The 57,671-nt window shown below is 64.9% G+C and carries 51 protein-coding genes (1 of these 51 running past the window's edge); 35 read left to right on the top strand and 16 right to left on the bottom strand.

The window, feature by feature from the left end:
- Together Q0071_RS02210 and Q0071_RS02205 are read left to right on the top strand one after the other, a co-directional pair.
- A protein-coding gene (locus Q0071_RS02210) for a prolyl oligopeptidase family serine peptidase (RefSeq protein WP_298164833.1) crosses the window boundary here: on the top strand, positions 1-721 show its 3' end. The gene continues 1,379 nt to the left of window position 1, outside the view; 721 of the gene's 2,100 nt are visible here — the last part of the coding sequence; its start codon lies beyond the left edge, outside the window; its stop codon occupies positions 719-721.
- 74 nt (positions 722-795) lie between these two features.
- Positions 796-2,169: a class II 3-deoxy-7-phosphoheptulonate synthase gene (locus tag Q0071_RS02205; RefSeq protein ID WP_298164831.1), complete on the top strand. Its 1,374-nt coding sequence runs from the start codon at positions 796-798 to the stop codon at positions 2,167-2,169.
- A 10-nt stretch (positions 2,170-2,179) separates the two neighbouring features.
- On the opposite strand, the gene Q0071_RS02200 is transcribed toward Q0071_RS02205, so the two are convergent.
- Complete coding sequence (locus Q0071_RS02200; RefSeq protein ID WP_298164829.1) at positions 2,180-3,139, bottom strand: TauD/TfdA family dioxygenase; 960 nt, start codon at positions 3,137-3,139, stop codon at positions 2,180-2,182.
- 85 nt (positions 3,140-3,224) lie between these two features.
- On the opposite strand from Q0071_RS02200, the gene Q0071_RS02195 reads away from it, so the two are divergent.
- From Q0071_RS02195 to Q0071_RS02180, 4 genes are all read left to right on the top strand, one after another.
- Complete coding sequence (locus Q0071_RS02195; protein WP_298164827.1) at positions 3,225-4,181, top strand: hypothetical protein; 957 nt, start codon at positions 3,225-3,227, stop codon at positions 4,179-4,181.
- A gap of 98 nt (positions 4,182-4,279) precedes the next feature.
- Positions 4,280-6,316 carry a S9 family peptidase gene (locus Q0071_RS02190; protein ID WP_298164825.1) on the top strand — a complete coding sequence of 679 codons (2,037 nt, stop codon included), beginning with the start codon at positions 4,280-4,282 and terminating at the stop codon, positions 6,314-6,316.
- Positions 6,317-6,356: 40 nt separating this feature from the next.
- Entirely contained in the window at positions 6,357-7,643 is a 1,287-nt protein-coding gene (locus Q0071_RS02185; protein ID WP_298164823.1) for an amidohydrolase family protein, read from the top strand.
- A gap of 72 nt (positions 7,644-7,715) precedes the next feature.
- Positions 7,716-9,473: an amidohydrolase family protein gene (locus tag Q0071_RS02180; RefSeq protein ID WP_298164821.1), complete on the top strand. Its 1,758-nt coding sequence runs from the start codon at positions 7,716-7,718 to the stop codon at positions 9,471-9,473.
- 212 nt (positions 9,474-9,685) lie between these two features.
- Here Q0071_RS02180 and Q0071_RS02175 read toward each other — a convergent pair whose 3' ends face one another.
- A complete protein-coding gene (locus Q0071_RS02175) occupies positions 9,686-10,222 on the bottom strand; it encodes a hypothetical protein (protein ID WP_298164819.1) in 537 nt (178 codons plus the stop codon).
- 400 nt (positions 10,223-10,622) lie between these two features.
- On the opposite strand from Q0071_RS02175, the gene Q0071_RS02170 reads away from it, so the two are divergent.
- The 3 genes from Q0071_RS02170 to Q0071_RS02160 all read left to right on the top strand — a co-directional run bounded on the left by Q0071_RS02170 (position 10,623) and on the right by Q0071_RS02160 (position 12,579).
- A complete protein-coding gene (locus tag Q0071_RS02170; protein WP_298164817.1) occupies positions 10,623-11,216 on the top strand; it encodes a TIGR02594 family protein in 594 nt (197 codons plus the stop codon).
- Positions 11,217-11,255: 39 nt separating this feature from the next.
- On the top strand, positions 11,256-11,735 hold the full coding sequence (locus Q0071_RS02165; RefSeq protein WP_298164814.1) for a DUF2314 domain-containing protein: 480 nt from the start codon (positions 11,256-11,258) through the stop codon (positions 11,733-11,735).
- A gap of 247 nt (positions 11,736-11,982) precedes the next feature.
- A complete protein-coding gene (locus Q0071_RS02160) occupies positions 11,983-12,579 on the top strand; it encodes a hypothetical protein (protein ID WP_298164812.1) in 597 nt (198 codons plus the stop codon).
- A 144-nt stretch (positions 12,580-12,723) separates the two neighbouring features.
- Here the strand turns inward: Q0071_RS02160 and Q0071_RS02155 are convergent, their stop codons facing one another.
- The gene (locus Q0071_RS02155; RefSeq protein ID WP_298164810.1) at positions 12,724-13,614 is read right to left on the bottom strand and encodes a DUF808 domain-containing protein; all 891 of its coding nucleotides are present in this window, start codon (positions 13,612-13,614) and stop codon (positions 12,724-12,726) included.
- A gap of 81 nt (positions 13,615-13,695) precedes the next feature.
- Positions 13,696-14,496, bottom strand: coding sequence for a GDSL-type esterase/lipase family protein (locus Q0071_RS02150; protein WP_298164808.1), 801 nt, complete (start codon positions 14,494-14,496; stop codon positions 13,696-13,698).
- 106 nt (positions 14,497-14,602) lie between these two features.
- Here Q0071_RS02150 and Q0071_RS02145 point away from each other — a divergent pair, with 106 nt between their 5' ends.
- Entirely contained in the window at positions 14,603-16,129 is a 1,527-nt protein-coding gene (locus Q0071_RS02145; protein WP_298164807.1) for an amidase, read from the top strand.
- Positions 16,130-16,135: 6 nt separating this feature from the next.
- On the opposite strand, the gene Q0071_RS02140 is transcribed toward Q0071_RS02145, so the two are convergent.
- Positions 16,136-18,055 carry a potassium transporter Kup gene (locus Q0071_RS02140; RefSeq protein ID WP_298164805.1) on the bottom strand — a complete coding sequence of 640 codons (1,920 nt, stop codon included), beginning with the start codon at positions 18,053-18,055 and terminating at the stop codon, positions 16,136-16,138.
- A 104-nt stretch (positions 18,056-18,159) separates the two neighbouring features.
- Here Q0071_RS02140 and Q0071_RS02135 point away from each other — a divergent pair, with 104 nt between their 5' ends.
- Positions 18,160-19,491: a DUF4118 domain-containing protein gene (locus Q0071_RS02135; protein WP_298164803.1), complete on the top strand. Its 1,332-nt coding sequence runs from the start codon at positions 18,160-18,162 to the stop codon at positions 19,489-19,491.
- Here Q0071_RS02135 and Q0071_RS02130 read toward each other — a convergent pair.
- The 3 genes from Q0071_RS02130 to ligK form a co-directional block, all read right to left on the bottom strand.
- Entirely contained in the window at positions 19,476-20,360 is an 885-nt protein-coding gene (locus tag Q0071_RS02130; protein ID WP_298164801.1) for an amidohydrolase family protein, read from the bottom strand. The two genes, Q0071_RS02135 and Q0071_RS02130, sit on opposite strands and share 16 nt — an antisense overlap.
- A 136-nt stretch (positions 20,361-20,496) precedes the next feature.
- On the bottom strand, positions 20,497-21,552 hold the full coding sequence (locus Q0071_RS02125) for a 4-oxalomesaconate tautomerase (protein ID WP_298164798.1): 1,056 nt from the start codon (positions 21,550-21,552) through the stop codon (positions 20,497-20,499).
- Positions 21,545-22,219, bottom strand: a complete 675-nt coding sequence (gene ligK, locus Q0071_RS02120) for a 4-carboxy-4-hydroxy-2-oxoadipate aldolase/oxaloacetate decarboxylase (protein WP_298164796.1) — start codon at positions 22,217-22,219, stop codon at positions 21,545-21,547. Before ligK ends, Q0071_RS02125 begins: the two co-directional genes overlap by 8 nt.
- 104 nt (positions 22,220-22,323) lie before the next feature.
- Here ligK and Q0071_RS02115 point away from each other — a divergent pair, with 104 nt between their 5' ends.
- The 11 genes from Q0071_RS02115 (at position 22,324) to Q0071_RS02065 (ending at position 34,383) form a co-directional block, all read left to right on the top strand.
- Complete coding sequence (locus tag Q0071_RS02115) at positions 22,324-23,478, top strand: LysR family transcriptional regulator (RefSeq protein ID WP_298164794.1); 1,155 nt, start codon at positions 22,324-22,326, stop codon at positions 23,476-23,478.
- Positions 23,479-23,540: 62 nt separating this feature from the next.
- Positions 23,541-24,443: an NAD(P)-dependent oxidoreductase gene (locus tag Q0071_RS02110; RefSeq protein ID WP_298164792.1), complete on the top strand. Its 903-nt coding sequence runs from the start codon at positions 23,541-23,543 to the stop codon at positions 24,441-24,443.
- Positions 24,440-25,459, top strand: coding sequence for an amidohydrolase family protein (locus tag Q0071_RS02105; protein WP_298164790.1), 1,020 nt, complete (start codon positions 24,440-24,442; stop codon positions 25,457-25,459). The genes Q0071_RS02110 and Q0071_RS02105 overlap by 4 nt, the downstream gene beginning before the upstream one ends.
- Complete coding sequence (gene ligA, locus Q0071_RS02100; protein WP_298164788.1) at positions 25,456-25,878, top strand: protocatechuate 4,5-dioxygenase subunit alpha; 423 nt, start codon at positions 25,456-25,458, stop codon at positions 25,876-25,878. The genes Q0071_RS02105 and ligA overlap by 4 nt, the downstream gene beginning before the upstream one ends.
- A 1-nt stretch (position 25,879) precedes the next feature.
- Positions 25,880-26,725 (top strand): class III extradiol dioxygenase subunit beta, encoded by an 846-nt coding sequence (locus Q0071_RS02095; RefSeq protein WP_298164786.1) that lies wholly within the window; start codon positions 25,880-25,882, stop codon positions 26,723-26,725.
- A gap of 98 nt (positions 26,726-26,823) precedes the next feature.
- Positions 26,824-27,765: a Gfo/Idh/MocA family oxidoreductase gene (locus Q0071_RS02090; protein WP_298164968.1), complete on the top strand. Its 942-nt coding sequence runs from the start codon at positions 26,824-26,826 to the stop codon at positions 27,763-27,765.
- A 190-nt stretch (positions 27,766-27,955) separates the two neighbouring features.
- Positions 27,956-28,744 carry a CmcJ/NvfI family oxidoreductase gene (locus tag Q0071_RS02085; RefSeq protein WP_298164784.1) on the top strand — a complete coding sequence of 263 codons (789 nt, stop codon included), beginning with the start codon at positions 27,956-27,958 and terminating at the stop codon, positions 28,742-28,744.
- Positions 28,745-28,863: 119 nt separating this feature from the next.
- Positions 28,864-31,416, top strand: coding sequence for a TonB-dependent receptor (locus tag Q0071_RS02080; RefSeq protein ID WP_298164782.1), 2,553 nt, complete (start codon positions 28,864-28,866; stop codon positions 31,414-31,416).
- 135 nt (positions 31,417-31,551) lie between these two features.
- The gene (locus Q0071_RS02075; RefSeq protein WP_298164779.1) at positions 31,552-33,042 is read left to right on the top strand and encodes a carotenoid oxygenase family protein; all 1,491 of its coding nucleotides are present in this window, start codon (positions 31,552-31,554) and stop codon (positions 33,040-33,042) included.
- Positions 33,039-33,956 carry an SDR family oxidoreductase gene (locus Q0071_RS02070; protein ID WP_298164777.1) on the top strand — a complete coding sequence of 306 codons (918 nt, stop codon included), beginning with the start codon at positions 33,039-33,041 and terminating at the stop codon, positions 33,954-33,956. The genes Q0071_RS02075 and Q0071_RS02070 overlap by 4 nt, the downstream gene beginning before the upstream one ends.
- Before the next feature lie 37 nt (positions 33,957-33,993).
- Complete coding sequence (locus tag Q0071_RS02065; protein ID WP_298164775.1) at positions 33,994-34,383, top strand: hypothetical protein; 390 nt, start codon at positions 33,994-33,996, stop codon at positions 34,381-34,383.
- On the opposite strand, the gene Q0071_RS02060 is transcribed toward Q0071_RS02065, so the two are convergent.
- The 4 genes from Q0071_RS02060 to Q0071_RS02045 all read right to left on the bottom strand — a co-directional run bounded on the left by Q0071_RS02060 (position 34,380) and on the right by Q0071_RS02045 (position 38,369).
- The gene (locus tag Q0071_RS02060; protein WP_298164773.1) at positions 34,380-34,763 is read right to left on the bottom strand and encodes a BLUF domain-containing protein; all 384 of its coding nucleotides are present in this window, start codon (positions 34,761-34,763) and stop codon (positions 34,380-34,382) included. The two genes, Q0071_RS02065 and Q0071_RS02060, sit on opposite strands and share 4 nt — an antisense overlap.
- A gap of 143 nt (positions 34,764-34,906) precedes the next feature.
- The gene (locus tag Q0071_RS02055) at positions 34,907-35,782 is read right to left on the bottom strand and encodes a dienelactone hydrolase family protein (RefSeq protein WP_298164772.1); all 876 of its coding nucleotides are present in this window, start codon (positions 35,780-35,782) and stop codon (positions 34,907-34,909) included.
- Between the two features lie 71 nt (positions 35,783-35,853).
- Positions 35,854-36,768 (bottom strand): SDR family oxidoreductase, encoded by a 915-nt coding sequence (locus Q0071_RS02050; protein WP_298164770.1) that lies wholly within the window; start codon positions 36,766-36,768, stop codon positions 35,854-35,856.
- Entirely contained in the window at positions 36,765-38,369 is a 1,605-nt protein-coding gene (locus Q0071_RS02045) for an MFS transporter (RefSeq protein WP_298164768.1), read from the bottom strand. Before Q0071_RS02045 ends, Q0071_RS02050 begins: the two co-directional genes overlap by 4 nt.
- Positions 38,370-38,485: 116 nt before the next feature.
- On the opposite strand from Q0071_RS02045, the gene Q0071_RS02040 reads away from it, so the two are divergent.
- Positions 38,486-39,199, top strand: a complete 714-nt coding sequence (locus tag Q0071_RS02040) for a nuclear transport factor 2 family protein (protein ID WP_298164766.1) — start codon at positions 38,486-38,488, stop codon at positions 39,197-39,199.
- Between the two features lie 115 nt (positions 39,200-39,314).
- Here the strand turns inward: Q0071_RS02040 and Q0071_RS02035 are convergent, their stop codons facing one another.
- Positions 39,315-39,794: a MarR family transcriptional regulator gene (locus Q0071_RS02035; RefSeq protein ID WP_298164764.1), complete on the bottom strand. Its 480-nt coding sequence runs from the start codon at positions 39,792-39,794 to the stop codon at positions 39,315-39,317.
- A 204-nt stretch (positions 39,795-39,998) separates the two neighbouring features.
- Between Q0071_RS02035 and Q0071_RS02030 the strand changes: the two genes are divergently transcribed.
- Entirely contained in the window at positions 39,999-42,386 is a 2,388-nt protein-coding gene (locus tag Q0071_RS02030) for a TonB-dependent receptor (protein ID WP_298164761.1), read from the top strand.
- 143 nt (positions 42,387-42,529) lie between these two features.
- The gene (locus Q0071_RS02025; RefSeq protein ID WP_298164758.1) at positions 42,530-43,999 is read left to right on the top strand and encodes an aldehyde dehydrogenase; all 1,470 of its coding nucleotides are present in this window, start codon (positions 42,530-42,532) and stop codon (positions 43,997-43,999) included.
- A gap of 130 nt (positions 44,000-44,129) precedes the next feature.
- Here Q0071_RS02025 and Q0071_RS02020 read toward each other — a convergent pair whose 3' ends face one another.
- Genes Q0071_RS02020 through Q0071_RS02010 form a run of 3 tightly spaced genes read right to left on the bottom strand, consistent with a single transcriptional unit; the run spans position 44,130 to position 45,738 of the window.
- Positions 44,130-44,870 (bottom strand): SDR family oxidoreductase, encoded by a 741-nt coding sequence (locus tag Q0071_RS02020; protein WP_298164755.1) that lies wholly within the window; start codon positions 44,868-44,870, stop codon positions 44,130-44,132.
- 8 nt (positions 44,871-44,878) lie between these two features.
- Positions 44,879-45,334: a nuclear transport factor 2 family protein gene (locus Q0071_RS02015; protein ID WP_298164753.1), complete on the bottom strand. Its 456-nt coding sequence runs from the start codon at positions 45,332-45,334 to the stop codon at positions 44,879-44,881.
- Between the two features lie 14 nt (positions 45,335-45,348).
- Positions 45,349-45,738: a nuclear transport factor 2 family protein gene (locus Q0071_RS02010; RefSeq protein WP_298164751.1), complete on the bottom strand. Its 390-nt coding sequence runs from the start codon at positions 45,736-45,738 to the stop codon at positions 45,349-45,351.
- 68 nt (positions 45,739-45,806) lie between these two features.
- Between Q0071_RS02010 and Q0071_RS02005 the strand changes: the two genes are divergently transcribed.
- The 10 genes from Q0071_RS02005 (at position 45,807) to Q0071_RS01960 (ending at position 57,526) form a co-directional block, all read left to right on the top strand.
- Positions 45,807-46,676, top strand: coding sequence for a hypothetical protein (locus tag Q0071_RS02005; protein ID WP_298164749.1), 870 nt, complete (start codon positions 45,807-45,809; stop codon positions 46,674-46,676).
- A gap of 92 nt (positions 46,677-46,768) precedes the next feature.
- Positions 46,769-48,937: a PQQ-dependent dehydrogenase, methanol/ethanol family gene (locus Q0071_RS02000; RefSeq protein WP_298164747.1), complete on the top strand. Its 2,169-nt coding sequence runs from the start codon at positions 46,769-46,771 to the stop codon at positions 48,935-48,937.
- A 128-nt stretch (positions 48,938-49,065) separates the two neighbouring features.
- Positions 49,066-49,563, top strand: a complete 498-nt coding sequence (locus tag Q0071_RS01995; protein ID WP_298164745.1) for a DUF3237 domain-containing protein — start codon at positions 49,066-49,068, stop codon at positions 49,561-49,563.
- A gap of 66 nt (positions 49,564-49,629) precedes the next feature.
- Complete coding sequence (locus tag Q0071_RS01990) at positions 49,630-51,216, top strand: FAD-binding oxidoreductase (protein ID WP_298164741.1); 1,587 nt, start codon at positions 49,630-49,632, stop codon at positions 51,214-51,216.
- Entirely contained in the window at positions 51,213-51,611 is a 399-nt protein-coding gene (locus Q0071_RS01985) for a cytochrome c (RefSeq protein WP_298164738.1), read from the top strand. Before Q0071_RS01990 ends, Q0071_RS01985 begins: the two co-directional genes overlap by 4 nt.
- Entirely contained in the window at positions 51,611-51,985 is a 375-nt protein-coding gene (locus tag Q0071_RS01980) for a hypothetical protein (protein ID WP_298164736.1), read from the top strand. Before Q0071_RS01985 ends, Q0071_RS01980 begins: the two co-directional genes overlap by 1 nt.
- Positions 51,986-52,184: 199 nt before the next feature.
- A complete protein-coding gene (locus Q0071_RS01975) occupies positions 52,185-52,964 on the top strand; it encodes a glutathione S-transferase family protein (RefSeq protein ID WP_298164734.1) in 780 nt (259 codons plus the stop codon).
- A complete protein-coding gene (locus tag Q0071_RS01970) occupies positions 52,964-53,749 on the top strand; it encodes a glutathione binding-like protein (RefSeq protein ID WP_298164732.1) in 786 nt (261 codons plus the stop codon). The genes Q0071_RS01975 and Q0071_RS01970 overlap by 1 nt, the downstream gene beginning before the upstream one ends.
- A gap of 7 nt (positions 53,750-53,756) precedes the next feature.
- Positions 53,757-55,322, top strand: coding sequence for an AMP-binding protein (locus tag Q0071_RS01965; RefSeq protein ID WP_298164730.1), 1,566 nt, complete (start codon positions 53,757-53,759; stop codon positions 55,320-55,322).
- 101 nt (positions 55,323-55,423) lie between these two features.
- A complete protein-coding gene (locus tag Q0071_RS01960) occupies positions 55,424-57,526 on the top strand; it encodes a PQQ-dependent dehydrogenase, methanol/ethanol family (RefSeq protein WP_298164727.1) in 2,103 nt (700 codons plus the stop codon).
- Positions 57,527-57,671 lie beyond the last annotated feature (145 nt).

Here is a 57,671-nt window from a genome sequence, read left to right as displayed (position 1 = left end):
CGATATGCCGCTGACCGGCGCGACGCCCACGCTGATGACGGCCTACGGCGGCTTCCAGGTCTCCTACACACCCCATTACAGCGGAGTGACCGGCAAGCTCTGGCTTGAGCGCGGCGGTGCCTTCGTGGTGGCAAACATCCGTGGCGGCGGCGAGTTCGGCCCGGCGTGGCACGAGGCGGGGCTCAAGACCAAGCGTCAGGTGATCTACGACGATTTCGCCGCTGTTGCCGAAGACCTCACGGCGCGAAAGATCACCAGCGCGAAGAAGCTCGGCATCTACGGCGGCTCGAATGGCGGCCTGCTTATGGGCGTAGAACTCACCCAGCGGCCCGAGCTGTTCGGTGCGGTCAGCATCCAGATCCCGCTGCTCGACATGCTGCGCTATGAAAAGCTCTCCGCCGGGGCCTCGTGGGTCGGCGAATATGGCACCATGGCAAACCCTGACGAGAAGGCGTTCTGGCTGAAGACCTCGCCCTATTCGAACCTCAAGCGCGGCGCGCCCTACCCCGAGACGTTGATCTGGACGACGACCAAGGACGACCGCGTCGGCCCCGTGCAGGCGCGCAAGTTTGCCGCGCGGATGAAGGAGTATGGCCTGCCCTACCTCTACTACGAGACGACGGCAGGCGGGCATGGCGCCGGGGCCAATCTCAAGGAAAGCGCAATGACCACCGCGCTCGAGATGGTCTACTTCCAGCGCCGCCTGATGGACGCGAACTAGGGCGCCGCCGCCAAACCTTTGCATTTCCGCTACGGTACCGCTAAACGCGCGCGTCCTTGAGGAAAGCGAGTACCGTGGCAAGCAACTGGAATGCGAACAGCTGGCGAGGCGCAGAAGCAAAGCACCTGCCCACCTACCCCGATGCGGCGAAGCTCGCCGCGGTCGAGGAAACGCTGACCCGGTTTCCCCCGCTGGTCTTCGCGGGTGAGGCGCGCGCGCTGAAGGCTGATCTTGCGCAAGTCGCGGCCGGCAAGGGTTTTCTGCTCCAGGGCGGGGACTGCGCCGAAAGCTTTGCCGAGTTCCACCCGAACAACATCCGCGACACCTTCCGCGTGCTGCTGCAGATGGCGGTGGTGCTGACTTTCGCCGGCAAGCAGCCGGTCGTGAAGGTGGGCCGCATGGCCGGCCAGTTCGCCAAGCCGCGCTCCTCGCCGGTCGAAAGCATCGGCGGCGTCGAGCTGCCGAGCTATCTGGGCGACAACATCAACGGCATCGAGTTCACGCCCGAGAGCCGCATCCCCGATCCAGACCGCATGCTGCGCGCCTATTCGCAGGCTGCCGCCACCCTCAATCTGCTGCGTGCGTTCTCCACTGGCGGCTATGCCAATCTGCGGCAGGTCCACCAGTGGACGCTCGACCATATCGGCAAGAGCCCGTGGGCGTCCAAGTTCAGCGAAATGGCCGACAAGATTGGCGAAGCGCTCGATTTCATGGAGGCCTGCGGGGTCAACCCCAGCACCGTGCCGCAGCTGCAGGGCACCACGTTCTACACCAGCCACGAAGCGCTGCTGCTCCAGTATGAGCAGGCGATGACCCGGCAGGATTCGCTCACCGGCCAGTGGTATGACACCAGTGCGCACATGTTGTGGATCGGTGATCGCACACGCTTCGAAGGCTCGGCGCATGTCGAGTTCCTGCGCGGTGTGGGCAATCCCATCGGCATGAAGTGCGGGCCGAGCCTGACGCCGGACGCGCTGCTGCGCATGCTCGATACGCTGAACCCGGGCCGCGAGCCGGGCCGCATGACGCTCATCAGCCGCTTCGGGCATGACAAGGTCGAGGCCGGGCTCCCCGCGCTTGTCCGCGCCGTGGCGCGCGAAGGGCACCCGGTGGTGTGGTCGTGCGATCCGATGCATGGCAACGTGATCAAGGCGGACAACGGCTACAAGACACGTCCGTTCGACCGCATCCTCAGCGAAGTGAAGGGCTTCTTCGCCGTCCACCGCGCAGAGGGCACGCATGCCGGCGGTATCCACATCGAGATGACCGGGCAGGACGTCACCGAATGCACCGGCGGTGCGATCGCGATCACGCAGGAGGGGCTGGCGGATCGCTACCACACCCACTGCGATCCGCGCCTCAATGCGGCGCAGTCGATCGAGCTCGCGTTCCTGCTGGCCGATGCGCTCAACGCCGAGCGCGCCGAACGCAAGGCCGAAGCGGCCTGACCGGTTATCGCTAAAGCGGCGGCAGCGGAGGCCTGAAATCCCCCTGCCGCCACGGCGCATTTGCCATTTCCTCGGCATCGGGGACGGCAAAGCGCACATAGCCGAAGAAGGTCGCGATGGTCCGCTCGGCCGCGTCGATGATCGCGCGCCGTCCATGCAGGAAGCGGGTGTTGTCGAGCACCAGCACATCGCCGGCCTGCCAGCGCACTTCGGCGGTCAGCGCCTCCCCGGTCGCCTGGATCGCCTGCAGCCAGTCCTCCGGCACCGGGGTCAGATCATCAAGCAGCGGGAAGTTGCCGCGCCCGTTGTTGAACCGCGCGAAGAGCAGGAAATTCCCGAAGGCCGGGCCTTCGGCGAACATCGGGCGGTGCAGCGCGGGCCTTGAAAACTCGCGCGCGATGCGGCCATCGGGCATGCGGAAGAAGCGATAGGGCAGGGGGCGCGGCGGATTTGCCAGCTCGGCATCGCCAGGTGCTTCGGTGCCGAACCAGAAGCGCAGCAATGCGGGCCAGACGCCCATCACGTGCACGAGCCGTCGGCCTTCCAGTCCGCTGCACACATGCGCCGGCAGCGCAGCGGCGAGCGCGATGCCGTCGCACAGCGTGGTCTCACCCCCGGTGCCCGGCGGGCTGAGGCAGCCGAACAGCGCGGCATCGGGTTTCCACGGCTCCCGCGCGAGTTCCGGGTGGAGCGCGAAGGCATTCGTCCCGCCATCGACGCCCTGGATGGCCTGCGCCGCATCGAGCACCGCGCGGCCCGGCGTTTCGTTGATCACGGCAGTGGCGCAAAGGCTGCGAGCGAAGCGGCGGAAAGCATCAAGATCAGCCCCGAAGCCGCGCAGCAGCAGCGCACCATGCGTCTTGTAGACGGCCTCTACTTGCGCCGGATCAGTCGCGCCGAGCGTCTCCGAGCCGGTCGGCGTCAGCACCGCATAGGGGCGTCCGGGCGCGGGGGGATCGATCTGGGCCATGGCTCTTGCGGCCTAACCCACCCCCGGCCCCTCCCGCAAGCGGGAGGGGAGTGCGGCTCCGGGTAATTCCCGCTATGCTCGCGCAATGCCGCTGACACCTGCCGAAATTGCCGCCTCGCCCGATCACTTTCTCCATTCCTTCGAAGGAGCGGATGCCGTGATCGTGCCGATGGACCGGGCGGCCTATGCACGCTCGATCTTTCTTGATGCGCGGATTTCTCCGGCGCGAGACGGCGCGGCACGGGTCGGCGCGGCACGGCTGGCCGAGGTAGTGCCGCCACCGCGCACCACCGCGTGGATCTTTCATGTCGCGCATTGCGGCTCCACCCTGCTGGCGCGCGCGCTGGAGGCGATCTCGCCCGGCCTCGTGCTGCGTGAACCGATGGCGCTGCGCCAGCTGGCCTTTGCGCCGGATGCGGCGCGGCTGGGGCTGGTGCTTGCCATGCTTTCCCGGCGTTATGGCGGGGACGAGCCGACGCTGATCAAGGCGAACGTCCCGGTCAATGCGCTGCTGCCAGCCATTGCCGCCGCCGATCCGGCTGCGCCCGCAGTCCTGCTCTACCTCGGCCTTGATGACTATGCGCTCGCGGTCCTGCGAAGTCCGCAGCATCGCGGCTGGGTGCGCGATATCGCGGCGCGGTTTGCGGGCGTGGCGCCAGGGGCGAACGATGCGGAGTGCCTCGCCGCGCTCTGGCTGTGGCAGATGCGCGCCTTTGCCGCCACGCTCGCCGCGCTGCCGCAGGCCTGCACGCTCGATGCCGAACGGTTCTATGCGGATCCCGCCACCACGCTTGCGGCGCTGGCTCCCCGGCTTGGCCGGCAGGCCGAACCGGCGCGGATTGCCGAAGTGGCGGGCGGGGCGCTTTTCAGCACGTATTCCAAGCGGCCCGGGCTCGCGTTCAGCAATGCGGCGCGGCTTGAACGGCGCGCGGCCTTGCAGCGCGAACTCGCGGGTGAACTGGCGCAAGTCCGCATGGCGGCGCAGCGCGCGGCGCCCGATCTGGCAGATCTTGAAGCACGTATGGGTGCCGCAGAGGTCTGACGAAACAAGTCGTCCTGCCAGTTGGGATACCGTCCGGGCTTGAGCCTCCCGCGCACTCAGCCTAGCCTCCCGCTTCGATTCAGGTACGCGGGGGCGTCATGAAAAAGGTATTGGGTGACGGCAGGTTGAGGCTGCGTGCCGCACGCGCGCTGTTCGCCATAACGGCGGCACTCGCGCCCGTTGCGGCATTGGCTGCCGATCCCCCCGCTGCTGCCGCACCTGCTCCCACACCCGCAGCCGCGCCAGCCACCGCAATGGCTCCGGCTGGCCTATCGGAGAAGATCCCGACCGCGATCCTTTCGGCGCTGCCGTTCCTCTCCTCCCCGCGCCTTTCGCCGGATGGCAAGCGGATCGCGGCCTATGTCACGATGAAAGGGCAGAAGCTGCTGGGCTTCTTTACGCCCGAGACCGGTGAGACGAAGCTCCTCAATCCTGGTGCCTCGCTCGATTTCAACTGGTTCCGCTGGGCCGGCAATGGCCGTGTACTGTTCAGCGTGGGCAAGACGGTCGACTGGGAAGGCGATGATGCCTGGCAGACGCGGCTGGTCGTCTACGATGTCGCGACAAGTGAACAGCGCTTTATCGGCGGCAAGACCGAAGGCCTGATCGGCGATGACGTGCTCTGGGTCGATCCCGAAGGCAAGTCGATCCTCCTCGCCTTCCAGCAGACCATCTACGACTACCCGAGCGTTTCCACGATCGATCTCGCCACGAACAAGGCAAAGCAGGTCGTGGCCCCGCGTGACGGGCTGTGGGACTGGTACGCCGATGACAAGGGCGTGGTGCGCGCGGGCTTCGTCTTCGGCGACAGCAGCTGGAAGATGATCTACCGCGCCAAGGACGGCGAGGGCTTCCGCACCGTGGTGCGCGCCGGCAACGATGATGACGAGGCCGGGTTCGATGCGTTCCGCATCTACCAGGGCAGCGACGATGGCTACCGGATCATGCTCAACGAGGCGACCGGACGCTACGCGCTGTGGCGCTTCAATTTCGCCACCCGCAAGCGCGGTGAGATGGTGTTCGAGGCGCCGGGAGTCGATATCGACGATTTCGATACGCAGTTCGATGGCGCCAATCTCTATGCCGCATGGTTCACCGATGATCGCCCGCGCGCGCACTGGTTCGATGCCGAACTTGCCAAAGTACAGGACGCTATCGACCAGGCCGTGACCGGCGCGGTGGGCGATCGCATGGCGACGATTGTCAGCTACTCGCGGGACCGCGCCCGCATGCTCGTGCACATCGGCGGTTCCAACGATCCGGGCCGCTACTATGTGTTCGATCAGGCCGCAGGGATCATGCAGCTCTTCGCGCAGGCCAACGAGAAGCTGAAGCCTTCGCAGCTAAGCCCGACGCGCTACACGTCCTACAAGACGCGCGACGGGCTCGCTGTTCCAGCCTACCTCACCCTGCCGAAAGGCCATGAGGCGAAGAACCTTCCGCTGGTCATCCTGCCGCACGGCGGGCCCTATGATGTGCGCGATGATGGCACCTTCGATGTCGACGTTCAGTTCCTCGCCAACCGGGGGTATGCGGTGCTGCAGCCCGAATTTCGCGGCTCGGGCGGCTATGGCAAGGCGTTCTACGAAAAGGGCGAGGGCCAGTGGGGCCGCGCCATGCAGGACGATCTCGACGACGGGATGGACTGGCTGGCAAAGCAGGGCACGATCGATCCCAAGCGGGTGTGCATCGTTGGCAGTTCCTATGGTGGCTACGCCGCGCTGTGGGGGGCGGTGCGCAATCCGGAGCGCTATCGCTGCGCGGCCAGCTTTGCGGGAATTTCAGACCTCAAGCGGCAGCTCAAGTACCAGATCACGTTCAAGATCTCGAAGCGGTACCGCAAGGATTGGCGCAAGACGGTGCAGGGCGACGAAACGTTCGACCTCACCACCGTCTCGCCGCTCTATGCGATCGACAAGCTCAAGGTGCCGCTGCTGATCGTGCACGGTGATGCGGACCAGCGCGTGCCCTACAAGCAATCGAAGCTCTACGCGGATGCGCTGGCGAAGGCGGGCAAATCCTATGAGTTCGTTACGATGAAGGGGGAAGGCCACGGGTTCTCGAGCGATGCCAACCAGCAGCTCTGGCTCGACAAGCTGGAGGCCTTCCTCGCGAAGTACAACCCGGCGTCCTGAGCACTCGCCAAGTCGGTGCGGATGGGGCAGGATGCCGTGCATGATCCGCGTTCTTCTCGCCGCCGCAATCGGCCTGGCCGCCGCCATGCCTGCCGCCACACCGGCCTTTGCCGAAACGCTCTATGTCCGGGCCGGGCACCTCGTTGATCCGGAAGCCGGTGTGGTGCTGGGCGCGCGGCTGCTGCGGGTGGAGGATGGCCGCGTGGCCGCGGTGCTGCCCGATGGCCCCGCACCGAAGGGCGCGAAGGTGGTTGATTGGTCGGCGTTCACCGTCCTGCCGGGCCTCATCGATTGTCACGTCCACCTGGCCGACACCGGGCAGACCGCCAACGTGGCGGAACCGCTGCTCCATTCGCCGATGGAGATCGCCTATATCGGCGCGCGCAATGCCCGCACCACGCTGATGGCGGGCTTCACCACGGTGCACGATGTCGGGTCCTTCCGCGCATTCGCCGATGTCGAACTGCGCGAGGCGATCAATCGCGGTGATGTGATTGGGCCGCGCATGCAGGCTGTCGGTGCCTATGTCACCGTGCCCGGCGGCGGGGGGGAAGTGACCGGCTTCTCGCCCGAGGTGCGCATTCCGGAGGATATGCGGGCCGGCGTGATCACCGATGCGGCTGACGCGCGGGCCAAGGTCAACTACTTGTTCCAGCACGGCGCGGACTCGATCAAGCTCATCGCCACCGGCGCAGTGCTGGCGAGCGGCACCGAGGCGGGCCAGCAGGAGCTGACCGAGGACGAGATGCGCGCAGCGGTCGAAGTTGCCGCAGCACGCAAGTCATGGGTCACCGCGCATGCCCACGGCGCGGCCGGGATCAAGGCCGCGATCCGCGCCGGGGTCCGCGCGATCGAACACGCCAGCCTGATCGATGATGAAGGCATCGCGCTCGCCAAGGCCAAGGGTGTCTGGCTCGACATGGATATCTACAACGGCGACTACATCGCCGATGTCGGGCGCAAGGAGCACTGGCCAGAGAACTACCTGCGCAAGAACGACGAGACGACCGAGGCGCAGCGCCTGGCCTTCCGCAAGGCAGTCAAGGCTGGCGTAAAGCTCTCGTTCGGCACCGACGCCGGGGTCTATCCGCACGGCGAGAACGCACGCCAGTTTGCCTATATGGTGCGCTACGGGATGACGCCGATGCAGGCGATCCAGTCTGCCACCACCAGTGCGGCGGAGCTGATGGGCTGGAGCAAGGACGTCGGCGCGCTTTCGGCCGGGCATTTAGCCGACATGATCGCAGTGCCGGGCGATCCCACCGCCGATATCACCGTGCTGGCCCGCGTCGCCCATGTGATGAAGGGCGGCGAGGTGGTGCGCTGAGCACTTTTGCTGGGGGCGCGCCCCCTCGCTTTGCCGTATCCTCGGTGCAGATGAAGACCGAAGGGAAGCCTGATGCATGACGTGATCATCCGTGGCGGCAAGATCGTCGATGGCTCTGGCGGCGCGCCGTTCATCGGTGACCTTGCGTTCAAGGACGGGGCTATCACCGAAATCGGCGCAACGATCTCCGGCACGGCGGCGCGCGAAATCGATGCCGAAGGCCATATCGTTACGCCCGGCTGGGTGGACATCCACACGCACTATGATGGCCAGGTCAGCTGGGATGATGAGCTCGCCCCCTCCTCGCACAATGGCGTTACGACGGTGGTGATGGGCAACTGCGGCGTGGGCTTCGCGCCGGTGCGCCCCGGGCAGGAGAAGGAACTGATCGAGCTGATGGAGGGGGTGGAGGACATCCCCGGCACCGCGCTCTACGAAGGGATCGAGTGGGGGCGCTGGGAGAGCTTCCCCGAATACATGGACTACATCGCCTCGCGCCAATACGCGATCGACGTGGGCGCGCAGATCGCGCACGGCGCCGTGCGCTACTACGCGATGGGCGAGCGCGGGCGGACCAACGAGGATGCGACGCCGGACGAAATCGAACGGATGGCCGATCTCGTCGAGGAAGCGGTTGCGGCGGGCGCAGTGGGCTTTTCCACTTCGCGCACCATCGGCCACCGTGCGTTGTGGGGCGAGCCGGTGCCGGGCACTTTCGCGCCGGAGGAAGAACTGCTCGCCATCGCCCGCCGCTTCAAGAAGCTTGGCAAAGGGGTGATCGAGGCGATTCCGGCGGGCACGGTCGGCAAGCTGGAGGCGCTTGGCGGGGAACGCAGCGAACCGCTGGCGGAGCTTGAGCTGTTCCGCCGCATCTCGGAGGAAAGCGGGCGGCCGCTGACCTTTACGCTGGTGGAAATCCGCGAGTACGCGCCGGACCTGTGGCGCCAGATGCTGGACCGCTGCCGTGAAGCCAACGAAGGCGGCGCGCATCTGTTTCCGCAGGTGCCCTCGCGGATCATCGGGTTCATCCACGGTCTCAGCAGCTATCACGCCTTCATGCGCCGGCCGACCTACCTCGAGAAGCTCGCGCATTTGCCGCTGGCCGAGCGGGTGCAGGCGATGCGTGATCCGGCCATTAAGGAGCAGATCCTTTCGGAGCGCGATGTGCCGCATGAGGCGCCGGGTTCGATGCAGAACGTTTACGGCCTGTTCCGCCGGGGCGCTGCGAGCCTCTATCCGCTGACCGAGCCGATCAATCTGGAGGCCGAAAAGTCCGCCTCGATCGGCGCGAGGGCGAAGGCCGAAGGGCGCGATGCGCTGGAGTATCTCTACGATGCGATGCTCGAGGACGAGGGCCGCAGCTTTCAGGCACTGACGCGCGATAACCAGCCCAAGAGCCTTGCCGTTCTGGAGGAGATGCTGCGCCATCCGGATACGGTGACCGGGCTCAGCGATGCGGGCGCGCATGTCACGCTGATCTGCGATGCGACGATGCCGACGACCCAGCTCAGCTACTGGACGCGCGACCGCAAGAGCGGCCCGGTGCTGCCGCTGGAATTCCTCGTCCACAAGCAGACCGCCCGCAATGCCGCGCTCTATGGCTTCAAGGATCGCGGGCTGCTGCAGCCGGGCAAGCGCGCGGACATCAACGTGATCGACTACGCGGGGCTGACCGTTTCCCCGCATGTGGCCCACCACGATCTGCCGGCGGGCGGGACGCGGCTGATGCAGCCGGTGAAGGGTTACAGGGCCACGTTCTGCAACGGCGTGCTGATCCGCGAGAACGATGCCGATACCGGCGCGCGGCCGGGGCGGCTGGTGCGCAGCTAGGCAGTCTTGGCGCGGGACAGGTTGACACGGTTGACACTGTCCTGAGCGAAAACTTTCAACCCCGGGGCAGCGCTTTCGTTATGCTGCTTCGGGGCAGGAATGGTTGATTCGAAGGGCATTTGGGGGTCATGCCGCAAGGCGGTGGCTGTAGGACAGCGCTTTATAAATAACAGACGCGTCTGTTATTTATAAATCCCGCTATCGTGGGCTTATCAGCCTTGAAGCGGTTCGATATCCTGACACACGAAATCGGTATTTCTGTATTGGCCGTTGCCCGTGTAGGATTCGATCCTGAAAATCCCCTGCCGCAGATCGAACAGATATCGCCCCAGATCGCCTGCAGCATACTGCAGGATGCGTCCGTCATTATCGAGCGCAAGATGGCGGTTCGGATACACTCTATAGCCCCGACTGGTCGTTGGCCGCGCATAAGGGCCGAATCCGCCGGTATCCTGATCCTGATAATCGTAGACGGCGATCACTGTGGCATCGCTTCCCCGCTCGATGCGGAAGGTCATGTTGTGGCCGACATTGCAGAAGCTTTTCCCGCAATTGGCATAGTCTTCCCCGCCATTGTGGCATCCCCACCACAAGGTATCGGCCGAGGCAGGAGATGCACTCAGCGCAAGCGCGATCAGACTGCAGCAGGCGATTTTCATTCTGATAACCTCGACAAGAAACAACGGTTGGGCGAGTGTAATGGCCGGCTGCGCACGATCGCAAGGGTTATGGATAGAAATTGCATCCAAACTGGCTCTTTATACTTCCCGACATTGTATGATTTTGATTTCTTTGTTTAGATATGGCCCACAAGGCAGAATCAAAATCTATTTGATGGCGGCAGTGCCATTTGTATAATTGGCCAGAACTTCCCAGCTCAAATCGCTTCTCTCAGGGGCGGCGGAGCATTCGTGGCAGATGTTCTCGCTGGGCGACTGGCGCGGTGCGAATTGAAATTTCGGGGGGTGATCTCCGGTGGCGGAGCGCACTTTCATGCGTTCGCTTAAGTCTAGTATACTTAACATCCTCTTAAGGAATGATAGTAACTTTGGATTTGTCGTAGATCATTCAGCATGGAACTATATTGCAATTGACACCTGAAGGGATTTCATGATCATCAAGTGAGCAATTGAATTGGGAGGGGGTGTCATGTTTCCGCAAAATTTCCCGAATGAATACTCCTGGCTCAAGAATATCGGCGTGTTGCCGAGGGTTCTGCAGGAAGCCATTCCGCTCTACGGCACTGCCGAAGTGATCGGGACCGGGAGCAGCAAGACTATTCTTTCATGGCGTGACACGCTGAATCAGAATGGGGTCAAGATTTCCGGCTATTCGGATGACGGCGTGCCCTGGTGCGGGCTTTTCGCCGCCTACGTTGCCTTCAAGGCTGGCAAGGCCGTGGTCGATGATCCGCTCTGGGCGCTCAACTGGGCCAAGTTCGGTGATCCGGTTGCGCGGCGCGGCAATGATGGCAAACTTTCCGGCGTGGATGGGCGCAAGCCGTCGCTGGGCGACGTGCTGGCCTACAAGCGGCCGGGCGGCGGGCATGTGAACTTCTACATCGGCGAGACGGCCACCCACTTTGTCGGGCTGGGCGGAAATCAGGGCGATCAGGTCAACATCAAGGCCATTCCGAAGGCGCAGTGCGTTGCGGTGCGGCGGCCGCTGATGACCAGCCCGCCTGCATCGATGAAGCCGATCCAGCTTGCCAGATCCGGTGAGATCGCGGGCAACCTCGCCTGACGGGAACCGGAGCGGTTTGCTCGCGCAGCGGAGCGGGTCATGTCTGTCATTCTGGGCTGCGCGATTGCCGCGCTTGTCGTCTATTGCCTGTACCGGTTCCGGGCGCCGACCGTGGGGGTTGCGTTTGACCGGAACGATCCGCGCCTGCTTGCCGCCAAGCGGCAGGCGCAGGCGGCCTTGCCGTCATTCTGGACGGCGCTTGAGGCGCTTAATCCGGATGATGATGACTTCGCGCTGAAGTTCAATTTGCTCCATGGCAGGGACAGCCCATACAACGAATCGATCTGGGCCGGCGATATCGTGCGGCGCGATGGGCGCATCTTCGGCAGGCTGCGCAATCGGCCGGTGAGCGAGGGGTTTGCCGAGGGAGACGAGGTCGAAATTCCGCCGGGTGCGATTGACGACTGGAGCTACTATCATGGCCGCGTGGCGCAGGGGCACTTCGTGACCCGGGTGATGATCGAGAGTGCGCCGACTCGCATCGCGCGGCAGCAGAAGAAGGCGCTGGGCTGGGATTGAGATTGCGAGGGCTGCGGCGATCTGGTCCGAGATCCCGACCGCGAGGGCCATGACGCGTTTTGTGTGCTTTGCAGGCGCTGGCCGGGTGGATACTTGAAGTGCTGCGTTCGATCCCGCACAGCAAATATCGGTCCGGATGCGATTTAACGATCCTATTGTAACCTAAAACTATTTGGAAGAATCAGCATTCATGGTGATAGATATTTAATATTGTCTCCGATTCGAAGCTCTGCATGCAGGAGGTTTTATGGCATTCTGGAGCGACTTGGGCAGCTTTAGCGGCGTAACCACCATGGATCTCGATCTGGATGGCGCGCTTGGCAACGCTCAGAATCGGCAAAGTGCTCACCGCGGGAAGCAGCAGATGGTTGCTGTGACGAACGGCATTCAGACAAGAATTTATACAAAGAACGAGGCGCCTGCGGGTGGTGTTCGAAGTGAGGCGACGGTCTATTGGCTGCCATGGTCTGGTGAGCCCGGCAAAGGCGAGATCACCGAAGCAACCTGGGAAGCGATCGAGAAAAGTGAAGCGCAGTATATCCTCACTTCCAAGTTTACGGGCTGCCGCCTTGTTGTCGATGATATCGGGGTAAGCCACGTTGCTTACGGCGCAGGCAATGCCGTTCCTGCAGCCACCACTTCCGCTGACCGTGATCGCGCCGAGGGTGCTTCAAGGTTGGCAAGAGGACATCGTCGAACCATGTCCTTTTCGGCGGGGGCAGCGGTCGTTTACGATATAAATGGCTATGCGATTGCCATTGGATATCGGGATGCAAGTCATAGATGGAAATTTCGCGTCTATCGCGTTGATGGTTTTGGGGCAAAGAGATGGGACTTGTTCTGACGACCGATGAGAGTTGTCAGAAAAACCAAGCGCAATGATGACGTGTTGAAGTTTCAACTGCTGGCGAAGGCTGCAACCCGCTTGTCCTCGCGACTGTAAGGCGCACGCCTCCTTCTCGCATTCCGAGCCGGGCCGCGCTTTACCTCAGCCCGCCTTGGCGCCCTTCACTAGGTGCACCGCGCCGACGATGACGCTGCCGAGCGCGAGCCCGATGAGGCCGCAGATAGCGACGTCTGCCAGCCAGGCGGCAGCGCCTTCGTGCAGGCCGACCCATTCGGCGGGGTGGGCGCCGGCGGAATGGACGATAATCTGCCCGCCGACCCACAGCATAGCGGCGGTGCCGATGGTGGCGAGCGCGGTGAGGACCTTGGGCATGGCTTGCACCAGAGCGCGGCCCAGCGCGCGGGTGGCCCCGTATCTGCGCCGGGCGAGATTGAGACCGATATCGTCCATCTTCACGATCAGGCCCACGACGCCGTAGACCATGGCCGTGATCGCGATGGCCACAAGTACCAGCGCGGCGGCGCGCAAGGGCAGTCCCTCGGCAGCGACTTCATTGAGCGCGATGACCATGATCTCACCCGAGAGGATGAAATCGGTGCGGATCGCGCCCTTGACCATGGTTTCCTCATGGCCGGGCTCGACGAGTTCCTCGGCCTCGGCGGCGAGGTCTTCCTTGTGGGTGAGGGCGTGGATCACCTTTTCCGCGCCTTCGAAGCAGAGAAACGCGCCGCCCGCCATCAGGATGGGGGTGATCGCCCAAGGCAGCAGCACCGAGAGCGCGAGGATGACCGGGGTGATCACGGCCAGCTTGTTGAACAGCGATCCGCGCGCGATGCGCCAGATGATCGGCAGTTCGCGGTCTGCGGTGAAGCCGGTGACATAACGCGGGGTGACGGCGGTATCATCGACCACAACGCCGGCGGACTTGACCGCCGCCTTGCCCGCCGCCGCGCCGACATCATCGAGCGAGGCGGCGGCGATCTTGGCGATTGTGGCGATGTCGTCGAGAAGGGCTGCTAGTCCGCCGGGCATGGAATTTCCTGTTTGTGCTTGGCGGCAGGGTAGCGGTCGGCCGGGGGCGAGGGCAAGCGGTGAAAAGGGGGCGAGGGCGGCCTAGCCCGCGCGCAGGAAGGCTACGATGCGATCGCGCCATACGCGGTAGCCGGCCTGGCTGGGGTGCAGGCTGTCGTTGAACAGTTCGCGGCGCTGGGTGCCAGTTTCGTCCACAAAGCCGGGGTAGAGATCGAGGTAGCGCATGTTGGCGCCCTGCCGCGCCATGGCGGCCAGCGCTGCATTGACCGGCTGGACGAGATCGCGGTTCTTGGCCAGATCGTCGGTGGGGAGCAGCGATTGCACCACGATCTGGGCGAACGGCTTGCGCTCGCGGATCCGGGCCACAGTTGCGGTGACGCCGCGCACGATGCTCTCCACCGCAGGCTTTTCGGCATCGAACGAATTGTTGATCCCAAGCAGCAGGAACACCCGGTCGGGCTGCAGGTCAGCGCGGTCGAGCCAGCCTTCGCCACCGGAGGACGCGGGCTGGAGGCGGTGGAGCACATGCTCGATCCGATCACCTGAGACGCCGAGATTGAGCGCGGTCCAGGCAGGGCTGGCACCGCCGAAGGTCTCATCCCACACTGCGCGCCCGCAGAACTTCCCGGGGAACCAGGGGTTGGCGTCGAGATGCCAGAAATCGGTGATGGAATCGCCGACGAAGACGAGGCGGATGGCCCTCAGGCTTTCGGGCGCGGCGACTTGGCGGGCGATATCGGCGGCGCGGACCTGCCAGTAATCGACCCGCGCTGCGGGGGTTTCGGAGACGAAGCGCTGCGGGCCTTGCGCAAGGGCGCCGCCGGGAAGGGAAAGCGCAAGGCTGGCTGCGATGCCAGCGGTCAGGATGGAACGGCGGTTCATCGGGCGGCTCTCCGGTGGTTTTGTGCAGCCTAGCTGACTGCCCGGCCTGCGCAATGCGATAGCGGCGGCCTTGCCATCGGGCGTGGCAGCGGTTTCTATGGGGGCCATGATCGACACTCCGCGCCTCACACGGCGGTCCGCACTGGCGCTGGGCGCCGCTTCCGCTGCCATTCTGGCGGAGGCGCGGGCTGCGCCGGTGGCTGCGGGGCCGATTACCGCGCTGCCCGCACACCGGCTGGCGGCGATGATCGCGGGGCGGGAGGTGTCGTCCGCCGAAGTGACCGGGGCTTTTCTGGACCGGATCGAACGGCTCAATCCCGCGGTGAACGCGATTATCGGCATGCCGGAGCGCGCCGGGCTGATGGCGCAGGCAGCGGCGGCGGATGCGGCGGTGAAGGCGGGCGGGCCGCTCGGCGCGCTGCACGGGCTGCCGCATGCGGTGAAGGATCTTTCGGCGGTGGCGGGGCTGCGCTGGACCATGGGTTCGCCGATCTTCCGCGATCAGGTGGCGAAGGCCGATGGGTTGATGGCGGAGCGGCTGCGGCTGGCGGGCGTGGTCTTTATCGGCAAGACCAATTCGCCCGAGTTCGGGCTTGGCAGCCATACCTACAATCCGGTGTGGGGGACGACGCGCAATCCCTGGGACCTGACGCGGTCCGCAGGCGGGAGCACCGGGGGCGGCGCAGTGGCGCTGGCGCTCGATCTGCTGCCGCTGGCCGATGGCAGCGATTATGGCGGATCGCTCCGCAATCCGGCGGGGTGGAACAGCGTGTTCGGCCTGAGGCCGAGCCTTGGGCGCGTGCCGGGGGACGGACCGGATGACTGGCTGACCTCGATGGGCGTCGCGGGGCCGATGGCGCGGTCTGTCGCCGATCTGGCGCTGCTGTTTTCGGTGCAGGCGGGATACGATGAGCGCAGGCCGATGATGCTGGAAGGCAGCGGCGAGCTATTCCGCAGCGTGCAGGGCGAGGGGATGAAGGGCAAGCGCATCGGCTGGGCGGGCGATCTGGGCGGCGCGGTGCCCTATGAGCCAGGGGTGCTGGAGACTTGCCGCAAGGCGCTCGCGCGGTTCGAGGCGATGGGCGCGGTGGTGGAGGATGCCGTGCCCGATTTCCCGGTGGAGCAGGCGTGGCAGGCCTTCGTGAAGCTGCGGCACTGGCAGCAGGGCGGCAATCTGCTGGCACTGTATCGCGATCCGGCGAAGCGCGCGCTGCTGAAGGAGGCGGCGGTGTGGGAAGTGGAGGGGGGCCTTGCGCTATCGGCCTTCGATGTGAACGCGTGGAGCACGGTGCGCAGCGGGTGGAGCCGGGCGGTGCACAAGCTGTTCCAGCGCTATGATTACTGGGTCATGCCGACTTCGCAGCTGTTCCCGTTTCCGGCGGAATGGGTTTACCCCAAGGCCATCGCCGGGCAGGAGATGCGGACCTATCACGAGTGGATGAAGGCGACCTGCCTCGTGACGCTTTCGGGCTGCCCGGTGGTGGCAGTGCCGGCGGGATTCGGCCCTCAGGGCCTGCCAATGGGGCTCCAGATCGTCGCGCCGGTGCATGAGGATGCGGCGTGTCTGGCGGCAGCGGCGGCGTGGGAGGCGGTGAGCGGCGACATCCTCTCGCGGAGGCCGCCGCTCGCCTGAGGGGGCCTAGATCCTCAGCTGACTCCCCAGTTCGACCACGCGGTTGGTGGGGAGCTTGAAGAAGTCCATCGCGCTTTCGGAAACCTTGAGCATCCACGCGAAGAGGCGTTCGCGCCACAGCGCCATGCCGGGGACTGCGCAGGAGGCGATGAGCTTCTGGCGGCTGAGGAAGTAGCTGGTGTGGAGCGGCTCGAAGGCAAGATCGGTGCCGGTGCAGGCATCGGCAAGGTCGCGCGGGATGTCCGGATCTTCCATGAAGCCGTAGTGGAGGATGGCCCGGTAGAAGCCGTGACCTTCGGCATGGAATTCCGCGCGGCGGGCGGAATTGACCTGCGGCACGTCTTCCACCTGCACGGTGAGCAGCACGACGCGTTCGTGAAGCACCTGATTGTGCTTGAGGTTGTGGAGGAGCGCAGCGGGCAGCGCTTCGGGCGAGGCGGAGAGGAACACTGCGGTGCCGCGCACGCGGTGGACCGTGGTGGCGACCGACTGGATGAAGACGGCGAGTGGCAGGCTGTCCTCCAGCATGCTGGCGCGCATCAGGCGGCGGCCGGTCGACCAGGTGGTTAGCACGGTGAAGATGATCAGGCCGACGAGGAGCGGGAACCACGCGCCCTCGAACAGCTTGGCGAGGCCCGAGGCGAGCAGCACCGAATCGACCGCGACGAACGTGACGAAGCCAAGCACGCCCTGCCAGCGCGGGGTGTGCCAGATGCGGAAGACGACGACATATTGCATCAAGGTGGTGATCAGCATGGTGCCGACCACGGCAAGGCCATAGGCGGGCAACATCGCGGCGGAGGCCTGGAAGCCGATGACGAGCACGGCAACCATGAACGCGAGCGCCCAGTTGATCGCGGGCACATAGATCTGGCCCTGCGCGTGCGAGGACGTGTGGAGGATGCGCAGACGCGGCAGGAAGCCGAGCTGGACGGCCTGCTGGGTGACCGAGAACGCGCCCGAGATGACCGCCTGGCTGGCGATGATCGTGGCGAGCGTGGCAATCACCAGCAGCGGGATGGTGAGCGAGGGCGGGACCATGTGGAAGAACGGATTGTCGATGAATTCGGGGTGCTGGATGAGCATCGCGGCCTGCCCCATGTAGTTGATCATGAGCGCCGGCACGCAGATCACGAGCCATGCCGTGGTGATCGGGATGCGGCCGAAATGGCCCATGTCCGCATAGAGCGCCTCGGTGCCGGTGATCGCGTAGACGATGGCGCCCAGCGAGAGGAAGGAGAACAGGGGGTGGGCCTGAAAGTAGCTGACCATGTAGAGCGGATTGAGCGCAGTGAGCACGGCAGGGTGCTGGGCGATATGGTAGCCGCCCATCGCTGCGATCACCGCGAAGTAGATCAGCATGATGGGGCCGAAAAGGCGGCCGACGTTCTCGGTACCGCGCCGCTGGATGGCAAAGAGGCCGGTGAGGATGGCGAGCGCGATCCACACGATCCACGGCTTGAACGCAGAGCTGACGACGCCGAGACCCTCGACCGCGGAGATGACCGAGATGGCGGGCGTGAGCATGGCATCGGCGAAGAACAACGCGGTGGCGAACAGCGCGCCGGTGAGCAGCCAGCGCTTGGGCGCCTTTTCGCCCAGTTGGCGGTGGATCAGCGCATAGAGCGCAAGGCTGCCGCCTTCACCCTTGTTGTCGCAGCGCATGACGATGAAGACATATTTGATCGTGACGACGAAGACGAAGAGCCAGAAGATCAGGCTGACGATTCCGTAAAGATCGGTGATCGATGTGGTCAGCCGGTAGCGCGGATCGAGCGTGGCTTGCAGCGCATAAAGCGGGCTGGTGCCGATATCGCCGAACACCACGCCGAGCGCACCGAGGGTGAGCGCGGCGCGGCTGGTGCCTCGGGGTGGATTATCGGAGTCGGATGAGGCCATCTGGACGGCCGGTTCTGGCTGTGTCATGCCGCTGCAAATGCGCCCGAGGGGCATTAAGTTTCCATGTGGATTACTGGCGAGCGGCAAGACCGGGGCACGACTTTGCGGCAAGCAGCGCGTAGTATGGCGCGATGAGCCCGCTGGCCACCCAACTCGTTGCGCCGCCGCGCCCGGGTCCCCGCCTGTCCTTGCTGGGGCTGGGTGTGCTGCTCGCGATGTTCGTGCTCGTCACGGGCATCGGGCTTGCCATGGTGGCGTACTGGGGGCGGGCACCGGTCGTGCTGCTCTACCTTCCGCCGGTGCTTGCAGCGGCCGCCTTTGCCGGGCGCTGGCAGGCTCTGATGGCGGCGGTGGCGGCGACGCTGGCCTACAATTTCTTCTTCACCGCGCCGACCTACACTCTGCTGATCCACGATCCGGGCGATCTGCTGACGGTGGCCATGCTGCTGATGGTGGGGCTGGTGACTAGCCATCTGGTGACCTCGCTGCGGGTGCAGGGCGAGCTGGCGGCTTTCCACGCGAGCCGCAACGCCACGATTGCCGGGTTCGCGCGGCGGCTGCTCTCCTGCGCCGACGAGGCCGCGATTGCCGCAGTGACGGCGGGCGAACTGGCGCGGATCCTCGATTGCCATGTCTGCGTGGTGGCGGGGCGGCCCGAGGCGCGACTGCTGGCGGGAGCGGACCGGCTGACCGAAGCGGACCTTGCCGTGGCCGAGCAGGCCTTGGGTAGCGGCGCGCCGACCGGTCGGCACATTGCCGGTGGCAGCCTGACCGACTGGCAGTTCCATCCGGTCCGTGCGGCGGACGATACTTTGGCCGCAGCGGGCCTTGCGCGCAGTGATGGCATGCCGCCGGTGGAAGGGGAGGCGCTATCGCTGCTGGGGAACCTGCTCGATCAGGTGGCGCTGGCGCTGGAGCGGGCGCGATTAGAAAGCGTGGGGCGCGAGAATGTGGTGCTGCGCGAACGCGATGACTTGCGCTCGGCGCTGCTCGGTTCGATCGGGAGCGATATCCGGCCGCGCCTGCACGGGATCGCTGCGGGCTTGCGCAAGCTGCAGCGCGCGGGCGAAGCGGATAGCGAGGTGCTGCACGAGATTGCGGGAGAGACCGCACGGCTCACCGGCTTCATCGACAATCTGGCCGATCTCGATCTGGCGCAGAATCAGGACCCGGTGGTTGTTGGCGAGGTTGCGATCGATCTCTACCGGCGGACAGTGATGCTGGGCGGCGAGGCGGTGCATCTGACACCCAAGGAATTCGCGGTCCTGGCCGAGCTGGCGCGCAATGCCGGGCGCGTGCTGACGCACCGCTACCTGCTGCGCGCGGTGTGGGGGCCGGCACATGAGGACCATGTCGATTACCTGCGCGTCGCGGTCAGCGCGCTGCGCAGGAAGCTTGGCGATCAGGTGATCCTCAACGAGCCGGCGGTGGGCTATCGCCTTGCCGTTCAGTCCGCCCAGTAGAGCCGCATCGGGTTGTCGATGAGGAGTTTGCGCTGCAATTCCTCGGTGGGCGCGATGCGCGGGATCATGTCGACAAGGTGGCCGTCGTCCGGGATCTCGGTATCCATGTTGGGATGCGGCCAATCGGTGCCCCATAGGCAGCGGTCGGGATAGTCTGCCAAGAGCGGGGCGACCGCATGTGCGAAGGCATCCCACGGATCGCCCGCGCCGCCTTCCTTGATGGCGTCCAAACGGTCAGGGCAGGTGGCCTTGAACCAGATATCCTCGCGGCTGTTCAGAAAGGCGCGGAAGGCCTTCATGTCTGCGCCATCAGGCCCTTGGCGCACATCGGGGCGGCCCATGTGGTCGATGACGAGGGGGACGCGGATCGCATCCATGAAGGGGCGCAGTTCCTCGAGAATATCGGCCTCGAAATAGATCACCACGTGCCAGCCTGCGGGCAGGCGCCGGGCGACTTCGAGGAACTTGTCCTTCGGAGCATCATCGACGAGGCGCTTGAGGAAATTGAAGCGGATGCCGCGAATGCCGCCTGCGTGGAGGGCGTGAAGCTCGACCTCCGAGATGGCAGGATCGACGACGGCGACGCCTCTTGCGCGGCCATTGGATTTCGCGATGGCATCGAGCGTGGCGGCGTTGTCCGTGCCGTGGCAGCTGGCCTGGACGATCACGTTCCTCTCGAAACCGAGGTGGTCGCGCAGGGCGAACAGCATGTCTGGCCCGGCGTCTTCGGGGAGGTACTTGGCCTTGGCGCTGAAGGGGAACTCAGCCATCGGGCCAAAGACGTGGCAGTGCGCATCGACTGCACCGGGGGGCGGGGTGTAGCGCGGCTTGCTGGGGCTTGCGTGCCAGCTGGTGATGCGATTGGTCATTGGTGTGCCTTCCTAAACCTCGTCATCCCCGCACAGGCGGGGATCCAGTGTTTCGTGCGCTGCGTCTGCCGCCCTGGCTTCCCGCCTTCGCGGGAATGACGAAGGTGGAGACAGAGTGATTGCGGCGGTGGGGCGCTCAGCCGAATACTACGCCGTCCATCAGTTTGCGCGCTGTGCGCAGGAGGGCGGCGGTGCGGACGGCGCCGGTCTCATCGGTTTCGAGGACGCAGCTCATTTCGCCGGTGGGGTGCTCGACCGAGAGGAGCTTGCGCGCGCCTTCGGGGATTTGCGCCACTTCGGCGGCGAGTGAGCCGGGGATGAGGCAGGCCGTCGCCACACTGACTGCGCCGAGGACGCCGATGGTGGCGTGGGCACGGTGCGGGATGAAACTGCGCACGGTGACTGCGCCGCCGTGCCGGGGCGGGGCGACGAGCATCATCTTGGGGACGGACTTGGCGGTGACATCGCCGAGGTTCATCATGGGGCCGACGATGAGGCGGATGGCTTCGATTTTCGCCTTGAGGTCTGCGGCGTTGTCGAGCCAGTCGCGGTCTTCGTAGCCGGTGATCCCGACAGCTTCCGCCTTCATCACGACGCAGGGCATGCCGTTGTCGATGAGGGTGACGGGGACGCCATTGATCACGTCGACCGCGTTGCCAGTCGGGAGGAGCGCGCCGCAGGAGGAACCGGCGGTATCGCGGAATTCGAGCGGGACCGGTGCGTGGCTGCCGGGGACGCCGTCGATTTTGGCGTCGCCGTTGTAGGTGACCTGCCCGCCGGGGGTGCAGACCGTGGCGACGGCGACTTGCCCGGTGTTTTCCATGTAGATCGAAGCGCGGGTTTCATCGCCGGTGGCCGCGACGAGGCCGCGTTCGATGGCAAAGGGGCCGATCCCGGCGAGGATATTGCCGCAGTTTTGCGCATCGGTGACGATGGCTTTGTCGACGAAGACCTGCAGGAACAGGTAATCGACGTCGATGCCTTCGCGGGTGGATTTCGAGACGACCGCAACCTTGCTGGTGAGCGGATCGGCGCCGCCCATGCCGTCGATCTGGACGGGGTCGGGGCTGCCCATCATTGCGAGGAGGAAGGCGTCGCGGGTCGCGGTGTCGGCGGGCAAGTCGTCCTTCAGGAAGTAGCCGCCCTTGGATGTGCCGCCGCGCATCCACATGCAGCGGATGCCCTCAGACATACTTGAGGCCTTCCTTTTCAAGGCGTTCACGCATCTTGTACATGTCGAGGCCGAGGACACCGGCAGCGAGCTTCTCGCGCTTTTCGCCCTCGTTGGCTTCGCGGGCCTGCGCGGCTTTGAGGACGGCTTCGGCATTGGCGCGGGGGACGATGCAGACGCCGTCGTCATCCGCCACGATCACATCGCCGGGGTTCACGAACTGGCCCGCGCAGACGACGGGGACGTTGACGCTGCCGAGCGTGTTCTTGACTGTGCCCTGCGCATAGATCGCCTTGGACCAGACGGGGAAGTTCATTTCGGTGAGATCACGCACATCGCGCACGCCGGCATCGATGACGAGGCCGCGGCAGCCGCGTGCGATGGCCGAGGTGGCGAGGAGATCGCCGAAGTAGCCATCTTCGCAGGGGCTGGTGGGGGCGAGGAGCATGATATCGCCGGCCTGAAGCTGCTCGATGGCGACATGGACCATCCAGTTGTCACCCGGGGGCGAACTGATCGTGACGGCGCTGCCGGCGATGCGCGCGCCGCGATAGATCGGGCGCATGTAGCTGGCGAGAAGGCCGGTGCGGCCCTGCGCTTCGTGGACGGTGGCGACACCGCAGGCGGCAAGGCCGTCGATCACCGCCGGATCGGCGCGTTCGATGTGCTGGACGACGATACCGGACATGCGCTGGCTCCCGCTGAAATGGTTCGGGCTTCCTTCGGCCCGGTCCGCGCGCGGGGCCAATGCAATGTTTGGCGCGGGGCATAAGGAAATGCTAAGGGAGTGTGGTGACTGAACCAGCCTACAATATCCGGCACTATGCCGCCTTTGCCGCGACAGTCCGGCATGGCAGCGTGACGCGTGCGGCGCGCAGCGTGAACCTGACACAGCCGGCGCTCACGCAGGCCATCGCGCGGCTGGAGGCGGAGCTGGGCTGCGCTTTGTTCGAGCGCGGTTCGGGCGGGATGACGCCGACGGAGCCGGCGCGGCTGCTGGCGCCGCGCGCGGAAGCGGCGATTGCGCAGATCGGCTCGCCAAGGGTGACGGGGACGCAAGTGCGGGCGTTTCTGGCCCTGGCGCGCAGCGGTTCCTATGCCGGGGCGGCAGAGGCGACGGGGCTTTCGGCGGCATCGCTCCACCGCGCGGTGGCCGATCTGGCCGTGGCGCTGGGGCAGCGGCTGGTGGACAGGCGCGGGCGTTCCATCTTGCTGACCCCGCAAGGTGAGCGGCGTGCGCGCGGGTTCGGTCTGGCGATGGCGGAACTGCGCAGTGGCCTCGCCGAAGTGGCGGCGTGGCAGGGCAAGGCGGCGGGGCGGATCGTGGTGGGGGCGATGCCGCTCAGCCGCGCGCGCTGGCTACCGGAGACGATCCTGCGGTTTCATGCGGCGCATCCGGGGGTGGGAATCGCGGTGGTGGAAGGAAGCCACGCGGAGCTGGCTGGGCCGCTGCGCGATGGCGAGATCGATCTGATGCTGGGCGCGCTGCGCGAGGCGGGTTTGCTGGAGGATCTGCAGCAGGAGCCGGTGTTTGAAGATCGCCCCCAACTGGTGATGCGCGCGGGCCATCCCTTGGTGGGCGAGGCGCAGCCGATGGGGCAGAGGTTGGCCGACTTCCCGTGGGTGCTGCCCGCGCGCGATACGCCGCTGCGCCAGTACTGGGAGGCGATGATGCGCAGCGCCGGGGCCGAGCCGCCGCCCGTTGAGATCGAGTGCGGATCGGTGTTGACGGTGAGACAATTGCTGCTGGGATCGGATGCGTTGACGCTGCTGAGTCCCGCGCAGTTGGCGGTGGAACTGGAGGCGGGGGTGCTGGCGGCTTTGCCGACGCCCGCGCCGGTGCTGCGCCGGATCGGAATCACCACGCGCGAGGATTGGCGGCCCACCGCACCGCAGGCAGCCTTCGTCGATCTGCTGCGTGCAGTCGCAGGCGGAGGTTTCGCATAATCTTATAGGCTCGCCAAGAATTGCATTTGTTTGGCCCGCCCGCGCGCCGCAGGAGGGCGCGCATGGAGAGCACAATCGCCCTGATCGGCTTTGGTGAGGCCGGATCGACCTTTGCCGAGGCAGCGGGCTGGGAAGCCGGGGCTGCCGCCTACGACGTGCTGCCTGCGCGCCGTGCCGCGATGGAAGCGGCGGGCGTGCTGGTCTGCGCCACTGCGGAATGCGCGCTGGGCGATGCCGATATGGTGCTGTCGCTGGTGACTGCTGATGCGGCCCTTTCTGCTGCCAAGGACTATGCCGCGCTGCTGAAGCCGGGCGCCTTGTGGTGCGACATGAACTCTGTGGCGCCTGATACCAAGCGCGCGGCGGCGCGGGCGGTGGAAGCGGCGGGCGGGCGCTATCTTGATGTTGCGGTGCTGGCGCCGGTGAACCCCGCGCGGATGAACGTGCCTTTGCTGTTGGCGGGCGCGGCGGCGGACGAGGCTGCCGAAGCTCTGCGCGCGGTGGGTTTTGCCCATGTGCGCGTGGTGGGCAGCGAAGTGGGCCGGGCCAGCGCGATCAAGATGATCCGTTCGGTGATGGTCAAGGGGATCGAGGCGCTGACGGCGGAGATGATGCTGGCGGCGGACGCGGCGGGTGTGACCGACGAAGTGCTTGCTTCGCTTGATGCGAGCGAAAAGGCGCAGGGCTGGGCTACGCGCGCGGCCTATAATCTGGAGCGCATGACGACGCACGGGGCGCGGCGCGCGGCCGAGATGGAAGAGAGCGCCAAGACGCTGATCGGGCTCGGCGTGGAGCCGGTGATGACCAGCGGCACGGTGCGCCGCCAGCGCGAGATGGCGGCATCCCATTCCCATTCATATCCCCTCCCGTTCGTGTCGAGCGAAGTCGAGACATCAGACGCCGCGTCTGGTGTCTCGACTTCGCTCGACACGAACGGAGGTGGGAGCGGAGTACTGATATCATGATCATCGACTGCCATGGCCATTACACCGTGCTGCCCAAGGCGCACGACGAATGGCGCGAGGCGCAGAAGGCGGCGTTCAAGGCGGGCGAAGCCGCGCCGCCATACCCCGACATTTCCGACGCCGAGATCCGTGAGACGATCGAGGCGAACCAGCTGCGCCTGATCAAGGAGCGCGGGGCGGACATGACGATCTTTTCGCCGCGTGCCAGTGCGATGGCCCCGCACGTGGGGGACCAGTCGGTCGCGGTGCCTTGGGCGCAGGCGTGCAATAACCTGATTGCGCGGGTGGTAGGGCTCTATCCGGAGACCTTCGCGGGCGTGTGCATGCTGCCGCAATCGCCCGAGGCGGACCTGACCAGCTCGATCGCCGAGCTGGAGCGCTGCGTGACGCAGCTGGGCTTCATCGGTTGTAATCTCAATCCTGATCCGGGCGGCGGGCACTTCAAGCATCCGCCGCTGACCGATCCCTACTGGTTCCCGCTCTACGAGAAGATGGTCGAGCTGGATGTGCCGGCGATGATCCACGTTTCGGGATCGTGCAATCCGGCGATGCACGCGACGGGGGCCTATTACATTGCGGCCGATACCATCGCGTTCATGCAGCTGCTGGAAGGCGATCTGTTTGCCAAGTTCCCGACGCTGCGCTTCATCATCCCGCATGGCGGCGGCGCGGTGCCTTATCACTGGGGGCGGTATCGGGGCCTCGCGGACATGCTCAAGAAGCCCGATCTTTCGGGGCACCTAATGAACAACGTGTTCTTCGATACCTGCGTCTATCACCAGCCGGGGGTGAACCTGCTGGCCGAAGTGATCGAGACCAAGAATATCCTGTTCGGCAGCGAGATGGTGGGCGCGGTGCGCGGGATCGATCCGACGACGGGGCACTATTTCGATGACACCAAGCGCTATGTCGATGCGCTGCCGATCACGGACGAGGCGCGCCACGCGATTTTCGAGGGCAATGCCCGGCGCGTCTATCCGCGCCTCGATGCCAAGCTCAAGGAGATGGGCAAGTGACTGAAGCTGCCAAGCCCGCTGCGGACATTCATGCCTATCTGGCGGAGCTGGAGGATATCCCCGGCACCCGCGTTTATACCGCCGCGCGGGCACGCAAGGGGTATCACATCAACCAGTTCGCGATGAGTCTGATGAAGGGTGATAACCGCGAGCGCTTCAAGGCGGACGAGCGGGCCTATCTCGATGAGTGGCCGATCTCCGAAGAGGCCAAAGAGGCGCTCCTGAAGCGGGACTACAACACGCTGCTGGACCTTGGGGGGAACGTCTATTTCCTCTCGAAGCTGTTCTCGACCGATGGCCTCAGCTTTGCCGAGGCGGTGAGCACGATGACCGACATGACGTTCCCGGAGTATCGGGACATGATGCTGAAGGGCGGCCGTTCGCCTATCGGCAATCGCTCCATTAAGGGAGGCTACTGAAATGGCGCGTTTGACTGCTGGCGTGGGTTCGAGCCACGTGCCGCTGCTGGGCGTGGCCGTGGATCAGGGCAAGACGCGGGACGATTATTTCGGCCCGATCTTCGCCGGGTACGACTGGACCCGCGAGTGGGAGAAGGCCGAGAAGCCCGATGTGGTAATCCTGGTCTATAACGACCACGCGAGCGCGTTCGACATGAAGATCGTGCCGACTTTCGCGATCGGTTGCGGTGAGCATTACAAATCGGCAGACGAGGGCTGGGGCCCGCGCAAGGTGCCCGATGTGGAAGGCCATGCTGATCTGGCCTGGCATATCGCGCAGAGCCTGATCCTCGATGATTTCGACATGACGATCATCAACGAGATGGACGTGGACCACGGGCTGACCGTGCCGCTTTCGATGATGTTCGGAACGCCGGAGAAGTGGCCGTGCAAGGTTGTGCCGGTGGCGGTCAATGTCGTGACCTATCCGGTGCCTTCGGGCAATCGCTGCTGGGCGCTGGGCGAAGCAATTGCCCGCGCCGTGGCGAGCTTTCCCGAGGATCTCAACGTGCAGATTTGGGGCACGGGCGGGATGAGCCACCAGCTGCAGGGGCCGCGCGCAGGCCTGCTCAACCGCGAGTGGGACAACAAGTTCCTCGACATGCTGGAGAGCGACAGCGATGCGGCGCGGTGGATCCCGCATATCGAATACCTGCGCGAGACGGGCAGCGAAGGCATCGAAATGGTGATGTGGCTGATCATGCGCGGGGCGTTGGGGAAGAAGGTGAAGACCTTGCACCGCCACTACCACATTCCGTGCAGCAACACGGCCATTGGGCATATCGTGCTGGAGCCGGCTCCCGCATAAATGGGGACTGTCCCCTTTTTTGTATGTTAAAACAGAAGTTTGATTGCCGTTTGGGCCTTTCCGAAAAATAGGGACTGTCCCCATTTTGTGAGGGTATGATGAGAATAGCACTCGCTGGTGCCGGCGCTTTTGGTGAGAAGCACCTTGAAGGCCTGAAGAAGATCGAGGGCGTGGAAATCGTCTCGATCATCAGCCGCACCGCCGAACAGGCGGCGGCGGTGGCGGCCAAGTATGGCGCCAAGCATTCCTCTACCGAGCTGGACGATGCGCTGGCCCGTGATGATGTCGATGCGGTGATCCTGTGCACGCCGACGCAGATGCATGCCTCTCAGGCGATTGCCTGCATGAATGCGGGCAAGCACGTGCAGGTCGAAATCCCGCTGGCAGACAGCTGGGCGGACAGCGAGGCGGTGCTGGCCAAGGCGCAGGAAACCGGCCTGACCTGCATGGTCGGCCACACCCGGCGCTTCAATCCTTCGCACCAGTACGTGCATAACAAGATCACGGCGGGTGAGTTCAACGTCCAGCAGATGGATGTGCAGACCTACTTCTTCCGCCGCCGCAACATCAACGCCAAGGGCGAAGCGCGTTCCTGGACCGACCACCTGCTGTGGCACCATGCGGCGCATACGGTGGACCTGTTTGCCTATCAGGCGGGGAAAATCGTGAAGGCCAATGCGCTCCAGGGGCCGCTGCATCCCGAACTTGGCATTGCCATGGACATGTCGATCCAGCTGCTGAGCGAGACAGGCGCGATCTGCACATTGTCGCTCTCGTTCAACAACGACGGGCCGCTGGGCACGTTCTTCCGCTATATCGGCGATACCGGCACCTACATTGCGCGGTACGACGATCTGGTGAACGGCAAGGAAGAGCCGATCGACGTGAGCAAGGTCGACGTTTCGATGAACGGGATCGAGCTGCAGGACCGCGAGTTCATTGCCGCGATCCGCGATGGGCGCGAGCCCAATTCGTCGGTGGGCAAGGTGCTCGATTGCTACCGGGTGCTGGGCGAGCTGGAGACGCAGCTGGCAGGCTGAGGCTTTCTCTGGTGAGGTTTGTTCTACCCACGCCTTCGTCATTGCGAGGAGCGTAGCGACGAAGCAATCCAGAGCGGCCCAGCATTGACGCTCTGGATTGCTTCGCTGCGCTCGCAATGACGAAGTGAGTGGGGGTTTTGGCAGCTCGCTGCTCCCGCATGTGTGAGGGCGCGCTAGAGGAGGCTGAGCGATGGAAGCCATGATCGCCTATTCGGGGCGCACGTTTGCCCGCCCGCGCTATTATGCCAATGCGCATGAGCGCGATGAGGTGGAGATCGCGCCGGTCCTGATGCCGGTGCTGGATGGGCGCGCCGCCGGGACGGGGATCGACCGCGAGGGCTTCCAGCTCGTTTCGCACCGGAGCGCGGTGCGCGATTTCCGGGACCGCGAGGAAGTGGCGCGGGTCCATATGCGTGAGATCGAGGAACTGGTGCAGGCCGAGACCGGCGCGGACCATGTCCATGTCGGCGCGCCGGGGCTGCTGCGGTTCTCGGAGCGGTCTGGCCTCGCTGGCAGTCTCAACAATTCGATGCCGGCGCGCTTTGCGCATATCGACATTTCCGCTGTGACGGCGGCGCGGTTTGCACAAGCGGGTGCGGGCGGGCGGCCCTTTGCCCGCTGCGCGCACTACAACGTATGGCGCGCGCTTTCGCCCGCGCCGCAGGATGTGCCGCTGGCGCTGTGCGATGCGCGCTCGCTGACAGCGGATGATCTGATCGCGGCGGATGCGGTGTTTGACGAGCCGGGCAAGCCGGAATGGTCGTTCGAGGGGCTGGTGGTGGCGCACAATGCCGCGCACCGCTGGCATGCCTTCCTCGATCTGAACGCGGACGAGGCGATCCTGTTCAAGACCCACGACAGCGATCCGGCGCGGGCCATCCATGTGCCGCACGTGGCCTTCGATCTGCCCGGCTGCCCCGCCGACGCGCCGCCGCGAGTGAGCATCGAGATGCGTGCAACGGCGTGGTGGTGGCGCTGAGGCAACAGTTTGTGCGTGAAACATACATTTTAGACAGGCCGGAGATTGCTTCCGCCGTCAGAATTGTTATGACTCATACCTGATTGAACGAGTAGATCGTCAACAAAGGGAGGGTGACCATGGCCAGATTGTCGGCCGCGAGGCGCGTTGCGCGTCTTCTCGGCATTACCGCTGCAGTAGTCTCCGTGCCGGCCTTCGCGCAGCAGACCGCTGCACCGCAGGCGGCAGAAGAGTCCGCTGCCAACAACGCTGCTTCGCAGGAAATCGTCGTTACCGCGCAGTTCCGCGCGCAGAAGCTGCAGGATACGCCGCTGGCGATCACTGCGGTGAACTCGGCGGTGCTGGAAGCCCGCGGGCAGACCGACATTTCGCAGATCACGAACCAGGCACCGAACGTGGTGCTGCGCAACCAGCCGCAGAGCGGCGGTATCGGCCTCATTGCGTTCATCCGTGGCATCGGCCAGACCGACTTCAACTACGCGCTTGAGCCGGGCGTCGGCATCTATGTCGACGACGTCTACATCCCGACGCTGTCGAGCTCGCTGCTCGACCTGATGGACCTCGAGCGCGTCGAAGTGCTGCGCGGCCCCCAGGGCACACTGGCAGGCCGCAACTCGATCGGCGGCGCCATCAAGCTGTTCTCCAAGAAGCCCACCGGCGAAGGCGGCGGCTACCTGCAGGCAACCTATGGTGCCTACAACCGCATCGACGTGCGCGGCATGGCCGATTTCAAGATCACCGATACGCTGTCCGCGCGTATTTCGGGCGCGACCAAGAACACCGACGGCTATGTGAAGCTGCTCGACTATGGTCTGGCGCACCCCACATCCAACGTGCGCGCCAACAACGCCAAGGGTGATGGCATCGAGCGCGGCACGCTGGGTGGCCGTTCGTTCTCCGCCGCACGCATCGCGCTGCGCTGGGAAGCGACGCCCGATATCGAAGTGAACCTTGCCGGTGACTACACCCGCGAGCGCAACGATTCGGGTGCGCAAGTGCTTTTGTTTGCAGGTGCACGTGACGCCAACGGGAAGGAAATCCCAAGGGCTGCCACCACGCCGGAAGGCATTCCGTGGCTGGTCGGCAAGGATGGCACTTCGGTGCCGCTGAGCAACGCCTTCGTCCCCTACACCACGCGTTTCGGCACTCAAGGCAGCACCACGCCCACCGGTTATGACGCGCGCTTCATCAACTATGCCAACTTCGTCGATGCGCGCACGCCGACCAGCCAGGCACCGTTCAAGCCCTATACGGCGACCAATGGCCAGAACTTCGATGGCTGGGGCGTGACGGGCAACGTGACGGCGAAGCTGGCTGACAACCTGACCGCGGTCTGGATCTCCTCGTTCCGCCGCTACAAGATGAGCTTCGGCTTCGATCAGGACGGCTCGCCGATTCCGGTCGCGCAGCTCGACAACAAGCTGCGCCACCGCGCGTGGAGCCAGGAACTGCGCCTTAACGGCAGCTTCATGGACAAGCGCATCGAGTATACGCTGGGCGGGTTCTACTTCGACCAGAACGGCACTTACAATGCGCGCGTCGACCTGAACTACGCGGGCATCGACTTCATCCACGGGCCGGACAGCACGCCGTCCACCTCTAAGGCGCTGTTCTTCAACGGCACGTTCCACATCACCGACGCGTGGGGCGTGACCGGCGGCATCCGCCATACCTGGGACAAGAAGGACTATACCTACTTCCGGTCCAACCCGGATGGCACCGTGCCTGGACCACTGCCATGCGAGTTCTTCCTTGGTGCACCGACGGCTGGCCCGACCGGCATCGGCAACTCGCCGAACTGCCTGCTGATCGGCCTCTACAATGTGACCGGCCAGTTCAAGGGCCAGCGCACCGACTGGCGCGTGGAAACCGATTACCGGTTCAGCCCGGAAGTCTTCGCATATGCCTCGGTCTCGACCGGCTACAAGGGCGGCGGCGTGAACCCGCGTCCGTTCTTCGGTCCTTCGGCGGGCGAATGCTCGGCACTGCCGGCTGGCGTGCTGGCACCGTGCAACCAGATCAAGTCGTTCCAGCCTGAAACGATCACGACCTATGAAGCGGGCATCAAGACCGACCTTTTCGATCGCAAGCTACGCTTCAACATGTCGGGCTTCTACAACAAGTACGACAACATTATCCTGACGCTGACGCGCTGCCCGGCGGCCCCGTGCCTCCTTCCGGCCAACGTCGGCAAGGCGAATGTCTGGGGTCTGGAAGCCGAAACGACGATCCGCCCCGTGGAAGGCTTCACGCTGGACGGTTCGCTCAGCTACCTGCACTTCAAGTACACGAACACCGGCACCACCGGCGTTCCACTGAACGACGTGACGCCGTTCACGCCGAAGTGGAACTGGAGCTTCGGCGCGCAGTATGACTACACGATGGGCAGCGGCGGCGTGGTAAGCGCCCGTTTCGATGGTTCGTACCAGTCGTCGATGTTCACCGAAGCGTTCAATGCCGTCGAAAATCAGGTCGATGGCCGCTTCCTCGGCAATGCGCGGCTGAGCTATACCACTTCCGACAAGAACTGGATGGTGGCAGCCGAAGTGCAGAACGTGTTCAACAAGTACTATTACAACACGGTCGAGAACGTGGAGGGCCCGCTGGGCGTGATCACGGCCAACCCCGGCCTGCCGCGCACCTGGGCGCTGACGGTCAAGCGCACGTTCTGATCCGCGCGCTTTCCTGAACAAGGCAAGGGGCCGCTCCGCTTCGGTGGGGCGGCCCTTTCCTTTTGCGGAATCGGTTGAAATCCTCTGCCTGTGCGCTACACCTATCGTAACAAATGATAGGATGGGATGGGGCTTATGGGCGCGTTTCCGCAGACAATGTACTTCGCCGGGCTCAATGAACCCGTAGGGCAGGAAGCCAGCCTGACCGGGCTGACGGTGGAAGGCACGCTGCCGCCCGAAGTGCGCGGCAGCTTTTACCGTGCGGTGCCGGATCCTGCGTTCCCGCCCAAGTTCGAAAATGACCACACGCTTTCGGGCGACGGCATGGTGAGCCGGCTTTCGTTCAATGCCGATGGCACGGCTGACTTCGCGATCCGCTTTGTCGAGACCGCGCGCTATCTGGCGGAGAAGGCAGCGGGGCATGCGCGCTTCGGCAAGTATCGCAACCCGTTTACCGATGATGTCGATGTTGCGGGCGTGGACCGCACGGTGGCGAACACCACGCCGGTCTGGCACGCGGGCCGCATGCTGATGGCGAAGGAGGATGGGCGGCCCTACCGCGTCGATCCCGTGACGCTCGAAACGCTGGGCTCGTATGACTTCGGCGGGGCGCTGAAATCGGAGACGATGACCGCGCATGTGCGGATTGATCCCGCGACGAAGGAACTGTTCTGCTATGGCTATGAGGCCGATGGGCTGGCCTCGACGAAGGTTTCCTATTGCGTGGTGGGGCCGGACGGCACGCTGAAGAGCGAGCAGTGGTTCGATGCGCCCTACTGCGCGATGATGCATGATTTCACGATCAGCGAGAACTATGCGCTGTTTCCGATCTATCCGACGACAGCGGACCTCGAACGGCTGAAGGCCGGCGGCGAGCACTGGCACCATGAGCCGGAGCTGGATTCGTGGCTGGGCGTGATGCCGCGCTATGGCGACGTTTCCGAGATCCGCTGGTTCAAAGGGCCGAAGGGCGTCCATTCCTACCACATGATGAACGCGTGGGAAGATGAAGGTGGCCTGCTCCACTTCGACGCCTGCCTCAATTCGACCAATGCCTTTGCCTTCATCCGCGAGCCTTCGGGCATCCACTTGCAGCCGTGGGAGGTGCAGGGCGCGCTGACGCGGTGGACAGTCGATCCCAAGGCGGATGGCGGTGATGTGACGGCGACCATCATCGGACCTCCGGGCGATTTCCCGGTGATCCCCGCGGCGAAGCAGGGGCGGCCCTATACGCATGGCTGGATGCTGACGATGAACCCCGAGCTTCAGGGGCCACCGCTGCTGGGTGGGCCGGTGGGCGCGATGTTCAACCTGCTGTTGCGGCTGGATATGCGGGCCAGCTCGCCGCAGGCGCAAAAGCGCCCACCGCAGGCTCTGGCCTTGCCCCCGATGGCCGGGTTCAACGAGCCGGTGCATGTGCCCGCCGCCGATCCAGCGCATGAAGGCTGGCTGGTGACGATCGTGGACCAGCAGATCGGCGACAATGCATTCGCGCATGAGGCGTGGGTGCTCGACGCTGGCAACATCGCGGCAGGGCCGGTGGCCAAGGTGACCATCCCGCTGCGCCTGCGCCCGCAAGTGCACGGCTGGTGGGTGCCGCAGGCCGAACTGGATACTGCTGCATGAGCCGCATCGTCCTCACCGGCGCTTCGGGCAATTATGGCCGGGGGCTGACCGACCGGCTGATCGCGGCGGGGCGCGCGGCAGACCTGATCCTGATCACGCGCTCGCCCGCCAAGCTGGCGGACCGCGTGAGCCAGGGCTGCACCGTGCGCTATGGCGATTTCGACAAGCCCGAAACGCTGGCCGAGGCGGTGCAGGGGGCGGAGAAGATGCTGCTCATTTCCGGCACCCGGGTCGGCGCGCGGGTGGTGCAGCACAAGGCGGCGATCGATGCAGCGGCGGCGGCGGGCGTGAAGCACATTGCCTATACCAGCTTCATCGGCATCGATGATCCGGCAAACCCGGCCGAAGTGCGCCACGATCATATCGAGACCGAGCGGCTGATCCGCGCCTCTGGCATGGCGTGGACCATGCTGCGTGATGCGCACTATGCCGATGCGATGATCCTGATGGCCGGCCCGCAAGTGATGCAGAGCGGCCAATGGGTGAGCAATGCGGGCGAGGGGCTGGAGGCGATGGTCTGGCGCGACGACTGCATCGCCGCTGCTGCAGCGGTGCTGCTGGGCGAGGGACATGAGGGCCAAGTCTACAACATCACCGGACCGGAATTGCAGACCTTCCGCGAAGTGGCGGCGATCATGGCGGAGGTGACGGGGCGCCCCGTGGCCTATGTTGCGACCACCGACGACGAACAATATGCCATGTTCGATGCCATGGGCATTCCGCGCCGCCCGGTCGATGACCAGAGCGTGGCAGGCATCCCGTGGAACAGCGACGATATGGTGACCTTCGGTCAGGCCATCCGCGAGGGGTTCCTCGAAGTCTGCACCGATGATGTCGAGCGACTGACCGGGCGCGAGGCGCGTTCGGTGCGGCAGATGATCGAGGACAACGCGGAGATGCTGCGCAGCGTGTGAGCATCTGCTAATCTGCGGTTCCGAAAGGACGGGGCCGATGAAGCAGTCGACACGGTATGGGCTGGCGGGGCTGGGCGGTCTCGGGTTGCTGACGCTGGTGCAGTGGGCGCGGCAGGAGCATCTGCAGCACGGCGCGGTGCTGACCTACCTGATCGGCGTCGGCCCCAATTTCGCGGCGGCGATTGCGATCACTTTCGTGCTGCTGGGGGCGTGGGCAGAGCAGCGACCCGGCGCGGATGGCCAAGGGGAGCGCCAGCGCTTCCGGGTGAGCGCGGCGATCAGCGGCGGGGGGCTGCTGGGCTGGGAAGGCGTGCAGATGCTCAGCCGCAATCTCGTGTTCGATTGGCAGGATGTGCTGGCCACTTTGGCTGGGATTGCGGTGTGTTTCGCGGTGTTCGCGGTGCTTGCGCCGCGCAGCAGAGCCTAGTGCCAGGTTGCCTTCATGGCGCGCACGACGTCGGCGGTCTGCTGGAGGATGTCGTCGATCTGTTCGGCGAGGAACGTTTTTGGATCGCGGTAGGCCATCGCGAGGCCGTTGTAGCGGCGTGCGACGAGCGGGGCATCGGCGACGAGGGTGAGGCTGTGATGGCGCGGATCGCCCTTGATCCGGCGCAGCACCGCGCGCACCGCGTCCTCTGGGCCTTCGAGCACCTGGGCGAACTTCCCCTTGTGAAGCGTGAGCACGCTGGACACGCCGATCCGCGCATTGCGATCGCCGGAGAAGGCGCAGATTTCCCGGACTTGCCGCATCGCCGCCTCATGCGTGGCCACGGCGATGCTGGTGTAGGACAACTTCCACAGGCGCATGGGCGGACGGGTCCTGTCCTATCCACTCCGCACCCGTTGTGCGGCCATGGAATACTAATTGAGCTTATGCATCCTCACCGAAATTGGAAGAGGCATGGACCCGACAAGACCCAAAAGTACCACAGAGTGTGGCTTGGATGCCGCTATCCGCTGGTCTGGAGATTGGCCGCATAGAGCGCGAGCATGCGGCTCCACGCCTTTTCGGCCTGCGGCTTGTCGTAGATCGGCGCATCGATGGTGCACCAGCCGTGCTGGGCGGGGTAGACCTCGACCTCGGCGGGGCGGCCGGCAGCCTTGGCAGCGGCGGCAAGCGCGGTCTTGTCACCGGGTGCGCTGGCGTCATCGTTCTGGGCGATGGCGAAGAGGAAGCCGGCCTTGGTCTTGGCCAGCAAGTTGACCGGGCTGTCCGGGCTTTCGCCGACAAGGCCTGCGCCGTGGAACGAGGCAGCGGCGCCGATGCGGTCCGGCACGGCGGCGGCGGTGCGCACGGTGTAGGGACCGCCCATGCAATAGCCGCAGGTGCCGATGCGCTTGGCGGTATCGACTTCGGCTTGGCCGTCGAGCCACGCTGCGAAGGCCTTGGCATCGCTCATCGTGCCGGCGGGGGTGATCCCGGCGATGAGCGGCTTGAGCTTGGCCTGCCCTTCCGGCGTGCGCCACGCGACGAGCGAATCGAGCACCGGGGCGACGGCGCCGCGGTAGTAGTGGTTGACCACGAGGACGGCGTAACCGGCGGAGGCGAGGCGGGCGGCCATGGTCTTGTAGGCCTCGCGCAGGCCGGCGATATCGGGCCACATGATCACGGCGGGGTGTTTGCCGGTCTCGGGCGCATAGAACCAGGCATCGACCTTGCCATCGGGCGTGGTGACGGTGACGGCGCGGCCTTTCACGCCTGCGGCCTCCTGCGCCATGCCGCAGCCCGGCAGGCTGGCGAGCACGGCAGCGCTGGCACCGGCGGCACTGAACTGGCGGCGGCTGAGCCAGAGGGCGTTTTCGGCTTCGGTCAGTTCGTCACACATGGGATGGGCCTTTCGCTGGGGTGGCGCGCGTGGGGCAGACTATCGCGGCGGGCGGGCCATGCAAGCGCCTCTCAGGTCAGGTCACCAAGCCCGATCACCGTTCCGGCCTCCGCAGCGGTCATCGCGGCGCGGCGCAGGCGCTCGATTTCGAGCCGGGCGGGCGGAGCTTCCTCATCCGGCAGGGCGGCGAGGCTCTTTTCGTAGATCTCGCGGAAGTCCTCGGCGAATTCGGGGTGGGTGAGGATAAGCCCGTCTCCGCGCTCCATTCCGGCGAGGATCTTGGTGCCGACTTCATACGGGTCCATGCCGGCTTCGAAAGCGGTGCCGAACTGTTCGAGTTCGCTGCGTTCGGGCCGCGCAAAGCCGCTATCGCCGAATTCTGCGGGGCGCTTCAGCGCAGAGTTCCACGCGTTGGTGCGAGTCAGCGCGGGGCAGCAGAGCGAGCAGCCGATGCCGTGGGGGGCGAGATTGTAGCGCAGCGATTCCGTCAGGCCGCGCACGGCAAACTTGCTGGCGGTGTAGATGCCCGCCTGCGGGCCGGGGAGGAAGGCGGCCATGCTGGCGACGTTGACGACATGGCGGCGGCCGGAGGCGGCCTTGAGCTTGGGCAGGAAGCTGACGACACCGTTCACCACGCCGCCGAAGTTGACGCCCATGATCCAGTCGTAATCGGCGTAGCTGGCCTCATCAGTGGGGCCGAACACGCTGACCCCCGCGTTGTTGACGAGGACGTGGACTGCGCCGAAATGGGCTTCCACTTGTGCGGCGGCTTCGGCGAAGGCGGCGCGGTCGGTCACGTCGAGCTTGATGAAGAGCGGCTCTTCGCGGCCCTTGGCGGCGAACCACGCGGCGGTCTGGGCGCGGTGGTCTTCGTTGCGGTAGCTGAGCGCGAGGCGCAGACCCGCATCGCTGAAGGCCTGCGCGATGCCGAGGCCGATGCCGGTGACGCCGCCGGTGATGAAGGCGACTTGTCCTTCGAAACTCATGCGCTTTTGCTTTCCTTGAGGCGCTTGCCAGCCGTTTCGGGCAGGCCGAACAGCGCCACCACGGCGGCGATGACGACCATGATGAAGGGATACCAGAAGCCCGCCATCACGCTGCCGGTGGTGGCCACGATGGCCTGCACGATGAAGGGCATGAAGCCCGCGAAAATGCCGACGCCGAAGTTGTAGGACGTGGCGAGCGAGGAATAGCGCGTGCGGGCGGGGAACTGCTCGGTTAGCCACGCGCCCATCGGGCCGTAGGTGAGAATGCCGGGCAGGCCGACCACGACCATGGCGATGACGATGATGAAGAGATTGCCGACGGGCGGGGTGACCGGCTCCGTGGTGTAGCCGGCTGCCTTGAGCGCAGGCTGGAGCGCGTCCAGCGATGCAGGCGTGCCGCCCACGGTGACGACGGGCGCCGACCCGGCAGGCGCATCCTGCTTGGTATAGGGCACGCCGGCGCGGGTGAGGGTATCGAGCACTTTGCCGCAGGCGCTGGCCTGGCCGTGCTGCGCGAAGGGATTGAAGGTGCAGTCTGCGCCGGAGACGACGACAGGATGCTCCTTCGCGGCGCGGGCAAGGGCGGGATTGGCCTGATCGGCGATTAGCTGGAAGCCGGGGAACAGCACCACGAGCATCATGAGATAGCCCGCCAGAACCACCGGCTTGCGCCCCACGAAATCGGAAAGCCAGCCCGCGAGGACATTGGTGAAGGCGAGGACCGCAAGGACGCCGATGAGCAGCGTGCGGGTGAGCACCGGATCCATGTGGACCGAGACCTGCATGAAATTGAGCAACTGGATCATGCCCACGTAGCCGCAGATCGACTGGCCAACCGCGCCGCCGAACGTGGCCGCAAACAGGCGGCGGAGCTGCTTTGGCGTGGCATAGGCTTCGCGCAGCGGCGTGCGGGCAAGTTCGCCTGCTTTCTGCATCGCGCTGAAAACCGGGCTTTCGGAAAGCTTGAGGCGCATCCACACCGAGACGGCGAGGAGCACGAGGCTGGAAATGAAGGGAATGCGCCAGCCCCAGGCGATCCACGCTTCCTCGCCCACCAGTGTTTCAGTGGCGAGCACGACGAGAAGGCTGAGCGAGAAGCCTGCCGAGGCGCCGATCTGGATCCAGCCGGTGTAGAACCCGCGCTTCCTGAGCGGCGCGTGTTCGGCAACGTAGATCACCGCGCCGCCATATTCGCCGCCGACCGCGAGGCCCTGCAGCGCCCGCAGCACCACCAGGAGGATCGGCGCGGCGATGCCCCACTGCGCGTAGGTGCCAAGCAGGCCGATCGCGGTGGTGGCAAGGCCCATCAGGGTGATGGTGACGAGGAAGGTGACCTTGCGGCCGAAGCGGTCTCCGAAAGTGCCGAAGATCGCCGCGCCGAAGGGGCGGGCGGCAAAGCCGATGCCGAATGTGGCGAGCGCGAGGAGGAAGCCTGCGGCGGGGCTGGAGCCGGGGAAGAAAAGCTTGCCGAACAGCGGCGCAAGCGTGCCGTAGATGTAGAAATCGTACCATTCGAAGGCCGTACCGGCAGCCGATGCCGCTATCACGGTGCGGATGTCGGCCACCGACGGCTCTCCCGCCGGCTCGCGTATCGAATCCATTCTTCTCTCCCCTTTGCCGCAGCATGGCCGCAGCAGAGGCGATTGCCAATCGTTTCGCGATTAGTTAGCCTTGCTTACAATTTCCCGCAAATGGGGAATCGATGGGAGCTGGGTAAATGTCTGATCTGGAAGCGCGTCTTGCCGCGCTGGAAAACCGCGTGGGCGAGCTGGAGGACATCAACGCGATCCGCCGCCTGCAAATGGCCTATGGCTATTACATCGATTACAACCGCCCCGAGGAAGTGGCGGGCCTGTTTGCCGAGGACGGCGCGGTGGTGTTCCTTTCGGGCGAGTATCGCGGCCATGCGGGCGTGATGCGGCTCTACGGCACGTGGTTCCAGAACATGTTCACCGATGGCAAGCGCGGGCCGATCCATGGCTTCCTGCTCGACCATTTCCAGCTGCAGGATGTGATCACCATCGCGCCCGATCGGCAGACCGCCAAGGGGCGGTTCCGGGGCATTCTGGCGGGCGGCTGGCACGACGAGGTGCTGGCGAACAAGCCCGAACACGTGCCGCAGCAGTTCTGGGAATCGGGCATCTACGAGAACGACTACGTGCGAGAGAACGGCGTGTGGAAGATCAAGCGGCTCGATTACCTGATGCAGTGGCAGGGCGATTACGAGACCGGCTGGGCGCATACCGTCTCGCACCTGCAGCCCGCCGTGGTGTGCTACCCGGAGAATCCGCTGGGCCCGGATGTGATCCTGCCCGAGGAAAACTACCGCCCGACCTGGCCGCACCGGCAGGAAGTGCCGATGAGCTTTGCGCATCCGGTACTGGCGGAAGCGTTCCGGCTGGAGGCGTTTGCGGCGCTGAAGGACAAGTAAGGGAGGGGGGCTGCGCGGGTGGCGACGCAAGGTAGCCAAGCCCCGTGTCAAGCACGGGGCGACGAAGGTTTTGGGCTTTGCTCGAAGCTATGGCCGCAGCAGCAAAGCCCAGCCCCTAGCCCCCCGTCATCCGCGCCAGAATCGCCTGCGCCGCCGCGTGGAATACCGCGCGTTCCTTCGGGGTGAAATCGGCGAACAAGTGCCCGCCGACCGCTGCCATTGCCGGGATCGTCTGGCGGAACAGGTCCATGCCCGCCGCCGTCAGGCGCACCGGCTTGCGGCGGCGGTTGGTGGCGTCGGGGGCCAGTTCGACCAGTCCGCGCGCGGTGAGGGCGGCGATCGCGCGGCTTACGTTCATCGGCGGCAGGCCCATGATTTCGGACAGTTCGTGCCCGGCGAGTTCGCCTTCGCCGCCCAGCGCGAGGATGATCTTGAGATCGTTGGGGCTGAGGCCCATCGGCTCCGCCACCCCTTCGCGCATGGGCCGCGCGATGAAGGTGCCGAGCTTTAGCAGATCGACGAGGAGTGCGGCATCTTCGCCCAGATCGAGATCGGGACGGGCAGGGGTAGTATCCTGAGCGGGCATGGCAACCATGGCGCGCTTATCGCGTTGCCGGGGCGGGACGGCAAGAGGGGGCGCAAACCTACCTGCACGACCGGCTGCGCGCACAGCTTGCCCCCTGCAAAAAGACCTGTCTCCAACGCGGCGCAAGGGACTTGCAAAGGTCAAATTAGTATGCCTTACTAACAAACGGTAGAACGGCCTCGCAGAGGGCTTCACAAGGAGAGGGGATCACCCATGGCGAAGACACCCACGCTATCGTTGCGTCTATTTTCCGCTGGCAGCGCGCTTGCGCTCGCGTGCGGGCTGGCTGTTCCGGCAATGGCGCAGCAGGCGCCGCAGGCCCAGCCGCAGGACGCCGCGCAGTCGGCCGATGATAACGGCAGCATCAAGGAAATCGTCGTCACGGCGCAGTTCCGTTCGCAGAAGCTGCAGGATACGCCGCTTTCGATCACCGCGATCGATGCGAACCTGCTCGCCTCGCGCAACCAGACCGACCTTGCGCAGATCGCCGCGCAGGCGCCCAACGTGGTGCTCAATGCGCAGGGCGGTGCCTATGGCTCCTCGCTCGGCGCCTCGATCCGCGGCATCGGCCAGTTCGATTTCAACCCCGCCTATGAACCGGGCGTGGGCATGTACATCGACGATGTCTACTATGCGACGCTGACCGGCGGCATCTTCGATCTGCTCGACCTTGACCGGGTGGAAGTGCTGCGCGGGCCGCAGGGCACGCTGACAGGCCGCAACTCGATCGGCGGCGCGATCAAGCTCTTTTCCAAGAAGCCGACCGACGAGAATACGGGCACGGTGGAAGCGGTCTATGGCAGCCGCCAGCGCGTCGACTTGCGTGGCAGCGCCAACTTCAAGCTGGCCGATGGGCTCTATGGCCGCATCTCGGGCGTCTACAAGCGGCAGGAAGGCTATGTAAGCCAGCTTGACTATGGCTGCGTCTATCCGAACAACGCGCAGGGCATCGGCGCACGGCCGAGCAGCGGGCAGGGCTGCCTGATCGACAAGCTGGGCGAGCGCAATTACGCGGGCATACGCGGCTCGCTGCGCTACAACCCGAACGACAGCATCGATTACATCGTTGCCGGCGACTACACTTATGAAAACCGCACCAATGCCGCCGAGGTCGTCACTTCGGTGAACCCGGCGCGGGTGAGCAGCACCTATCTGTGCGGCCGCTTCTGCACCTTCGCCAACTTCTACGGGCAGGGCAACACGCCGCCGCCGGGGCTTTCGATCCCCGGGCCGTGGGGCCAGGTGAAGGACGGGTACTACATGCCCAACCGCGTGAAGTTCACCGGCTGGGGCGTTTCGGGCAACGGCACGTTCAAGCTGGGTGATAACTTCAACATCCAGTCGATCACCGCCTACCGCGAATACCGCCAGAAGTGGGGCACCGACGACGACTTCACGCCGGACCTCAACGTGGTCGGGCAGGGGTACAACGACCTCAAGTTCTGGTTCTTCAGCCAGGAGCTGCGCTTCAACGGCAAGATCGGGGACAAGATCGACTTCACTCTGGGCGGGTTCTATTCCGACCAGCGCTCGACCTATTTCACCCGGCAGGACATCCGCTACATCGCGCCGGGGCTGAACTTCCAGTTCCTCGGCAACGATCCGGTGAATGCGGACAGCAAGGCGGTGTTCGGCACGGTGATCGCGCGGCCGATCGAGGGACTGACGCTGACGGGCGGCCTGCGCTACACCGAGGAGCACAAGGACTATACCTTCGTGCGCCAGAACTATGATGGTTCGGTCTCGTACTTCCTCGGCGCGCTCAACGGCGTGAAGGCGACGTTCGACGGCAACAAGGTCGACTGGCGCGTTTCGGCGGACTACCGCTTCAGCCCGCAGGTTCTGGCCTATGTGACGGTCGGTACCGGCTTCAAGGGCGGCGGCGTGACCGCGCGTCCGTTCGATGCTCCGCAGGCGCTGAACGGCAGCTTCGGGCCGGAAACCGTGACGGCCTACGAAGTGGGCCTCAAGACCGATCTGTTCGACCGCCGCCTGCGCGTGAACGTTTCTGCGTTCTACAACGACTACAAGGATGTGCAGCTGCCGCTGATCAGCTGCGCCTCGCTGGGATCGAACGCGCCGTGCGGTGCGCGCCAGAACGCGGGTGACGGCAAGATCAAGGGTGTCGAGCTTGAGGTTCAGGCCAATCCGATCGACGGCCTCTCGTTCGACGGTTCGGTCAGCTACCTCGACGGCGAATGGTCGCGCATCGATCCGCGCGTGGGCAATGCCGTGCTGCTGAGCGATCCGATCGCGACACCGAAGTGGAAGTGGGCGTTTGGCGTGCAATATCGCGCGGAGCTGGGTTCGGCCGGCTCGATCACGCCGCGCTTCGATCTCAGCTACTTTGGCCGCAACAACATCGGCCGCATCGCGGGCGGTGCGCCGATCGATTATGCGGCGGCCTATACGCTGGGCAACGCGCGCCTGACGTGGCGCAACAAGAGCGAGGATCTCTCGGTTTCGTTCGAAGTGCAGAACCTGTTCGACAAGTACTACACGCCCTACCGCTTTGCGGCGGTGCAGGCGTTCACCGGCACGATCTACAGCCAGGTCGGCCGTCCGCGCGAATGGGCGCTTACGGTTCAGAAGAAGTTCTGATCCACCCGGCATTCCCGATCATGGGGGGAGGGGCGGCCAGCGATGGTCGCCCCTTTTTTCTTGGGTCGCTCTTGCCTCAATTGTAACAAATGGTAGATTCAACGTCGAATGCGCCGGAGCAGGCGCCGTGGGGAGAAAGTATCATGCTGCCAGCGGGCGTCGCCATCGCGCATCCCGACAAGCTCTTTATCGGCGGCGCGTGGGTGCCCGCCCACAGCGGGCGACTGATCGAGCTCATCTCGCCCGATACCGAGCAAGTGGTGGCGCGCGTGGCCGAGGCGGACGAGGCCGATATGGACGCGGCGGTGAGCGCGGCGCGGGCGGCGTTCGACCATGGGCCCTGGCCGATGATGGCGCCGGCGGAGCGGATCGCAGCGTTCCGGCGCGTGGTGGGCCACTTGCGCGCGCGGGTGGATGAACTGGCGCGGTGCTGGACGGCGCAGATGGGCGGGCTGGCCAGCTTTGCCGGGCCGATGCATGCCGGATCGGTTGCGGTGCTGGAAGGCATTGCCGCGATTGCCGAGGACTTCGCATTTGTCGAGCAGCGGCCGAGCATGGGCGCGGCGGCGGGCTTCGTGGTGCACGAGCCAGTCGGCGTGGTCGCTGCCATTGCGCCGTGGAACGGGCCGTTCGGGATCATGGCGAACAAGGTGGCCTATGCGCTGCTCGCGGGATGCCCGGTGATCATGAAGCCTTCGCCCGAAACGCCGCTGGAGGCCTATATCATTGCCGAGGCAGCGGAGGCGGCGGGGCTACCGGCGGGGGTGGTGAACCTCGTGACCGGGCACCGCGAGGCGAGCGACCACCTCGTCTGCAACCACGGCGTGGACAAGGTGACGTTCACCGGATCGACCGTGGCGGGGCAGCGCATCGCATCGGTCTGCGGAGAGCGGATCGCGCGCTGCACGCTGGAGCTGGGCGGCAAGTCCGCCGCGCTGGTGCGCGATGATTTCCCGATTCCGATCGCCGCGAAGATGCTGGCGGGCACGATCACGATGATGAGCGGGCAGGTCTGCGCGATGCTGAGCCGCGTGATCGTGCCGCGCACGCGGCATGACGAGCTGGCCGAGGCGATTGCGGGCGAGATGCGGCAGGTGGTGATCGGCCATTCGGATGACCCGCGAACGCAGCTGGGGCCGCTGGCGATGAAGCGCCAGCGCGACCGGGTGGAGATGTATATCGAGGAAGGCCGCAAAGTGGCCGATCTGGTCTGCGGCGGGGCGCGGCCGGCGCACCTCAATCAGGGCTATTTCATCGAGCCGACACTGTTCGCCAATGTGCCGAACGACAGCCGGATTGCACAGGAGGAGATCTTCGGCCCGGTGCTCAGCCTGATCCCGGCGGAGGACGAGGAGGACATGATCCGCATCGCCAATGATTCGCGCTTCGGGCTGAACGGTTCGGTGCTGACACATGATGTGGATGCGGCGTACCGGATCGGGCGGCGGGTGCGCACGGGCGGGTTTGGGCAGAATGGCCTCAGGATGGATTTCGGGCTGCCTTATGGCGGGTTCAAGCAATCGGGGATCGGCCGTGAGGGCGGGCGCGAGGGGTTGATGCCCTATCTGGAGGTGAAGACGCTGCTGCTCGATGGGGTGCCGAGCGCGCTTTAGCCCCCCAAACTATGCGTTTACGCTTCGTCGCCCCGTGCTTGACACGGGGCTAGGCTCTTCTTCCGGCGCGGCGGTGCGCAAGGAAAGCCAAGGCCCGTGTCAAGCACGGGCCGACGAAAACGGGTTGTGCTTACCCCAGCTCCACGCAGCCGCCGTCCACGTAGAGATCGACGCCGTTGATGAAGCTGGCCTCTGCGCTGGCGAGGAAGAGGACGGCGCGGGCGACTTCCTCGGCCTCGCCCATGCGGCCCAGGGGGACGACGCCGCCGAGCATCGCGCGGGTGGCCTCGATCTCGGCCTCGCTGGCGCCGCGCTTGAAGATCTCGGTCTCGGTGGGGCCAGGGCTCACCATGTTGACGCGGATCTTGCGCGGGAGGAGTTCCTTGCCGACGGTGCGGGCCATGGCGCGCAGGCCGGCCTTGGCGGAGGCGTAGGCCACGTTCCCGGCGAGCGCGAGTTCGCTGCCGATCGAGCCGGTGATGACGATGGCGCCGCCATCGCGCAGCAGGGGCAGTGCGGACTGGATCGCGAAGAAGGCGCCGCGCAGGTTGACGTTGTGGATGCCGTCCCAGAATTCCTCGGTCACGTGCGGCATGGCGGCAAACCCGCCGACCCCGGCGTTGACGAAGAGGACGTCGATCCCGCCGAGCGCGTGCTCGATTTCGGTGAGCGCGGCTTTGGTTTGCACCACATCGCCCATGTCGCTGGCGATGCCGAGTGCGCCCAGTTCTTCGGCGGCGGCGGCAAGCGTCTCGCGATTGCGGCCGGTGATGGCGAGCTTGGCACCTTCCGCCGCGAACATTTTCGCGGCGGCGAGCCCGATCCCGGCATTGCCACCGAGGATCACGACGCATTTGTCGGTAAAGCGCATGGGGCCCCTCAGAACATCGTGTTGGTGTTGGCGGACGTCTCCGGCACGGGGCTGATCACGTCCCAGTGCTCCATGACCTTGCAGCCTTGCACGCGGAACATGTCGACCACGGCAAAGCCGCGCTTCTGTTCGGGCGTGCCGTCTTCCTGCCAGCCGTGGCTGTGCGCGGCGACGAGGTTGCCATCGGCGATCACGCGGTGAATTTTCGTGCGCTGGCCGGGGTTGCCCTCGACGAATTTCGTGAGGAACGCGATGGCGGCCTCGCGCCCGGTCTGTGCATAAGGGTTGTGCTGGATATAGCCCGGATCGACCCACTTCTCGAACGAGGAGCGCACCTTCTTCTCGATGTAGAATTCGTGGAGGAACTGCGTGACGACCTGTTTGGGCGTGAGTTTGCAGGTTTTGGCCTGAGCGGCGGCGGGCGCGGCGAGGAGGGCGAGAGCGGCTAGGGCAGCGAGGCGCATCGGGGGCTCCTTGGTCAGAACATCGAGTTGGGATTGACGGGATTGGCGGGCACGTCCTGCAGCACGTCCCAGTGCTCGACGATCATGCCATTTTCGCAGCGGAAGATATCGACCACGGCAAGGCCCGGATCGCCCGGCCAGCGCTCGACATGGGTGTGGACGATCACGTGGTTCCCATCGGCAAAGCTGCGGTGAATGGTTTGCTTTGCATCGGGGGATTCCCGCTTCACGTGATCGAGAAAGGCTTTCAGCGCGTCCACTCCGGGCGGGGCGAGCATGGAGTGCTGGATGTAATCGGGCGAAATGTAGCGGTCCACCGCGCTGCTATCCATGGCGATGAGGACCTTGTGGTACATCTCGATCACTAGATCATGATTGGCCTGTTCCGTGGCGGTTCGCGCCATCGACTCTCTCCCCTTTTATTCTAACATTTGATACGGTATGCCGGAATTCGAAGGGCGGTAAAGCCCCCATGGGAGAGATTATGGACCGCGCCGGTCTTTACGCCGCACTCGATGCATTTCTCGCCGCGCTGAATGTGGGCGACCACACTCGGCTGGACTGGGCCGAAGGTGCGTATCACAGCGAAAACAATGTGATGCTGGAGATCGGCGACGGGGTTTGGGGCACGATCCAGAAGCTGGGCGAGTATCAGCTGCGGTTTGCGGATACCCGCACAGGGCAGGTCGGCTATTTCGGCACGGTGATCGAGGCGATCGAGGAATCGGCCTTCACGCTGCGGCTGAAGATCGATGCGGCGGGCGCGATTGCCGAGTGCGAGATGCTGATCGTGCGGCAATCGGACAGCGGCATAAAGTTCGAGAACTGCCGCTATTGGGACAAGCCGATCCTGCACCGCGAAGTGGTGGCCCCGGTGCCGCGCGCGGAGATGGTGGCGCTTTCCAACGGCTATTTCGATACGCTCCAGCGCAACGACGGGACGATCCACACCAAGTTCCATCCCGATTGCAACCGGGTGGAAAACGGCGTGCAGACGACGCGCAACCCGGAGTTTGCCAAGATCGTGCCGGTTTCTGCGCTGGGCTGCGAAGAGCAGTTCCGCATGGGCAACTACCGCTATGACGACGACTTGCGCGCGCGGCGCTTTCCGCTGGTGGATGAGGAGCGCGGGCTGGTGCTGGCCTATGGCTTCATCGACCATTCGGGCCGGATCGACGAGTATCAACTGACCGACGGGCGCACAGTGAAGAGCCCGGTGCGGCGGCCACACAGCTTCTATATCTCCGAGCTGTTCAAGATCGACCACGGGATGATCGAGCAGATCGAGGCGAACTTCATCACGGTGCCCTATCGGATGCCGAGCCCGTGGGATTCGCTGTGATGGGGGCCGGTGTTGTGCGGGCATCCTTCGACAGGCTCAGGATGAGCGGCGTTGGGGGTAATGCCTCAAAAAGAAGTCCGCTCACCCTGAGCTTGTCGAAGGGTGCTTGCGCAGCACTCGCCGCACTCGCCCTTGGCGCTGCGCCGCCGATGGTCGGCGCGGGGAGCGAATGGACCAGCCCGGGCGGGGATGCGGGCAAGACGCACCATTCTGCGCTGACCGGGATCAACGCGCATAATGTCGGCAAGCTGGGCCTTGCCTGGCAGGTCGAGCTTGGCACCATGCGCGGCATGGAAGCGACGCCGGTCATGGTCGGCGGGGTGCTTTATAGCTCGGGCGTGGCGGGGCGGGCCTATGCCTGGGATGCCGCGACGGGCAAGCAGCTCTGGGCCTTCGAGCCCGAGATCGACATGCAGCTCAATCGCACGGCGTGCTGCGACATGGTCAACCGCGGCGTCGCGGTGGCGCGGGGCAAGGTCTACGTCGCGACGCTCGATGGCTGGCTCTATGCGCTGGATGCGAAGACCGGCGCGGTGGTCTGGAAAAGCGATTTCATCGAGAACCGCCGCAAGGGCGACAATTCGACTGGCGCGCCGGAGATTGCTGGCGATGTCGTTGTGATCGGCATGGCGGGCGCGGAATACGATGTGCGCGGTTATGTGACCGCACTCGATCTGGAAACGGGCAAGCTGCGCTGGCGCTGGCATGTGGTGCCGCGCGATCCGGCGTTGGGACCGCAGGAAACGCCCGAACTTGAGAAGGCGCTGGCGACCTGGGATCCGAAGAGCCGCTGGGACATTGGCGGCGGCGGTGCACCGTGGGATGCCATCGCGTTCGATCCGGAGACGGGCTATCTGCTCGTCGGTACGGGCAATGGCGGGCCTTATGCGACTTCGAAGCGCAGCCCGGCCGGGGGTGACAACCTCTATCTCGGCAGCCTCGTCGCGCTTGATCCGAAGACGGGCCGGATGGTCTGGCACTATCAGGAAACGCCTGGCGACAACTGGGACTTCACCTCTACCCAGCCGCTGATCCTGACGCACTTGAGGGTGGACGGGGCGGATCGGTCGGTGATCCTGCATGCGCCCAAGAACGGCTTTCTTTATGTGATCGACCGGGGAACCGGGAAGCTGCTCAAGGCCAGTCCGCTGGTGCGGATGAACTGGGCGAAGGGGATCGATCCGGCGACGGGGCGGCCGATCCTGACGCCCGAACAAAGCGATTACACGGCAGGGCCGAAGATCGTGTTTCCCGCTACTCCGGGCGCGCGCAACTGGCATCCGGCTTCGTTCGATCCGGCGACGGGGCTTTACTATGCAGCGGTGCTTGATCTGGGGAACCTGATCTTCATGACGCCGGGGCAGAAGCCGCTGAAGGCGCGGGGCCTCAACAACGATGCGGCGCTGATCTTCACGACCGACGTGAAGGAGGCGCTGGCGGCTTTTCCCGCGCCGATGGCCGATGCGGTGCGTGCGCTGCCCGCCTATGCCGAGGCGCTGCGCGATCCCGGCAAGGCGCAGATCCGCGCGATCGAGCCGCTGACCGGCAAGACGGTGTGGGCGGCTGATACGGCCGGGTGGCAGGACCGCGCGGGAGTGCTGACGACGGCATCGGGGTTGCTGATCCACGGCAACGTGGGGGGCACGCTGTTTGTCCGCGATGCGAAGACCGGCAAGGTGCTGAAGAGCATCAAGACCGGCACGCCGATCATGGCCGCGCCGATGACCTATCAGGTGAACGGGGTGCAATACATCGCGGTCATGGCCGGGTGGGGCGGTGGCGGGTTCCCGTTCGTGCCGCGCTATGCCGCCGCTTATGACCGGGGCAATCTGAACCGTCTGCTTGTGTTCAAGCTGGGCGGGGGCAAGGTGAAGGAGCCGCCGCTGCTGCCGCCGCTCGAAGTTGCGCCCGAACCACCTGCGCAGGCGGCGGGGGTGACGGCGGAGACAATTGCGCGCGGGCAGGGGCTGTTCTTCGGCAATTGCGCGATCTGCCATGCCAACCGCCACCGCTCGATCACGCCGGACTTGCGCCGGATGCAGCCGGGGACGCACGCAATGTTCCGCCAGATCGTGCTGGAAGGCGCGCTGGTGCCGGGCGGGATGCCGCGCTGGGATGATGTGCTTTCCCCCGGCGATGCCGATTCGATCCATGCCTATCTGATCGACCAGCAGAAGCAGACGCGGGCCGATGAACTGGCGAAGGTGAAGGCGGGCAAGCCGCTGGATGGGCCGAGCCTGACGATCTTGAGCAATTATTGAGAACCCAATCCAAAACCGCTCATGCTGAGCTTGTCGAAGCATCCTGCGCGGCGGTTGCGCCAGCACCCTTCGACTGGCTCAGGGTGAGCGGGGATGGGGTTTGTGGGGTTTAGAAGGAAACGTTGATCATGGACTTTTCGACACTCGACAACCCCAGGCTGGAGTTTGCCTTTGCCTGCACCTTGCGCTTCACCCGCGTGCAGGTGGTGCCTGATGTGCCAACGGGGGGCATGCGCAGCGCGGTTTATGTCGATGATGGCGAGTTCGAGGGGCCGCGGCTGAAGGGCCGTGCGGTGCCCAATTCGGGCGGCGATTATGCCTTCTTCCGGCCCGATGACACGGCGGTGTTCGATGCGCGCTATATGCTCGAAGTCGATGATGGCACGCTGATCTACATGCAGAACAAGGGATTCCTCTGGGGGCGCGAGCCGGGGACGATGGAGCGGCTGCGCAACTGGGCCTTCGCGGGCGGCGCGCCGGTGCCGCATGCCGAATACTATCTGCGCGCGCAGCCGACTTTCGAGACGAGCAAGGGTCCGCACGACTGGCTGACGCGGCACGTGTTCATCGGCGTGGGCGAGCGGCGGCCGGATGGAAACCACGTGCGGTATTATGCGCTGACTTGACGCGGCGGCCTTCGCGCGCCACAACGCTAACAATTGGTAGAAAATACACATGGGAGAATTCCGCCGGTGAAGCTGCACCTGCCGCCCCGCGTCAGCCCCAAGACGTTCGATGCCATGCTCACGGCTGCGGCCGGAGTGGTGGGCAAGGATTGGGTCATGGCGAGTGACGCCGACCGCGACGCCTATTCCGATGTCTATGCGCCCGGCTCTTCGGAGGAATGGCCGGCAGGCGCGGCGATTGCGCCCGCCAGCGTAGAGGAAGTGCGCGCGATCGTGCGGCTGGCGAACGAGCACAAGACGCCGCTCTGGCCGGTCTCGCGCGGCAAGAACCTGGGCTATGGCACTGCTGCGCCGCGCCTGCAGGGTTCGATCGTGCTCGATCTGGGGCGCATGAACAAGGTGCTCGAGCTCGATAGCGCGCTGGCCTACTGCGTGATCGAGCCGGGGGTCGGCTTCTTTGATCTCTATGAGCATATCCAGCGCGAGAAGGCTCCGCTGTGGCTTTCGGTGCCAGGCAATGCCTGGGGCTCGGTGCTCGGAAATGCGCTGGAGCACGGCATCGGCTATACCTCTTATGGCCTCCACGCGCGCAATCTGTGCGGGATCGAGGCGGTGCTGCCGGACGGCGATCTGATGCGCACAGGCATGGGCGCGATGACGAACAACCCGGCCTTCCATCTCTTTCCGATGAGCTATGGCCCGACGTTTGATCTGGCCTTCTCGCAGTCTAATCTCGGCATCGTGACCAAGGCCGGTCTGTGGTTGCAGCCCGCGCCCGAGACATCGCTTGAACTGGTGTGGGATATCCCGGCGGTGGACGATATCGGCTGGGTGATCGATACGATTGCGCCGCTGAAGATTTCCGGGCTGATCGACCAGAACGTGTTCATCCCGAGCTGGCTTGGCAAGATGGTGCTGAAAGGCCAGCGCAAGGATTTCTGGGACAAGCCGGGTGCGATTCCGGAAGCGCGCGTGGAAGAACTGCTCAAGGAGCACAAGCTGGGCTATTGGCAGGTCGCGTTGCGGTTCTACGGTGATGAAGGCGTGGTCAAGGCCAAGGCTGCGGTGGTGAAGGCGGCGATGGAGCGCAACCTCAAGACCCCGCCTGCCGAGCATTGGTGGCATCCGGGCGACTATATCCACGGGGTCGAGATCACGATGGGCATCCCGTCTGCCGTGCCGCTGCAGATGAGCGACTGGATCGGCGGACGCGGCGCGCACATGGGCTTTTCGCCGGTGGTGCCTGCGACCGGCAAGCACGTGCTCGATCAGATGCACCGCAGCCGCAAAATCATCGCGGACTTCGACGTGGACTTCTACGCCAGCTTCACCATTGGCGGGCGCTTTGCCAACAACGTCAACATGCTGATGTATGACCGCGACAACGCCGAGGAAGTGGTGAAAATGCGCCGCCTGTTCGATGCGCTGATCACGGAGACGGCCAAGGCAGGCTATGCCGAATACCGCACCCACCTTGGCTGGATGGACCCTGTGATGGACACCTTCGATTTCAACGGCCATGCGCTGCGCCGCTTTGGCGAGAAGGTGAAAAACGCGCTCGATCCCAATGGAATCGTTGCACCCGGCAAGCAGGGCATCTGGCCCGCCGCCTATGCCGCCCAGCGGGCCAAGAATTCGGGAGGCAAGGCATGAAGCGCCTGATCCTGGCAGCCGGATTGCTCGCGTCCGCCGCTGCGGCCCTTCCTCCCGGTCCTCCGCCGGGACCGCCGCCGCCCTACCAGGTGCGCGGCGAGGCACCAGCGGGTGACCGGCTGAAGCCGGGCGGGGACGGCAAGGTGCTGTTTCAGGTCCACTGCGGCTATTGCCACCTTGCCGGCGGGATGGGCACCAACCTCCTCACCAAGCAGCGCATGATGATGGGTGAGACGCCGGACAAGGGCCTGCTTGCCAACCGCACCGACCTGACAGCGGACTATGTGAAGAGCGTGGTGCGCATGGGCAAGGGCGCGATGCCGGCGCAAACCAAGGTGGATGTGACCGATGCCGAGCTGGATGCGGTCTCGAAGTACCTCGGGAAGGCGGGCTGATGCGGACCACGCGGCGCGGGGTGCTGAAAGGCGGGGCGCTTGCTGGCGCGGTGGCGGCTGTTCCGGTGGCGGCGCAGGCGGCGGCCGGAGTGGCGGCGGAAGTAACGGCGGTGATCGTTTACGACAGCCGTCTGGCTGAATCCGCGAGCTTTGCAGGCGGGCGGGGGATCGATCTAGCGGCTGTGTCTCTGCGGGATGCCCATGCAGCGCTGGTGGGGGCCAGCCGCATCGAAGGGCTGACCCGGTGGAGCGACTGGACGGTGCTGCGCGGCCTGCTGGAAGAGCAGGGCCTGCGGCGGACGGTCGAGACGCGCGCTTCGGCGCCGCTGTCCGGCCATGATGGCCTGCTGCGCTGGAGCATGGCCGCGCGCTGAGGGCTGTTTCCCCCAGTGAAATCTGATCGCTCCAGAGCACTTAGCGCGCGGGCGGACTAGCGCCTAAGCGGGTGCTGCGATCTGCCTCTGCGGGCAGGACTGCTTGAACCGTCAGGCTAGCTGATTTAGTATGTAACACTAACAATCAGCTCCGCATGTCCGGAGTCGGGAGAGAGCTTGCTGCCATGGTGCTCGACGCATGACCGACGTGACGCTCTATCACTGGGAGCCCAACGCCAATTCGGGCAAGCCGATGTTGGCGCTGATGGAAAAGGGCGTGCCCTTTGCCAGCCACTACATCGATATGCTGCAGTTCGATCAGCACAAGCCGGAATACCTTGCGATCAATCCGCAGGGCACGATCCCGGCGATGACGCACCAAGGACCTTGGGGATCGCGTGTGCTGACCGAAAGCACCGCGATCATGGAATATGTGAACGCCGCGTTCCCGGGGCCGGACCTGATGCCGGCGGACGCGCAGGACCGCTGGCGCGTGCGCTGGTGGATGAAGTTCATGGACCAGTGGCTCGGCCCCAGCTTCTCGATGATCGGCTGGAGCGTGTTCGTCGGCCCGCGCGTGCGGGAGCGCGATCCGGAGGAACTGGCCGCCGCGATTGAACGCATTCCGCTGCCCGAGCGGCGCAGGGCGTGGAAGAAGGCGATCAATGGCGATTTCAGCGCGGAGGAAATGGCCGAAAGCCGCCGCCGCGTGGCGCTGGGCGTCGCCAAGCTCGAGGAAGAGCTGGGCAAGCGGGATTATGTCGGCTCGGATGCTTACAGCCTGGCCGATATCAACATCTTCAATTCGACCTATTCGCTGCCGCTTTCGCAGCCCGATCTCGCCAGCAAGGACAAGACGCCCAACATCATGCGCTGGCTGAAGCGCGTCTATGAGCGCGAGGCGGTGGGCAAGACATGGGCGATGGGCAAGACCGACATGGCGGCGCGCTATAGCCTGATGATGGAAGGGATCATCTGATGGAGCTGGTGCTTTATCATGGCGAGCCCAATGGCGCTTCGCTGACCGTGCTGGCCGCACTGGCCGAGAGCGGGCTCGACATTCCCTGCCGCCCGATCGACCTCCTGAGCGGCGCGCGGCACGCCCTGCCGGAGATTGCCGAGCCGATCGCGCTCGATCTGGGGATCGAGGGCGAGGGGCCAGTGCTGGTGATCGGCGGCGAGGCGATGACCGAGTCGGTGTTCCTCGCAAAGTATCTCGACGAACTGGCGGGGGGCTGCGGGCTCCAGCCGGATGACGCCTACGCGCATTGGGAAATGCTGATGTGGTGCCGCCAGATCACCGAGCGGCTTTCGCCGGCGGCGGCACTGCTGGGCAATCTGGCGCATTCGCAAGCGGCGATTGCCGCGATCCCGGCGAGTGACTTTGCCGCGCTGGCAGCCTCGGTCGTTTCGGACGACCTGCGCGCGCGCTGGCAGGCGCTGCACGAGGGCAGGGCCGACCCCGCCCAAGTGGCGGACAGCGAGGCCAAGGTCGATCAGGCCGCGCAGCGCTGCGAGGACAAGCTGGCCGATGGACGCGAGTTCCTGATGGGCGCGTTCTCGATTGCCGATCTGGTCACCTACAGCTGGCTGGCGGGGATGGAACTGGTCCGTCCCGAAGCCTTCGCCGAAACGCCGCTGACCCGTGCCTGGCTGGCGCGCGTGGCGGTTCGGCCCTGTATTCTGGCAGCTTTGGCCATGGCCAACACGCCGGAACCGCTTAAAACTTGGGCGCCTGGCCCGGAAATCAACCGTTGGGGATGAAAGCACGATGCGTGCAATCGACTACTTTGACCGTGGCCATGACCGCGATCCTTCGCGCCTTGCGATCATCGATACCGAATCCGGCCTGAAGCTGACCTTTGCCGAGACCAAGGCGCTTTCCGAGCGCATTGCCGCGGCACTCCAGAAAGGCGGGTTCGAGAATCAGGACCTGCTCGGGCTTTATGGCCCGAACGACGGCATGCTGCTGGTGGTGGTGCTGGCGATGTGGCGCGCCAACGGCAAGTGGATCCCGGTCAACACGCGCAACGCGATCGAGGCCAATGCGGCCTATATCAACTACGTGCGGCTGAAGTGGATGATCTACCACTCGTCGAAGGCCGACGAGGTGCAGCAGCTCAAGGGCCTGTGCCCCACGCTCCAGCACTTCGTGTGCCTCGATCAGCGCATGGGCGATGACCCCAGCCTCGAGGAGTTCATGGCCGGGGTGAGCGAGGCCGATTTCGTCGAGCCCGAGACCGATGCGTTCGGCAACTTGATGGACATGGTCGGCATCTTCCCCACCGGCGGCACGACCGGGCCTTCGAAGGGCGCTAACGTGACCAACCTCGGCTGGGGCACGATGATCGAGACGGCGGCGGACGGCATGGGCGGGCGCACCGACAATCCAGTCGCGCTGGTTTCCGCGCCGATCACGCATGCGGCGGGGCCGATTGCGCTCTCGACGATGAGCCTTGGCGCAACGCAGGTGATCCTGCCGGGCTTTGATGCCGAGGACGTGCTGCGCACGATCGAGGAATACAAGGTCACGCACATGTATCTGCCGCCAACGGCGATGTACCAGTGCCTCGCTAGCCCGGAGATCGGGAAGCACGATTATTCGTCGCTGAAGATCTTTATCCTCGTCGGATCGCCCTGCAGCCCGGAAAAGCTGCGGCAGGCGGTGGAAATCTTCGGTCCGTGCATGTGCCAGGCTTATGGCCAGGTTGAATGCCCGATGATCGTGGCGTGGTTCCCGCCCGAGGACGTGGCGCGCTTTGCCAAGGCGGCGCCGGAAAAGCTCGCCTCGTGCGGTAAGCCGACCCGCTCGATCAAGGTCACGCTGATGGACGACGACGGCAATCACATGCCGCTGGGCGAGGCGGGCGAGATCTGCGTGCGCGGCGCGCTGGTGACGCATTCCTACTTCGAGAAGCCCGAGGAAACCGCCGAAATCCGCAAGTTCGGCTGGCACCATACGGGCGACGTCGGCAAGTTCGATGCGGATGGCTATCTCTATATCGTCGACCGCAAGAAGGACATGGTCGTCTCGGGGGGCTTCAACGTCTTCACCGCCGAAGTCGAGGCGGCGGTGACGGAGCTGGCGCAAGTGCGAGAGGCCTGCGTATTCGGCATCCCGCACGAGAAGTGGGGCGAGCAGGTTCACGCCGTGGTCGTGGCCGAGGGGATCACCGGCGAGGAAATCATCGCCTATACCAAACAGCGCCTCGGCGGCGTGAAGGCGCCCAAATCGATCGAGTTCATCGATGCCATTCCCCGCACCGCTGCGGGCAAGATGGACAAGAAGGCGCTGCGCAAAAAGTACTGGGGCGACGCGCAGCGTATGGTGAATTGACCGAGGGTCGTTTAAACAGCCGGTTAAAGTGATCCGGGGTCGCACCGGGCAGTCAGGAGAAGGTGACGGATATGCGCGTTTCGTTCGTTCGCAAGTTGGCCATGGCATCGGTTCTCGCGCTTTCAGCGGGGGCGGTGGCGCAATCGGGTGCGATTGCCGGGGTGACCGACGCGATGTTGCTGAGCGTGCCGGCGGGCGAATGGCTGAGCTATGGCCGCGACTATGCCGAGCAGCGCTATTCGCCGCTCAAGCAGGTCAATGAGTACAACGTCGATCAGCTGGGCCTTGCCTGGTATGCCGACCTTGACACCGCACGCGGGCAGGAAGCCACCCCGCTGATGCACGACGGCGTGCTCTATGTCTCGACCGCATGGTCGATGGTGAAGGCCTATGATGCGAAGACCGGCAAGCCGCTGTGGGCCTATGATCCCAAGGTGCCGCGCGAAACCCTGGTGCGCACCTGCTGCGATGCGGTGAACCGGGGTGTGGCGCTTTATGGCGACAAGCTGTTTGTCGCGGCGCTGGATGGCCGGCTGATCGCGCTCGATCAGAAGACGGGCAAGGTGATCTGGGAAAAAGTCACGGTTCCCAACCAGACCGACTACACGATCACCGGTGCGCCGCGCATCGTGAAGGGCCGGGTGCTGATCGGCGCGGCTGGCGCGGAATACAAGGCGCGCGGCTATATCGCGGCCTATGACCCGGAGACGGGCAAGGAAGTGTGGCGCTTCAACACCGTGCCGGGCAACCCCGCCAAGGGCTTCGGTGTCGAAGGCGTCAACAAGGCGGCGCATGAGGCGGCGGCCAAGACCTGGGGCAACAAGTGGTGGACCCTTGGCGGCGGCGGCACCGTGTGGGATTCGATCACTTACGATCCGGCAACCAACCTCGTGCTCTTCGGCACCGGCAATGCCGAGCCGTGGAATCCGGCTGCCAACGGCCGTGCGGGCGACAGCCTCTACACCTCGTCAATCGTGGCGGTGAATGCCGATACGGGCCAGTACGCGTGGCATTTCCAGGAGACGCCGGAAGACCGCTGGGACTTCGACTCGGATCAGCAGATCACGATTGCCGATGTGGTGATCGGCGGCGAGAAGCGCCACGTGGCCATGCACGCGCCCAAGAACGGGCACGTCTATGTGCTCGATGTGAAGACCGGCAAGTTCCTTTCGGCCACGCCCTGGGTTCCGGTGAACTGGGCAACGGCAGTCGATCCCGAGACCGGGCGCCCGACCATCAACCCCGATGCGCGCTACGAAAAGACAGGCAAGCCCTTCGTCAGCCTGCCCGGCGCAGTTGGCGCGCATAGCTGGCAGCCGCAGAGCTACAGCCCGAAGACCGGCTACCTCTACATCCCGACCAACCTTGCTGCGTTCCCCTATATGGCGGCGGCGGGCTGGAAGCCGACCGATATCGGGTTCCAGACGGGTCTTGACGGTTATGCCGTGGCGATGCCGGCCGATGCCAAGGTGCAGGCGGGTGCGAAGGCGGCGACCACCGGGCAACTGGTGGCGTGGGACGTGGCGAATCGGAAGCCGGCGTGGAAGGTCGATCTCATCGGCCCCTCTAACGGCGGCGTGCTTTCGACCGCGGGCAACCTCGTGTTCCAGGGCACGGCTGCGGGCGAATTCGTGGCCTATACCGCGAACAAGGGCGAGAAGCTGTGGTCGTTCCCGGCGCAGACCGGGATCATCGCCGCGCCGATGACCTATGCGATCGATGGCGAGCAGTATGTCGCCATCCTCGCCGGCTGGGGCGGCGTGTGGGATATCGCCACCGGTGTGCTGGCCAACAAGGCCGGCGCGGCACGCAACATCAGCCGCCTGCTGGTGTTCAAGCTCGGCGCCAAGGGCCAGCTGCCCGAAGCGCCTCCGATGAACCAGATGGTGCTCGATCCGCCGCCGTTCACCGGCACGATGGCACAGGCGACGCACGGCGGGCAGCTCTATGGTCGCTATTGCTCGGTCTGCCACGGCGATGCGGCGGTTTCGGGTGGGCTCAACCCCGATCTGCGCCACTCGGCGATCATCAATTCCGCCGACGCGCTGAAGGCCGTGGTGATCGGAGGCCAGCTCCACGAACTGGGCATGGTTTCGTTCAAATCAGCGCTCAAGCCCGCTGACGCGGAGGCGATCCGCATGTATCTCATCAAGCGTGCCAACGAAGACAAGGCCCTGAAGGACCAGGCATTGGCATCGCGCTGACAAAATGCTATAACTTAGAACAATCCATAGAGGACGGAGAGACCCATGACCAAACTCTACCCCAATCTGATCGACGGCGAACTGGTGACCACTGCCACCGCGCTCGACGTGGTGAACCCGGCGAACGAGCAGGTGATCGGCCAGG

The organism is Novosphingobium sp., from assembly GCF_027486195.1.
GTDB lineage: Bacteria > Pseudomonadota > Alphaproteobacteria > Sphingomonadales > Sphingomonadaceae > Novosphingobium.
The sequence above is the reverse complement of the archived record's forward strand: the minus strand, read 5'-3'. Positions and strand labels throughout refer to the sequence as shown.

Coding starts and splice junctions, on each gene's coding strand:
- Q0071_RS02200 (WP_298164829.1), bottom strand. CDS start 3,139: ATGGCCCAGATCGATCCCCCCGCGCCCGGACGCCCCTATGCGGTGCTG.
- Q0071_RS02195 (WP_298164827.1), top strand. CDS start 3,225: ATGCCGCTGACACCTGCCGAAATTGCCGCCTCGCCCGATCACTTTCTC.
- Q0071_RS02190 (WP_298164825.1), top strand. CDS start 4,280: ATGAAAAAGGTATTGGGTGACGGCAGGTTGAGGCTGCGTGCCGCACGC.
- Q0071_RS02185 (WP_298164823.1), top strand. CDS start 6,357: ATGATCCGCGTTCTTCTCGCCGCCGCAATCGGCCTGGCCGCCGCCATG.
- Q0071_RS02180 (WP_298164821.1), top strand. CDS start 7,716: ATGCATGACGTGATCATCCGTGGCGGCAAGATCGTCGATGGCTCTGGC.
- Q0071_RS02170 (WP_298164817.1), top strand. CDS start 10,623: ATGTTTCCGCAAAATTTCCCGAATGAATACTCCTGGCTCAAGAATATC.
- Q0071_RS02165 (WP_298164814.1), top strand. CDS start 11,256: ATGTCTGTCATTCTGGGCTGCGCGATTGCCGCGCTTGTCGTCTATTGC.
- Q0071_RS02160 (WP_298164812.1), top strand. CDS start 11,983: ATGGCATTCTGGAGCGACTTGGGCAGCTTTAGCGGCGTAACCACCATG.
- Q0071_RS02155 (WP_298164810.1), bottom strand. CDS start 13,614: ATGCCCGGCGGACTAGCAGCCCTTCTCGACGACATCGCCACAATCGCC.
- Q0071_RS02150 (WP_298164808.1), bottom strand. CDS start 14,496: ATGAACCGCCGTTCCATCCTGACCGCTGGCATCGCAGCCAGCCTTGCG.
- Q0071_RS02145 (WP_298164807.1), top strand. CDS start 14,603: ATGATCGACACTCCGCGCCTCACACGGCGGTCCGCACTGGCGCTGGGC.
- Q0071_RS02140 (WP_298164805.1), bottom strand. CDS start 18,055: ATGACACAGCCAGAACCGGCCGTCCAGATGGCCTCATCCGACTCCGAT.
- Q0071_RS02135 (WP_298164803.1), top strand. CDS start 18,160: ATGAGCCCGCTGGCCACCCAACTCGTTGCGCCGCCGCGCCCGGGTCCC.
- Q0071_RS02130 (WP_298164801.1), bottom strand. CDS start 20,360: ATGACCAATCGCATCACCAGCTGGCACGCAAGCCCCAGCAAGCCGCGC.
- Q0071_RS02125 (WP_298164798.1), bottom strand. CDS start 21,552: ATGTCTGAGGGCATCCGCTGCATGTGGATGCGCGGCGGCACATCCAAG.
- ligK (WP_298164796.1), bottom strand. CDS start 22,219: ATGTCCGGTATCGTCGTCCAGCACATCGAACGCGCCGATCCGGCGGTG.
- Q0071_RS02110 (WP_298164792.1), top strand. CDS start 23,541: ATGGAGAGCACAATCGCCCTGATCGGCTTTGGTGAGGCCGGATCGACC.
- Q0071_RS02105 (WP_298164790.1), top strand. CDS start 24,440: ATGATCATCGACTGCCATGGCCATTACACCGTGCTGCCCAAGGCGCAC.
- Q0071_RS02095 (WP_298164786.1), top strand. CDS start 25,880: ATGGCGCGTTTGACTGCTGGCGTGGGTTCGAGCCACGTGCCGCTGCTG.
- Q0071_RS02090 (WP_298164968.1), top strand. CDS start 26,824: ATGAGAATAGCACTCGCTGGTGCCGGCGCTTTTGGTGAGAAGCACCTT.
- Q0071_RS02085 (WP_298164784.1), top strand. CDS start 27,956: ATGGAAGCCATGATCGCCTATTCGGGGCGCACGTTTGCCCGCCCGCGC.
- Q0071_RS02080 (WP_298164782.1), top strand. CDS start 28,864: ATGGCCAGATTGTCGGCCGCGAGGCGCGTTGCGCGTCTTCTCGGCATT.
- Q0071_RS02075 (WP_298164779.1), top strand. CDS start 31,552: ATGGGCGCGTTTCCGCAGACAATGTACTTCGCCGGGCTCAATGAACCC.
- Q0071_RS02070 (WP_298164777.1), top strand. CDS start 33,039: ATGAGCCGCATCGTCCTCACCGGCGCTTCGGGCAATTATGGCCGGGGG.
- Q0071_RS02065 (WP_298164775.1), top strand. CDS start 33,994: ATGAAGCAGTCGACACGGTATGGGCTGGCGGGGCTGGGCGGTCTCGGG.
- Q0071_RS02060 (WP_298164773.1), bottom strand. CDS start 34,763: ATGCGCCTGTGGAAGTTGTCCTACACCAGCATCGCCGTGGCCACGCAT.
- Q0071_RS02055 (WP_298164772.1), bottom strand. CDS start 35,782: ATGTGTGACGAACTGACCGAAGCCGAAAACGCCCTCTGGCTCAGCCGC.
- Q0071_RS02050 (WP_298164770.1), bottom strand. CDS start 36,768: ATGAGTTTCGAAGGACAAGTCGCCTTCATCACCGGCGGCGTCACCGGC.
- Q0071_RS02045 (WP_298164768.1), bottom strand. CDS start 38,369: ATGGATTCGATACGCGAGCCGGCGGGAGAGCCGTCGGTGGCCGACATC.
- Q0071_RS02040 (WP_298164766.1), top strand. CDS start 38,486: ATGTCTGATCTGGAAGCGCGTCTTGCCGCGCTGGAAAACCGCGTGGGC.
- Q0071_RS02035 (WP_298164764.1), bottom strand. CDS start 39,794: ATGGTTGCCATGCCCGCTCAGGATACTACCCCTGCCCGTCCCGATCTC.
- Q0071_RS02030 (WP_298164761.1), top strand. CDS start 39,999: ATGGCGAAGACACCCACGCTATCGTTGCGTCTATTTTCCGCTGGCAGC.
- Q0071_RS02025 (WP_298164758.1), top strand. CDS start 42,530: ATGCTGCCAGCGGGCGTCGCCATCGCGCATCCCGACAAGCTCTTTATC.
- Q0071_RS02020 (WP_298164755.1), bottom strand. CDS start 44,870: ATGCGCTTTACCGACAAATGCGTCGTGATCCTCGGTGGCAATGCCGGG.
- Q0071_RS02015 (WP_298164753.1), bottom strand. CDS start 45,334: ATGCGCCTCGCTGCCCTAGCCGCTCTCGCCCTCCTCGCCGCGCCCGCC.
- Q0071_RS02010 (WP_298164751.1), bottom strand. CDS start 45,738: ATGGCGCGAACCGCCACGGAACAGGCCAATCATGATCTAGTGATCGAG.
- Q0071_RS02005 (WP_298164749.1), top strand. CDS start 45,807: ATGGGAGAGATTATGGACCGCGCCGGTCTTTACGCCGCACTCGATGCA.
- Q0071_RS01995 (WP_298164745.1), top strand. CDS start 49,066: ATGGACTTTTCGACACTCGACAACCCCAGGCTGGAGTTTGCCTTTGCC.
- Q0071_RS01985 (WP_298164738.1), top strand. CDS start 51,213: ATGAAGCGCCTGATCCTGGCAGCCGGATTGCTCGCGTCCGCCGCTGCG.
- Q0071_RS01980 (WP_298164736.1), top strand. CDS start 51,611: ATGCGGACCACGCGGCGCGGGGTGCTGAAAGGCGGGGCGCTTGCTGGC.
- Q0071_RS01975 (WP_298164734.1), top strand. CDS start 52,185: ATGACCGACGTGACGCTCTATCACTGGGAGCCCAACGCCAATTCGGGC.
- Q0071_RS01970 (WP_298164732.1), top strand. CDS start 52,964: ATGGAGCTGGTGCTTTATCATGGCGAGCCCAATGGCGCTTCGCTGACC.
- Q0071_RS01965 (WP_298164730.1), top strand. CDS start 53,757: ATGCGTGCAATCGACTACTTTGACCGTGGCCATGACCGCGATCCTTCG.
- Q0071_RS01960 (WP_298164727.1), top strand. CDS start 55,424: ATGGCATCGGTTCTCGCGCTTTCAGCGGGGGCGGTGGCGCAATCGGGT.